Raw genomic sequence first — 56,789 nt, forward strand, 5'->3', positions numbered from 1 at the left:
GCCGGACTTCGCCTCAGTGACGTTGCCGCCGCAGCCGACTTGCAAGCCCCGGCGATCTACCACTACTACGCCTCACGTGACGAGCTGGTCGAGGAAGTGATGTTCGCGGGTATCTCGGGTATGCGCGAATACGTCGCGGCGGTTCTCGACGAGCTGCCCGACGGCACACCGCCACTGACGCGCCTGCTCGCCAGCGTCGAGGCTCACCTGTGTCATGTATTGCAGACCTCCGACTACGCCACCGCGTGGATCCGCAATGCCGGGCAGGTGCCGATGGCGATTCGCAAGCGGCAGATCGTCGAGGAGGAGCGCTATGGCGAGATCTGGCGCCGGCTCATCAACGACGTCGCCCGCGATGGTCAACTGCGCCCAGAACTGGACCTCTATATCGCGCAGATGCTCGTTCTCGGCTCGTTGAACTGGGCGGTGGAGTGGTGGACGCCCAGTCTGGGATCCATCGATGCGGTCGTGGAGAACGCCAAGTCGTTGATCCGCCAGGGACTCAGCGACAGCGCCTGAGCGCTGTTGCGGCGAGTTCCGGGTCAACGCAGGATCAGATCCCGCACAGCTGAATTCGTGTGTGGCTGCCACAGGCCCTGCGCCGGCACCAGCAGGGGTTCGTCGAGATCGATCACGGTAACGGCGCCGTCGACGGCGGGGCCCGACGGTGCGGTGACGAACGCGGCGGCGTCCTCTGGCAATGCCGCCGCCTGGGGTAAGCAGCCCTGCACCCGACTGACCCGGTATTGCGGATCGAATCCGGCACGCCGGCAGGCGTTGATCAGAAAGTCGCAGTAGTACGAAGCCCCGGGGCGGTCAATACCGTCGGCAAAATGCTGCGGAAGCCGATGTTGGAGACCACCGAGGCCGGGTACGACTCGATGTTCGACATCAACGCCAAGTCCGCTTACTTCTTCCCGAGCGTGCACATTTGCACACTGCTACCGGCGTGTCGCGGTACTAACACGCACTCTCGCGGGGAGGAAAGGAACCGAACCGACCTACAGCGGGATGTTCTTGTGGCGCCCGCGCCGGGCCGGAGCCTCGGCCAGCGCCTGGGTGATCTTGCTGCGGGTGTGCGAGGGATCGATCTTCTCGTCGACGACGCCGATGTCGATGGCCGAATCCACCCCGCCGGCGATCCGCTCGTGCTCCAAGGCGAGCTCCTCGTGCAGGGCCTCGCGCTCGTGATCGGGGGCGGCGGCCAGCTTCTTCTTGTGCAGGATGCCGACCGCGGCCTTGGCGCCCATCACCGCGACCTCGGCGTCCGGCCAGGCGAACACCTTGGTGGCGCCCAGCGAGCGGGAGTTCATCGCGATGTAGGCCCCGCCGTAGGTTTTCCGGGTGACCAGCGTGACCCGCGGAACGGTGGCCTCGCCGAACGCGTGCAGCAGCTTGGCGCCGCGGCGCACCACGCCACCCCACTCCTGGCCGACCCCGGGCAGGTAGCCCGGCACGTCGACGATCACGATCAGCGGAATCCCGAACGCGTCGCACAACCGCACGAAACGGGCTGCCTTCTCAGCGCTTTCGGAGTTCAGGCAGCCGCCGAGCCGCAGCGGGTTGTTGGCCAGCACCCCGACGGTGCGCCCCGACAACCGGCCCAGCCCGACCACCATCGACGGCGCCCACTTGGCCTGGAACTCGTCGAAGTGTGCGTCTGAATCGAGCAGCCTGTGCACCAGCGGGTGCACGTCATAGGCGCGTCGCGCCGACTCCGGCAGCAGCGCGTGCAGGTCGATCTCTTCCGCCTCGGCCTTGTTGCGGTCGAAATGGCCCTGCTGGCAGAACAATCCGACCAGGCGGCGGCCGCGCTCGTAGGCATCGAGTTCGTCGTCGGCGACGATGTGGCACACGCCCGACTTCTTGTGGTGGGTGTCGGGGCCGCCGAGTGCGGCCATGTCGACGTCCTCACCGGTGACGCTGCGCACCACGTCGGGGCCGGTGACGAACACCCGGCCCTCCGGGGCCATCACGATGACGTCGGTCAGCGCCGGGCCGTAGGCGGCGCCGCCGGCGGCGAAGCCGACCACCACCGAGATCTGCGGGACGTAACCCGACGCCCGGATCATCGCCTCGAAGACCCGCCCCACCGCGTGCAGTGCGCGCACCCCCTCGGCCAACCGGGCGCCACCGGAGTGCCACAGGCCCACGATCGGGCTCTGCTCGGCGATCGCGGTGTCGTAGGCGTTGACGATGTGGTCGCAGCCCTCGATACCCATCGCACCGCCCATCACGGTGCCGTCGGTGCAGAACGCGATGGTGCGCACGCCGTTGACGTTGCCGCCCGCCGCCAGCACTCCGGAGCGGTCACGCTCGTGCAGCAGTTCCACCGTGCCGTCGTCGAAGAACGTCGACAGACGCAGCAGGGGGTCGCGCGGGTCGAGTGATTCGCCCACCGTCTCGGGAGCCATGGTCGTCATCGCGCGTCTCCTTAATCGATTCTTGTCTCGCTGGGGCGACCGTTAATACCGGCCGAAGGCGAGCGCCACGTTGTGCCCGCCGAATCCGAACGAGTTGTTGATCGCGTACTGGTAGTCGCCGGCGCGCGGCTTGTCGGCCACCACATCCAGGTCGATCTCGGGGTCGAGATTGGCCAGGTTGAGCGTCGGCGGGATGATCTGGTCGCGCAAGGCGAGCACGGTGAGGATCGATTCCACCGCGCCGACCGCGCCGACGGAGTGGCCCAGCGCGCTCTTCGGCGCATAAACGGCCGCGTCGCCGCCGTGGGGGCCCAGCGCGTTGTTGATGGCGTGGCCCTCGGCCACGTCGCCCACCGAGGTTCCGGTGGCATGAGCGTTGACGTGGCTGATGTCGCCGGGAGTCAAGCCGGCCAGCTCGATGGCCCGCGTCATCGCCCGACCAGCGCTCGCGCCGTCGGGGTCCGGCGCCACGATGTGGTAGCCGTCGGAGGTGATCGATGCGCCCATGATCCGGGCGATGATGTTGGCGCCGCGGGCTTTCGCGTGCTCCTCGGTCTCGATGATCATCACCGCGGCCCCCTCGCCGAACACGAACCCGTTGCGGTCCCGGTCGAACGGGCGGCAGGCACCGGGCGGGTCGTCGTTGGTGGTGGACAGCACGATGCGCATCTGGGCGAAGCCGGCGATGGGCACGGCTTCGATCCGGGTCTCCACCCCGCCGCAGATCGCGATGTCGGCCTCGCCGAGCACGATCTGCTGCCAGGCGTGCGCGATGCCCTCCGAGCCGGACGCACACGCCGAGACCGGGGTGATCACTCCGGCCTTCGCGTGCCGGTCCAGCCCGACCGCCGCGGCCGCACCATTGGGCATGTACTTCTGCACGGTCAGCGGGGAGACCGCCTTGAGGCCGCGTTCCCGCATGCCGTCGTAGGCCCAGATGAGCTCCTCGGAAGAGCCCATCCCGGTGCCGATCGACACCAGCAGCCGGCGGGTGTCGACCTCGGGTGAGCCGGCGTGCTCCCAGGCCCGCCGGCTGATCACGGTGGACAGCTTCTGCAGGTAGGACAGTCGACGCAGCTCGGTTCGGCTCAGCCCCTCATCGAATGCCTCGGGCGTCTCGATCAGGCGCCCACCGATGCGGACCGGCAGGTCGTATTCCTCGACGAACGGGTCGGTGAGCTCTCGAATCCCGCTCTGGCCGTCGAGCAAAGCCTTCCAAGTGGACTCTGCATCGGCGGCCAGAGCGGTCGTCATGGCAAAACCGGTGACGACGACGTTGGGTAAACCGTTGCCAGTGGCCAGTGTTGACATGGGTGTTCCGAACTCCTCTTGTGACGGGAAGTGTCAGTACCGCCCGAAGGCGAGCGCCACGTTGTGCCCACCGAACCCGAACGAGTTGTTGATCGCGTACTGGTATTCGCCGTAGCGGGGCGCTCCCGCGACCACATCCAGGTTGATCTCCGGGTCGGGCGTCTCGTAGTTCAGCGTCGGCGGGATGACCCCGTCGCGCAGGGAGAGCACGGTCAGCACCGATTCCAGCGCACCGACCGCTCCGATGGAGTGGCCCAGCGCCGACTTGGGTGCGTACACCGCGGCGTGCTCGCAGCCGGCTTCCCGGATGGCGTTCGCCTCGGCGGTGTCACCGATGGGAGTGGCCGTTCCGTGGGCGTTGACGTGGTCGACGTCCTTGGCGGACAGGCCCGCCAACTCCAGCGACCGCTTCATGGCGTAACCCGCCCGCTTGCCGTCGGGGCCGGGAGCCACCATGTGGAAGGCGTCGGAGGTGATTCCGGCCCCCATTAACCGGGCCAGCGGCTTGGCGCCACGGGCCTTGGCGTGCTCCTCGGTCTCGATGATCATCAGCGCACCGGCCTCGCCGAACACGAACCCGTCACGGTCTTTGTCGAACGGCCGCGACGCACCCTCGGGGTCGTCGTTGCGGGTCGACATCGCGCGCATCATCGAGAACGTCGCGATCGGCAGCGCCTCGATGCCGCCTTCGACACCGCCGCAGACCGCGAAGTCCGCGTCACCCATCACGATCTGACGCCACGCGTGCGCGATGGCCTCGGATCCCGACGAGCAGGCCGAGACCGGGGTGATGACCCCGGCGCGGGCGCCGAGTTGCAGTCCGACCACCGCAGCGGCACCGTTGGGCATGATCATCTGCACGGCCAGCGGCGACACCTTACGGGGGCCGCCCTCGTTCATCAGGTCGTAGGTCTCGACGATCTTCTCGCCGCCGCCCAGTCCGGTACCGACGACTACGGTGAACCGGTCCGGGTCGACCTCGGGGGAACCGGCGTTCTCCCACAAGCGCCCGGCTAGCAGTTTTGCCATCCGCTGGACGTAGGACATGCGCCGCAGGTCCAGCCGGCCCATGTGGTCGTCGACCGGGTCCTTGAGGTGCCCGCCGATCTTGACCGGCAGATCCCATTTGCTAACGAAGTCATCCTCGAGGACGTGGATTCCACTCTCGCCGGCCAACAGGCCCTTCCACGTGCTCTCGACGTCCGCCCCGATTGAAGTGGTGGCCTCAACGGCGGTTACCACCACATTGGGGTAACCGCCGTTGGCCGTGGAGGGCTTGGTCACTTAGCTCTCCGAACCGAACTTCTCGCGCAGGGCCGCGGCGGCCTCGGGGTTCTCGGCCTCGAGCTTCTGGATGTAGCCCACTACGTCACCCACGGTGCGCAGACCGGCCAGGTCCTCGTCGGGGATCTTCACGCCGTACTTGTCCTCGGTCTGCACGGCGATCTCCACCATGGACAGCGAGTCGATGTCCAGGTCGTCGACGAACGACTTCTCGACGGTGACCTCGCTCGGCTCGATACCGGTCACCTCTTCGATGATCTCGGCAAGACCGGCGATGATTTCTTCCTGACTAGCAGGCACTGTGATTCCCTTCGGTTGGATCCGCACGGGGTGTGCGGGCTGATTACTGCGTATCTGGTTGTGCAGGTTGGAGCGGGCTTGAAAAGGGTTAGAACTCTGGCAGCCCGTCCAGATCTGCGGGGGATTTGACGGCGTGCGTCGGGGTCCCCCGAAGTTCGCGTTTGGCGATGCCGGCCAAGGTCCCCGCGGGCGGGAACTCCACGATCGCGCTGACGCCCCGGGCGCGAAGCGTCTCGGTGCACAGATCCCAGCGCACCGGCCGGGTCAGCTGGGCGACCAGGTTCTCCATCGCGGCGGCCGCCGAGGTGACGGGCTGCCCGTCGCGGTTGGACAACAGTGTAGCGGCGGGATCGGATGCGGCGACCTGCTCCGCAGCGGCGGAGTAGGCCTCCAGCGCGGGCGCCATGAACTGGGTGTGGAACGCGCCGGCGGTGGCCAGCTTGCGCACCCGGGCCTTGGCGGGCGGGTCTTCGGCGAGCTTGTCCAGCGCGGTCACGAGGCCCGCCGCGACGATCTGGCCGACGGCGTTGCGGTTGGCCGGGACCAGGTCGAGCTGCTCGAGGCGGGTCAGCACCTCGGTCTCGTCGCCGCCGAGCACCGCGGCCATACCGGTGGGCTCGAGTGCGCAGGCCTTGGCCATTTCCCGGCCGCGGGTGGCGGCCAGCATGACGGCGTCGTCGGGGGAGATAACGCCCGCGATGGCGTAGGCGGCGATCTCGCCGACCGAGTGGCCGGCCACGATCACGTCCTCGCCCAGCGGGCTATTGCGGCGCTGGGACAGCTCGTTGTAGGCGAGCAGCGTCGCGGCCACCACCAGCGGCTGGGTCACCGTCGTGTCGGTGATCTCCTCGGCGGTCGCGGTGGTGCCCAAGGCGACCAGATCCAGACCGCTGATCTCCGACCACGCGGCCAGCTGGCTGGCGGAACCGGGCTGTTCCAGCCACGGCGACAGCATGCCGGGAGTCTGGGATCCCTGTCCGGGAGCGAGCAACGCAATCACATCTTTAAGAGAACATTGTGAAGCGCGGTTTGCAGGATGTCCTAGAACATGAACATTGTCTTATGTTTTTGTGGAGGTCCTACAAACGTGCCATCCGATGCGACGTGTTTGATACCTTCCCGCGACAACTGCCTGGTTGAGGACGTGCTGCCGAAGCCGACCGTCCGGCGCGCCTCACCCGACCCGATGTTCGTGGGGCGCGCCCCCGCCCACCGGTGGCGTGGCGTATGTCACCGGTGGGCTGCTGAAGCTGGCATGTTGGGCCTGATTGGCCAGCCGCCCGACGGTGGCCGCCACCCGCAGCACATAGGCGTCGCGGGGCTGGGTGGGATCGCGACCGGTGAAGTCGGCGATCCGCTTGAGTCGGTAGCGGACGGTGTTTGGATGAACGAACAACTTGCGCGAGCAGGCCTCGATCGCGCCGCCACAGTCCAGGTAGGCGTCCAGCGTCTCGGTCAGCGACGGCCCGGCCTCGGCCAGGGGCCGCATCACGTCGGTGTGCAGGGCCGCGATCGCCGAGGCGTCCCCGATCAGGGCCCGCTCGGGCAGCAGCTCGCGGGCCAGCACCGGGCGCGGCGCTCCGGTCCAGCCGACCACGGCGTTCATCCCGGAGATCGCCTCGCTGGCGCTGTGGTAGGCCGCGGTCAGGCTCGGCGCGGTCGGGCCGATCACCACCGGCCCGTCGGAGAACGCGCCGAGCAGGTCGGCCAGGAACTTCTGGGTCGGTGACAGCGGGCCCGACACGATCGCCACCAGCCAGGTGCCGTGCACGTCGGTCAGCGCCGCCCGGCCGTGGCGTTCGGCGACGTCGCGGACGTCCTGGCTGGCCTTCTGGCCGGAGATGGGGGCACCTCCCGCTTGCGGGGGAGCGTCCGGGCCCGGCGGTGCGGTGCCCACCACGACCGTGGCCGGCGCGGTGGTGTCCCAGTTCAGCGCCGCCGCCCGGCTCAGCAGCTCCGGGCCGGTGTCGCCGCGCACCACGGCGTCCACCACGCTGGCCTCCATCCGGGAATCCCAGGTGCCGCGAGCCTCGGCGGCGTCGGCGTAGGCGGAGGCGGCGGTGAAAGCCAGGTCACGGCTGTACTTGAGGATGCCCACCGTCAGTGCGGTGACCTGCTCCTCGGAGCGGGCCAGCAGCGGCACGACCTCCTCGAAGAACTCCATGGTGACCCGCACCATGTCCACGGTGTGCCGCAGCGCGATGTGGCGGGTCAGCTCTTGCGGCACCAGCTCAAACGCCTGCGCGGTGTGGCTGACGTTGCCGTGCGGGTCGTGCATCCACTCGGCGAAGTTGACCACGGCGGTCTGTACCACCAGGGCGACGCTGGCGCGCTGGGACGCCTCCAGGTCGGCGAAGAAGGGCAGCCGGTCGCCCATCGCCGACACCGCCTCGGTGGCCAGTCGGCCCGAATAGTGCTTGAGCCGGCGCAGCAGCGTGTCCGGTACGGCGCTGAGCAGCTCCAGAGTGGACCGCGGCAGGACCGGCCCACCCGGACTGTTGTCAACCATCCCTAAAAGCTACGCCAGATTTCTGGTGACTCCCAACAATAAGCGGCGGGTGTCAGGCGGCGGGTGTCAGGCGACGCCCGAGTCCGACGTCTGCTCAGGCGCGGCCATCACGTCGTCGATCCGGTACCGGTCCGCGGCCGTGGCCGCGACCGATGCGTCGATCGACCCATCGCGGGCCAAGGCCGCCAGCACCGCGACCACGACTGATTCGGCATCGGTGTTGAAGTAACGCCGCGCGGCCGGTCGGGTATCGGAGAAGCCGAACCCGTCGGTGCCCAGTGTGACGTAACTGCCGGGCACCCAAGGCCGGATCTGTTCGGGCACCGCGCGCATCCAGTCCGACACCGCGACAACCGGGCCGGTCGCGTCCGCCAGTGCCTGAGTCACATACGGCACCCCGGCCTCTCGGTCAGGGTGGCGCAACCGCTCGCGTTCGACCGCGACGCCGTCCCGGTTGAGCTCACCCCAGCTGGTCACCGACCAGACGTCGGCGGCCACATCCCAGTCGGCGGCCAGCATGTCGGCGGCCCGTAGCGCCTCGGGCATCGACACGCCGGAGGCCAGGATCTGGGCGGCGTGGGATCGGGGCTCCGCGGCCTGTTGGTAGCGGTAGATGCCGCGCAGCAGTCCGTCCGGGTCGAAGCCCTCCGGCTCCGCCGGTTGGACATAGGGCTCGTTGTAGATGGTCATGTAGAAGTACACGTTCTCCGGGTTCGCGCCGAACATGCGCTGCAGCCCGCTTTCGATGATGTAGGCGATCTCGAAGGCGAACGCCGGATCGTACGAGACCACCGCCGGGTTGGTGCTGGCCAACAGCAGCGAGTGCCCGTCGGCGTGCTGCAGACCCTCACCGGTCAAGGTGGTGCGGCCCGCGGTGGCGCCGAGCAGGAAACCGCGCGCCATCTGGTCGGCGGCCGCCCAGAGCCCGTCACCGGTGCGCTGGAAGCCGAACATCGAGTAGAAGATGTAGATCGGGATCATCGGCTCATCGTGGGTGGCATACGACGTCCCGACCGCAGTGAACGACGCCGTCGAGCCGGCCTCGTTGATGCCCTCATGCAGGATCTGGCCGACTTCGCTTTCCTTGTAGGCCAGCATCAGATCGGCGTCGACGGAGGTGTAGAGCTGCCCGTAGCGGTTGTAGATCTTCAACGACGGGAACCATGAGTCCATCCCGAACGTGCGCGCCTCGTCGGGGATGATCGGGACCAGCCGATCCCCGATTTCCTTGTCCCGCAACAGTTCTTTGAACACCCGCACGGTTGCCATGGTGGTGGCGACTTCTTGGGTGCCCGATCCCTTCTTGACCGCCGCATACGGCCTCGAGTCGGGCAGCGTCAGTGCGCGGGCCTGGGTGCGGCGGTGCGGGACGAAACCGCCGAGACTGCGTCGGCGGTCCAGCAGATAGCGGATCTCCGGGGCGTTCTCGCCGGGGTGGTAGTACGGCGGCAGATACGGGTTGTCCTCGAGTTCAGCGTCGGAGATGGGAATTCGCATCTCGTCGCGGAAATCCTTGAGGTCCTGCAGGCGGAACTTCTTCATCTGGTGGGTGGCGTTGCGGCCGGCGAAATAGCTGCCCAGGCTGTAGCCCTTGATGGTCTTGGCCAGGATGACGGTCGGCTGGCCCTTGTGCTCGACGGCGGCCCGGTAGGCCGCATGGACCTTGCGGTAGTCGTGCCCGCCGCGTTTGAGGTGCCAGATGTCCTGGTCGGACAGATCCTCGACCAGGGCCTTGGTACGCGGGTCGCGGCCGAAGAAGTGCTGACGCACATAGCCGCCGTCGTTCGCCTTGTAGGTCTGGTAGTCGCCGTCGGGCGTGACGTTCATCAGGTTGACCAGGGCGCCGTCCCGGTCGGCGTGCAACAGGGCGTCCCACTCGCGGCCCCAGACCACCTTGATCACGTTCCAGCCCGCCCCGCGGAAGAACGATTCGAGTTCCTGGATGATCTTGCCGTTGCCGCGCACCGGGCCGTCGAGGCGCTGCAGGTTGCAGTTGATCACGAAGGTCAGGTTGTCCAGGCCCTCCAGCGCGCCGACGTGCAGCAGGCCGCGGCTCTCCGGCTCGTCCATCTCGCCGTCGCCCAAAAAGCACCATACGTGCTGGTCGGAGGTGTCCTTGATGCCGCGGTCGTGCAGGTAGTGGTTGAACCGGGCCTGATAGATGGCGTTCATCGGGCCCAGCCCCATCGAGACCGTGGGAAACTCCCAGAAGTCGGGCATCAGCCGCGGATGCGGGTAGGACGGCAGCCCACCGTCGGGATGGCTGTGCTCCTGCCGGAAGCCGTCGAGTTGGTGGGTGCTCAGCCGGCCCTCCAGGAACGCCCGCGCGTAGATGCCGGGGGAGGCGTGGCCCTGGATGAAAATCTGGTCTCCGCCGCCGGGGTGGTTTTTGCCGCGGAAGAAGTGGTTGAACCCGACCTCATAGAGCGTCGATGACGACGCGTAAGTCGAGATATGCCCGCCGACACCGACTCCCGGCCGCTGCGCACGGTGCACCATCACTGCGGCGTTCCAGCGGATCCACCGGCGAAAGCGGCGTTCGGTGTCCTCGTCGCCAGGGAACCAGGGCTCCAGTTCGGTGGGGATGGTGTTGACGTAGTCGGTGGAGGTGAGCGCCGGAATCGCCACCCGCTGCTCGCCGGCGCGTTCCAGTAGCCGCAGCATCAGGTAGCGGGCGCGGGACTGACCAGACCGGGCCAGCAGCTGGTCGAAGGACTCCAACCACTCGGAGGTCTCTTCCGGGTCGATGTCGGGAAGGTAGGACGCCACCCCTTCGCGGATCACCCGGACCCGGTCGGATTCGCTTGCGGCGCTTAACTTATTGACCGGATCTTGGTGCACGGCCTCGGTAGTCAACGCATTACTCCTTGGTTTGGAGGTCAAGACGTGTCTCCCGGCTTGTGGCCAGAACGACACCGGACCGATCGCTTCGCCGGTCTTGTCTTTTCTATCCTGCCTCACCGGGCCCGGGACCGGCGGTGGGTGAGTGACGGATGGGGGTGGGCTGATCTCGGCATGTGACCGCCTACCCGGTAACGTCTGACGCTGTGCTGACCGGATGGCGGACCGTCCCGCGGGGGCGGGCGCGGCGACACGCCCGGGCGGGTGCGCTGGTGGCCGGTGGAACCGCGGCGGTGGCGATGGGCGTCGTCGGCTGCACCAGCATCATCGGCGGAACGCCGGAGGCGGACACCTCGGCGGCGCCGGCGTACCGCTCCTCGGTGTCGGCGTCGGTGTCGGCCTCGGAGGCGACCTCGAGCATCCGTGAGACCCAGCGCCAGCAGTCGATGACGACCCAGGCGGTGCGCGGCGCATGCGGCAGGTTCGCCTCGAGCAGCAGCGACGCCGTCGACACCGTGAACAAGTACGTGGAGGCGTTCAACAGCGGCGGTGACATCCCCGGAACCGCCGGGCCCGCGGTCGAGGCGCTCAACCACAGCGCCGACGAGGTGTCCGGCGCCATCAACGAGAAGCTGTCGACGGAACTCAAGGACGCGTTCACCACCTATGCCGACGCCGCCCGCGGCGTGGCGACCGCGATTTCGTCCAAGGCGCCGGTCTCGGTGTACAACGCCCGCAAAGACGAGCTCAACCGGGCCCGGGAGAAGGGGATGCAGCTGTGCCGAGCCTTCTGAGGTCACCGATCTTTTCGGACCCGGCTGTGCAACGATGATGCCCAACACTCAGCACGGTGAAAGTCGAAGGAGGTCACACGGTGGTCGCGGCGGATAACGCCCCGAACTTCGCCCGCAAATTGGGCATAGAAAACAAGCAGTTGGTCCAGGAGTTCGGCTGGGACGACGACGCCGACGACGACATCCGTGTCGACGTCGAAGAGGCCTGTGGCAGTGAACTGCTCGATGAAGACACCGACGAGGTGGTCGACGTGGTGCTGCTGTGGTGGCGCGACGGCGACGGCGACTTGGTGGACACCCTGATGGACGCGATCACCGCGCTGGCCGACGACGGCGTGATCTGGGTGCTGACCCCCAAGACCGGCAAGTCCGGCCATGTTCAGCCCGCCGAGATCGCGGAGGCGGCGCCGACCGCCGGGCTGATGCCGACCTCGTCGGTCAACCTCGGCGACTGGAGTGCCAGTCGACTGGTTCAGCCCAAATCGAGGACGGGAAAGCGTTGATGCTGGAAGTCGGTACCGAAGCTCCTGATTTCACCCTCAAGGACCAGAATCAGCAGCAGGTCACCCTGAGCGATTACCGCGGTGAGAAGAACGTTTTGCTGGTGTTCTTCCCGTTGGCGTTCACCGGCATTTGCGAGGGTGAGCTGGGTCAATTGCGTGACCATCTGCCGACCTACGTCAACGACGACAGCGTGGCACTGGCCATCTCGGTCGGTCCGCCGCCCACCCACAAGATCTGGGCCACCCAGAGCGGGTTCCTGTTCCCGGTGCTCTCGGACTTCTGGCCGCACGGCGCGGTCAGCCAGACCTATGGGGTGTTCAACGAAGACACCGGCTTCTCCAACCGCGGCACTTTCGTGGTCGACAAGTCCGGGATCATCCGGTTCGCCGAGATGAAGGCGCCCGGCGAGGCCCGCGACCAGCAGCTCTGGGTCGACGCGCTGGCGGCGCTGAAGTCCTGACGCTGTTCGCGGTGAGTGTGCGGTCCGCCCGCCGACACGCCGCCTGAGGCGGCATTCTGTGCACGGTCGTCGCGGGGTGTAGCCGTTTTGGGTCTGCGGTACCGGCCCGGTAACCTCCCCGAGGCAGGGGCGCGTAGCTCAGTGGTAGAGCTCTGGTTTTACACACCAGCGGTCGGCGGTTCGATACCGTCCGCGCCCACCAGCGTGGTTTGACGTCGGCGTAAACGGTCAATGCAACGCCCATGACCACTTCTCCCTTGCCGCCAGATCCAGGTTCGATCCCGCCTCCGGCTCCGGGAACACCCGGCGCGGCTGGAACCGGCACATCGGACGTACCCCCCACGACCGGCTCGCAGCTGACGCCGGCGGGCCGGCCGGGGGCATCACCAGGGCTGATGCTGTGGGTGGGACTGGCCGTGCTGGCCGTGATCATCATCGTCTTGATCGTGCTAGCGGTATGAGCGCCGCCGGTCAGTCCGGACCGGTGCCAGCGAGTTCGGCTTGGCGCGAGTGCCAAATCAGTCCAGCGAGTGCGCGACCGCGCCGAGGCTGGTGAAGGGCGAGCTGCTCGGGAATCTCGCCGGACAGCAGGGCAGTGGGGCTGGTCAGCCAGGTCCACAGTGGCCATCCGGTGATGCCGGCCTCGGCGAGCGCCGCCAGTATGGGTTGCAGTTCGGGGCGGGGACGGCCGAGCTCGTCCAGCTGGAACGCCGGGATCACGGTCCGCCCCTGGTGGGTAAGGGTGAATACCTCGTGGCTTTCGCGGCGGCGGGTCAGCCACGTCCGGGTGTTGGAAGTGGTGGTGTCCCCAACATTGCGTGCCATCAGCGCCCGAAGGAGATCGGTGCGGGTCGTCGAGGCGTGATCGGCTTGCAGCACGCGCACGTGCCCGATGAGGTCGAGTGCCTCCTCGACGTCGCAACGGCTTACCCCCCGCACCTCGAGGTGGCCAGCTCCGTCAGGGCTCAGTGCGAATGGGCGTGCCCCTCGTCGGCAAGTCCGGCCTCATGCACGTGCGGATGGCTGTGCACGGTGCCGTCGTCATGAGTGTGTTCGTGTTCGTGCTCGACGTGCTCGTGCGCATGCGGCGCGTCATGGTCGTGGTTGTGGTGCGACATGGGGCTCAACTCCCTTGTTCGATGATTCGTTGCCTCAGCGCGGGCAACGCCTGGCCGGCAGCGGCCGGCAGGTAGTTGGCGCCACGGTGATGTGGCGGCACTCCGGGGCCGGCGTGCTCGGCGTTGAAGACGGCGTCGGTGACCAATTGGCAGACGTGCTCGTTCTCCATGCTGTAGAAGACCGTGGTGCCTTCCCGGCGAGTGCGCACCAGCCGTGCCATCCGGAGTTTCGCCAGGTGCTGGGAGACCGACGGGGCCGGTTTGCCGACGTGTTCGGCGAGTTCGCTCACCGACATCTCGCGGCTGGTCAGCGCCCAGAGCACCTGCACCCGGGTGGCGTCGGCCAGCATCCGGAACACCTCGACGATCAGGCCCACCTGATCGTCGGGTAGCCGGTCGGCCGGGCCAGTATCTGCATGCATACGCAAATAATAGATCTTCGGGGCGGCGGGGTGTCAACCCTCGGCCCGTCCCGGGGCTGTCGGTAGTCTCCAGCGACAACCCGTCAGCGCAGTAGCAGAGGTGAACCGATGTCGACGTACGACTTGCGCCACCCCATCCATTCCGGGCATCTGACCGTGGGCGCCCTCAAGCGCAACAAGGACAAACCGGTGCTGGCCCTCGGCGACACCACGCTGACCGGCGGCCAGCTCGCCGAGCGCATCAGCCAATACATTCAGGCCTTCGAGGCGCTCGGCGCCGACACCTGCGGCCTGCTGTCACTGAACCGCCCCGAGGTGCTGATGATCATCGGCGCCGGGCAGACCCAAGGCTATCGGCGCACCGCCCTGCACCCGCTGGGGTCGCTGGACGACCACGCCTATGTGCTGGCCGACGCCGGGGTCAGCACGCTGATCATCGACCCCACCCCGGCCTTCGTGGAGCGCGCCCTGGGCCTGCTCGACAAGGTGCCCGCGCTGCGACAGGTGCTGACCATCGGGCCGGTGCCACCGGAGCTCGACGGCAAGGCGGTCGACCTGGCCGCCCAAGCCGCCAAATTCGAGCCACAGCCCCTGGTGGCCGCCGATCTGCCCACAGACCACATCGGCGGGCTCACCTACACCGGCGGGACCACCGGAAAACCGAAGGGCGTCATCGGCACCGTGGGGTCCATCACCGCGATGACGACCATTCAGCTCGCCGAGTGGGAGTGGCCGGAACAGCCCAAGTTTTTGATGTGCACCCCGCTCTCCCATGCGGGCGCGGCGTTCTTCGTGCCGACCATCGTCAAGGGCGGCCAACTGGTGGTGCTGACCAAGTTCGACCCGGCCGAGGTGCTGCGCGTGATCGAGGAGCAGAAGATCACCGCCACCATGCTGGTGCCGTCGATGATCTACGCGCTGCTGGATCACCCGGATTCGCACACCCGCGACCTGTCCTCGCTGGAGACGGTGTACTACGGCGCCTCGGCGATGAACCCGGTCCGGCTCCAGGAGGGCATCGATCGGTTCGGCCCGATCTTCGCTCAGTACTACGGCCAGTCCGAGGCGCCGATGGTGATCACCTACCTGGCCAAGGGGGACCACGACCAGAAGCGACTCACCTCCTGCGGCCGCCCGACGCTGTTCGCCCGGGTGGCGCTACTCGGCGAGGACGGCAAACCGGTGGCCCAGGGCGAGGTCGGCGAGATCTGTGTGTCCGGGCCGCTGCTCTCCGGTGGCTACTGGAAGCTTCCGGAGGCCACCGCCGAGACGTTCAAGGACGGCTGGATGCACACCGGCGACCTGGCCCGTGAAGACGAAGACGGCTTCTACTACATCGTGGACCGCACCAAGGACATGATCGTCACCGGCGGCTTCAACGTGTTCCCCCGCGAGGTCGAGGACGTCATCGCCGAGCACCCCTGCGTGGCTCAGGTGTGCGTGATCGGCACCCCCGACGAGAAGTGGGGTGAGGCGGTGACCGCGGTGGTGGTGCTGCGTGCCGGTGTCGACACCGGTGCCGCGGCCATCGCCGCGATGGCAGCCGAGATCCAGTCCGCGGTCAAAGAACGCAAGGGCTCGGTCCAATCACCCAAGCAGGTCGTCGTCGCGGAATCGCTGCCGGTGACCGCGCTGGGTAAGCCGGACAAGAAGGCGGTGCGCGCCCAATTCTGGTCCGGCGCAGCACGTTCGGTCGGCTGAGGTCAGCCCAGCGCCTCAGCCAGCCGGCGCCACTGCGCGCGCGGAAAGGCGCGCGGGTCCGCGTCCAGCAACTGCACACAGACGTGGTCGGCGCCGGCGGCCCGGTGCTCGGCGATCCGGCTGGTCACGGCCTCCGGGGTGCCCCAGGCGATGATCGCGTCGAATAACCGATCACTGACTTCAGCGATGTCGTCCTCGGAGAAACCTGACCGCAGCAGATTGTTGGCGTAGTTGGGCAGTGCCAGGTAGGGGCCCAGCCACTTGGTGCCGATCGCGCGTGCTTCGTCGCGGCTGGTGCACAGGATCGCGGTCTGCTCGGGCAGCAGCAACGGTCCGTCGCCGAGGTGCTCGCGGGCAAACCGGGTGTGCTCGGGGGTGGTCAGGTAGGGGTGGGCCCCGCGGCTGCGGGTGGCGGCCAGTTTGAGCATCTTCGGGCCCAGCGCCGCGAGCACCCGCGAATCGACCGGGACGGGCGCGTCGGCGGCGTCCAGCCCGTCGAGAAACTCGCTCATCGCGCGCAGCGGCCGGCGGTATCGCCCGGGGTCCCCGGCGTCGATCAGCGGAGCGTGGCTGACCCCGATGCCGAGCAGGAACCGGTCACCGTGCGTCGCGGTCAGCGATGCGTAGGACGCCGCGACGTCGGCCGGGGTGTGCATCCACAGGTTCAGGATTCCGGTGGCGATGACCGCCTGCCGGGTGGCCGACAGCAGGTTTTCCACCGAGTCGAACACCGGGCCACCGACGTCGGGGATCCACAATGCGCCGAAGCCCAAGTCCTCCAGCTCGGCGGCCGCCTCGGCGGCCTCGCCCTGATCGCCGTAGCGCAGCGGCGCACTCCAGATCCCGACGCCCGTGATGTTCACCATGACTCCAGGATGGCACGGCGCCGGCGACGGTCAGCGCCGGCGGCCGTACCGGTCGGCGAGCTTCTGCTCGACGGTCATCGGCGATGCGGGCTCGTCGGTGTCGGGGTCATCGATGGTCCGTTCGTCGAGAGCCTTCTCCGACCGCCGGGCGCGTATCTCGGCGTACGCGAAGTAGCCCAAGCCGATCGGGGCGAGGATCCCGAACGCGATCCACTGGATCCCGTAGGACAAGAACGGCCCGTTATCGCGGCGCGGTAGCGCGATCAATCCCAGCCCGCCCGGCTGGTCCTCCACCAGCTGCAGGTAGGAGCCGGTGAGCGGGACCCCGGTGAATGCCGCGACCTGGTCGGTGTTGATCGAATACACCTGACGGAAACCGTTCTCGCTGAACGGATTCTTGCCCGGAATCACCTCCTGCGGATCCCGCAGCCGTGCGGTGATGGTGACCTGCTCATCCGGTGGCGGCGGGATCTGCGGCATCCGCGAGCCGCCGTCGTCGGTGCGCACATAGCCGCGGTTGACCAGTACGGTCGGCCCGCCGCGGACCGCGAACGGCGTCAGCACCTCAAACGCCGGCACCCCTTCGACCAGCCGCAACCGCACCAGCACCTGTGCCTCGGCAAGGTAGTGCCCGGTGGCACTCACCGGCCGCCACTGATCGTCCGGCGCCGACGAATCTTGGTGCGGCAACAGCGTTGTCAGCGGCACCGGCTCCGCGGTCAGCGCGTGTTCGAGCTGGCTGTTGGCCCGCGACGTGGTGGTGTTCTTGCCCAGCTGCCAGGGCGCCAGCACGGTGAAACACAGATAGGCGAAGGCCAGCACCACCACCGCCAGGGCCAGCCAGCTCGGGCGCAGCAGGAAGGCCAGCCGCCGCATCAGCCGCCCTCGCCGCCCGCCAGCTGCGCGTCGACCCAGTCGTGCAGGCCCGGCAGCGCGGCCGCGATGACCTCAAAAGCCCGCTGGAAATCGTCGTGGCCGCCGTAGTAGGGATCCTCGACGTCGGGGACGGCGGCACCCGAACGCGGATCGAAGGAGCGCAGCATCCGGATCCGCTCAGCCGGAACCCCGAGCCCGCGAAGCCAGCCGACATGGTTGCGCCCCAGCGCCACCACCAGATCGGCCGACATGTGGTCGGCGTCGACCTGAGCGGCGCTGTGCTCCACCGGATAGCCGTGGGCGAGCAGCACCCGGTTGGTGCGCTCGTCGGCGCCCTTGCCGGTGTGCCAATCCGCGGTCCCGGCGCTGGTGACCCGCACCGCATCACCCAAGCCACGCTGCGCAAGCTCGTGGGCGAACATCTTCTCGGCCATCGGGGAGCGGCAGATGTTGCCGGTGCAGACGAACGTGACATGCAAGGTCGGCTCAGACACCGAGCACCTCCCGCAACTCGGCGACGGTCTGGACGCGGGCGGCCGGACCTGTCTCGGCGTCGTCGTAATCGGCCTGCCCGTAACCCCAGCCGACCAGCACGGTGTCGATACCGTGCACGGCCGCCCCGTCCACGTCGTGGCGCCGGTCGCCCACCATCAGCACCCGGTCCGGCAGCGGCGCCAGCTGCTCCAGCGCGTGGGCCAGCACGTCGGACTTGGTCGCCCGCCTGCCGTCGACGCTGGCGCCGGCGACGACGTCGAAGAACCCGTCGAGTGAGAAGTGGGCCAGGATCTTGCGTGCGGTCGGCTCGACTTTGGAGGTGGCGACGGCCAGCCGCACCCCGGCGGCCCGCAGGTCGGCCAGCAACGCGGTGACGCCGTCGAACATGGTGTTCATCATCCAGCCGCGGCTGGTGTAGTCGGCGCGGTAGGCCGCGATCGCTGCGTCGGTCTGTTCGCCGAGGCCCATCGCGGCCAGCGTGTGGTGCATCGGCGGGCCGACGAGCTGTTGGGCCAGATCACCGCCGGGGACCGGCGCCCCGATGTGGTCCAGTGCGTGGCGGAAGCTGGCGACGATCCCGGCGGCGGAGTCGGTCAAGGTGCCGTCCAGGTCGAAGATCACCAGCTCGGCGGTGGCAGTGGTCGTGCGCGTCACGGCCCCCATTGTCCCCGACGTGCGCGGCGGGCCCGCCGGGTGGCGCACTACTGTCTTGAAGTGTGACTGCGCGGCTGGCTGACGTCATCGACGTGCTGGACGCCGCCTACCCGCCGGAACTGGCCCAGTCCTGGGATTCGGTCGGGCTGGTCTGCGGCGACCCCGACGAGCTGGTGAGCTCGGTGACCGTGGCCGTCGACGCCACCGCCGCGGTGGTCGACGAGGTTCCCGAGGGCGGCCTGCTGCTGGCTCATCATCCGCTGCTGCTGCGCGGGGTGGACACCGTGGCCGCGAGCACGCCCAAGGGAGCCCTGATCCACCGGCTGATCCGTTCCGGACGTGCCTTGTTCACCGCCCACACCAACGCCGACGCGGCCAGCCCCGGGGTATCGGATGCGCTGGCCGAGGCGCTGGGGCTGACGGTGGAGGCCGTGCTGGAACCGGCGGTCAGGCCTCCCGACACCGACAAGTGGGTGATCTACACCCCGACCGAGCACGCCGAGGCGGTGCGGGCCGCGGTGTTCGCCGCCGGGGCCGGGCACATCGGGGACTATGCGCAGTGCAGCTGGAGTGTGGCCGGTACCGGGCAGTTTTTGCCCGGCGCCGGGGCGGCGCCGACAATAGGCCAGGTGGGCGCGGTGGAGCGCGTCGCCGAGGACCGCGTCGAGGTGGTGGCGCCGGCCCGGATCCGCGGCCGGGTCCGCGCGGCGCTGCTGGCCGCGCACCCCTACGAGGAGCCGGCGTTCGACGTCTTCGCGCTGCAGCCGCTACCGGCCGGTGTCGGGATCGGCCGGATCGGCACCTTGGCAGCGCCGGAGCCGCTGAGCGCCTTCGTCGCCCGGGTCGCCGCCGGGCTGCCCGCCACCTCATGGGGGGTGCGCGCGGCCGGGGATCCGGATCTGCCGGTGTCGCGGGTCGCGGTCTGCGGCGGTGCCGGGGACTCGCTGCTGGATGCGGCGGCCAAGGCCGACGCCCAGGTTTTCCTCACCGCGGATCTGCGTCACCACCCGGCCGACGAGCACTCCCGCCGGTCACCGGTGGCGCTGGTCGACGTGGCGCACTGGGCCAGTGAATACCCCTGGTGCGCGCAAGCCGCCGACGTGCTCCGTTCGCACTTCGGTGCGGCCGTGCCGGTGCGCGTCAGCGCGCTGCGCACCGACCCCTGGAACCTCGCTTGCGAAGGAGACCGGCAATGAAAGCCGAAGTGGCACAGCAACGTTCGCTGCTGGAATTGTCGGAGATCGACGCCGAGCTGTCCCGGCTCGCGCATCGGGCCGGTCATTTGCCCGAACAGCAGGACCGGATGCGCATTCAGGCCGATCACACGGCTGCCTCCGATCGGATGGCCGCGCTGGAACTGGCGTTGGAGGACTTGGACGCCCAGGCCGCCCGCTTCGAGTCGGAGATCGACGCGGTGCGCCAGCGCGAGGACCGCGACCGCGCCCTGCTGGACTCGGGGCAGGTCAATGCCAAGCAGGTCGCCGACCTGCATCACGAGCTGGAGACGTTGCAGCGCCGCCAGGCCAGCCTGGAGGACTCGCTGCTGGAGCTGCTGGAGCAGCGCGAGCAACTGCAGGCCCAGGCGACCGCCGAGTCGGCCGTGATCGACGGACTGGCCGCCGACCTGGCCCGGGTGCAGCAGACGCTGGACACCGCCTCGGGCGAGATCGAGGCCACCCGCGCCCAGCGTGCGGCGAGCCGCGAGCAGCTGGCCGCAGCGATCGACGCCGAGCTGCTGGCGCTCTATGAGCGGCAGCGCGCATCCGCCGGCGTCGGTGCCGGACCGCTGCGGGGCGGCCAGTGTGGGGCCTGCCGGATCGAGATTGACCGCGGCGAGCTGGCGCGGTTCTCGGCGGCTCCGCCGGAGGAGGTGCTGCGCTGTCCGGAGTGCAGTGCGATCCTGCTGCGGGTCAAGGACTTCGGTTAATGCGGCGCCGATGAAGGTGGTGGGATGAAGGTCGTAGTCGAGGCCGACGGCGGGTCGCGCGGCAACCCGGGGCCGGCTGGCTACGGAACGGTGGTGTGGTCCGCGGATCGCGCCGAGGTGCTGGCCGAAGCTCAGGAGTCGATCGGCACGGCCACCAACAATGTTGCCGAATACCGTGGCCTGGTCGCGGGTTTGACCGAGGCGGCACGGTTGGGTGCCGCCGAGGTCGCGGTGTTCATGGACTCCAAGCTGGTGGTCGAGCAGATGGCCGGACGGTGGAAGGTCAAGCATCCGGACCTGATCCCCTTACATCGGCAGGCCCGCGAATTGGCCGCGAAGTTCGACCACGTCCGCTACAGCTGGATTCCGCGGGAGAAGAACTCGCATGCCGACCGGCTGGCCAACCAGGCGATGGACGCCGCGGCCGGAATCGAGAGGCCCGCACCGAAGAATGCGGAGCCGGTCGAGAAGTCCTTGGCGCCCACCGCACCCGGCTGGACGGGTGCAACAGGCACACCCACCCGGCTGTTGCTGCTGCGGCACGGGCAGACCGAATTGTCGGTGCAGCGCCGCTACTCCGGACGGGGCAACCCACCGCTGACCGACACCGGCCGGGCGCAGGCCGATGCGGCCGCACGCTATCTCGCTGCGCGCGGCGGCATCTCGGCGGTGATCAGTTCGCCGCTGCAGCGCTGTTATGACACGGCCACCGCGGCGGCGAAGCTGCTGCACCTGGACGTGACCGTCGATGAGGACCTGACCGAAACCGATTTCGGTGCCTGGGAGGGGCTGACCTTCGTCGAAGCGGCCGCGCGCGACCCGGAATTGCACGGGCGGTGGCTGAAGGACACCTCCACGCAGCCACCGGAGGGGGAGAGCTTCGATGCGGTGCAGCAGCGGGTGGCACGAGCGCGCGACCGGATCCTCGCCGAACACCGCGGTACCACCGTGTTGGTGGTATCGCACGTGACACCGATCAAAACCGTGCTGCGCCTGGCGCTGGACGCCGGTCCGGCGATCCTCTACCGACTCCACCTGGATCTGGCGTCGCTGAGCATCGCTGAGTTCTTTGCATATGGGCCGGCTTCGGTGCGGCTGGTGAACCAGACGGCCTATCTCTAGTCGGCCTCAATCGTGCAGGTGGACCCGTTCACCGTGGGCGCCGAAGAGAATGATCGCCTCGGCGGGCCCGTCGACCGCGCCGAACCAGTGCGGGGTCCAGGTGGAGAATTCGACGGCCTCGCCCGGGCCGATCAGGAAATCGTCGTCGCCCAGGACCAGGCGGAGTCGGCCGGACAGCACGTACATCCACTCGTGGCCCTCGTGCACCGGTAACTCGGCCGGGCGGCGGCGCCGCACGCTGACCCGGATCTTGAACGCGTGCAGACCACCGGCCGGCCCGTGCCGGGTCAGCGGCCAATAGGTGATGCCGTGGGCGGTGTGCGAGGTGCCCCGCACCCGCGGATCCGGGTGTTCGGGGGCGCGCAGCAGTTCGTCGGTGCTGACCGATAACGCCTCGGCCAGCCGGGGGAGATGATCCAGCGCCAAGCGCCGCTTGCCGGACTCCAGGCGGCTCAGCGTCGAGACGTCGATGCGGGCGCGGGTGGCCACGTCCTCCAACGTCAAACCCTGCTGCGCGCGTAGCGCACGCAGCCGGCGCCGCACCCGCAGATCGACGCTGCTTTCCTCGTCATTTGCCTGCATGGCAAACCAGCTTGCCAGTCCTTACCGGGCCCGCACAATCGGCCGGCCGACCCCGTCTCAGATGTACATCGCGGGGTCGATGTAGGACGTGGGGTCCACGCCGGGCTCGCGCTGGTTCTCGGTGCGGGCGCGCACCACCGCGGGGATGCCGGTGGCGATCGAATTCTCCGGCACGTCATGGGTGACGACGGCATTGGCGCCGATGGCGCAGTCGTCGCCGATGTGCAACGGGCCGAGCACTTTTGCGCCGGCGCCGATGGTCACCCGGTCGCCGACCGTCGGATGGCGCTTGCCTTTGTTGAGTGAGCGGCCGCCCAGCGTCACCCCGTGATAGAGCATCACGTCGTCGCCGATCTTGGTGGTCTCGCCGATCACGACGCCCATACCGTGGTCGATGAAGAACCGCCGGCCGATGGTGGCACCGGGATGGATTTCGATCCCGGTGACCGCGCGGGTGAGCTGGGAGAGCAGCCGGGCGACGCCGCGCAGGGCCGGCCGGTGCCAAAGCCGATGTGCCACCCGGTGCGACCAAATGGCGTGCAGGCCCGAGTAGACCAGGGCGTTCTCCACGTCCCCTCGTGCCGCCGGGTCATGTGCCCGCGCGTTGCGCAGGTCTTCGCGTACCGCCGATAGCAGGCTCATAAGGTGATCATTCCCTGATGTGCTCGAACAGCGGCGTCGAGATGTACCGTTCGCCGAAGTCGGGGATGACCACGATGATGAGCTTGCCGGCATTCTCCGGGCGCTTGGCCAATTCCAATGCGGCCCAGACGTTTGCTCCCGCCGAGATTCCCCCGAGGATGCCTTCGTCGGTGCCGAGCTCGCGGGCCACCCGAATGGCGTCCTCGAATCCGACGTCGATGATCTCGTCGTAGACATCCCGGTCGAGCACCTCGGGTACGAAGTTCGGCCCCAGGCCCTGGAGTTTGTGCGGCCCGGGGTCGCCGCCGCTGAGGATCGCGGAGTCTTTCGGCTCGACGCCGACGATGCTGACTTCGGGTTTGCGCGCCTTGAGGGCGTGGCCCACGCCGGTCAAGGTTCCGCCGGTGCCGATGCCGGCGACGAAGATGTCGACGGCGCCGGCGGTGTCCGACCAGATCTCCTCGGCAGTCGTCGTCGCGTGGATCTGGGGGTTGGCGGGATTGGCGAACTGATCGGCGGCGACGGCGTTGTCGGTGTCGGCGATGATCTGCTTCGCCTTGGCCACCGCGCCGGACATGCCCTCGGCGCCGGGCGTCAAGACGATCTCGGCGCCGAAGGCGCGAAGCATCACCCGGCGCTCGGTGGACATCGTGTCCGGCATGGTGAGGATCACCTTGTACCCGCGTGCCGCACCGACCATCGCCAGCGCGATGCCGGTGTTGCCGCTGGTCGCTTCGACGATGGTGCCGCCGGGCCGCAGTTCACCGGATTTCTCGGCGGCGTCGATGATCGCCACGCCGATGCGGTCTTTGACGCTGCTGGCCGGGTTGTAGAACTCCAGCTTGGCCACGACCTGGGCGCCGAGCCCGTCGGTCAACCGGTTGAGCCGCACCAGCGGGGTGTGCCCGACCAGTTCGGCGACGTTGTCGTAGATCCTGCCCATAAGAGACCTTATCTCTCGCTGCTCGTCCGGTACTTCGCGGCTACGCGCGAATAGACCCACTCCAACGATGCTAGGAGTCGGGTTCGCTGGGGCGGCGGACGGCCCAGAAGAACGCCTCGTCTCGCACCGGAATGGGCGCTGTCACACCGGTCGACCGGCACCCAATGGTCTTGCCCAGATGGCAAATCGCCTTGCCAATTCTGCCGGCTGGCCTGCAGGCTCGGATGCATGAACGAAATCTGGGACTGCATAGTGGTGGGCGGCGGGGCGGCCGGCCTCAGCGCCGGCCTGGTACTGGGCCGCGCCAGCCGCGGCACGCTGGTGATCGACGCGGGCCAGCAGAGCAACCTGACCGCAGCCGGCATCGGCGGCTTATTGGGGCACGACGGCCGCCCGCCCGCTGAGCTGTACGCGCTCGGCCGCGGCGAGCTCGCCTCCTACGGTGTGCAGGTCCACGCCGCCGAAGTGGCCGACGTGGACCGCGTAGACGGGGTTTTCGCCGTGCGTCTGGCAGACGGGACCAGCCAGCGGACCCGCCGGGTGCTGCTGGTCACCGGGATGGCCTACTTGCCACCGGAGTTACCCGGCGTGGACGGTCTATGGGGCCGTTCGGTTTTCCACTGCCCGTTCTGCCACGGCTGGGAGGTGGCCGACCAACCGCTGGCAGTGCTGGCTCGCGGCGACCGGGCGGTGCACCTGGCGCTGTTGTTGCGGTGCTGGAGCGACGACATCGTGGTGCTCGGCGACGGCTCCACCGGCCTCGACGACGCCGGGCATGCCCGGCTGGCCGCTGCCGGCGTCGAGGTCGACGAGCGCTCGGTGGCGGCGCTCGACGCAGCTGATGGTGAATTGTCGGCGGTGGTGTTCACTGACGGCAGCAGACTGCCGCGGCGCGGACTGCTGGTCGCGACGGGCATGCGGCAGCGCGATCGGCTCGCCGAGCGGCTCGGCGTGGACATCACCGGGCCGGGTCCTGCCGCCGAAGACCCGGTCGGCGTGGATCCGCTGTGTCGAACCTCGGTTCCCGGGGTGTTCGCCGCCGGGGATCTGACCGGGGAGATGCCGCAGGTCGCCGCGGCGATTGCCGCGGGCTCGCGGGCCGCGGCGGCGGTGGTGCAGAGCCTGGCGGCCGAGGACTACGGCTTGCCGCTGCCCGCGGAGGCCACCGGAGCGTTGAGCGATGACTGAGCCGGCGCAGGACGCCCGGGAGTTCTGGGAGCAGTTCTACGGCGGGGACGAGCGGGTATGGAGCGGGCAGGTCAATGCCCACCTCGCCGAGGTCACCGCCGACCTGGCGCCGGGCCGGGCACTGGATCTGGGCTGCGGCGAGGGGGCCGATGCCGTCTGGCTGGCCGAGGACGGTTGGCAGGTGGTCGCCGTCGACGTCGCCGACAACGCTTTGAGGCGAGCGCGGACCGCGGCGGCACAACGAGGTGAGTCGTCACGCATCCACTTCGAGCGCCACGACCTGTCCACCAGCTTCCCTGACGGCCGGTTCGACCTGGTGTCGGCGCAGTTCCTGCACTCCCCGGCGCGGCTGGACCGCGAGACGGTGCTGCGTCGCGCCGCTGATGCCGTGGCGGTGGGTGGGCGGCTGCTGATCGTCGACCACGGCGCCGCGCCGCCCTGGGCCGGCGAGCACGTCCACGAGCATCACTTCGCCACGGTCGACGAGGTACTGGCGGGGTTGGCGCTCGACGACAAGCAGTGGGAACGGCTGCGGGCGGAGACCGTTGATCGCGACGCCGTCGGACCCGACGGCCAGGCCGCCACCCTGAGCGACAATGTGATCTTGCTGCGACGGCAGGTCGTTCACGCGGCGTCGTGAAAGATCAGCCCGAGGGTGTAACGCTCGCCAGAGCGGATGGCCGAGACACCGTGGCGTACCGGTGCGGTCGACCAACCCCGGGTGGAGCGCACCGGCCGGTCGCGGGTGGTGAACACATAGCCGTGCCCCTGCGGCAATTGGGTGGCGGTGCCCCGGGATTGGGCTCGCGGCCGCTGTTCGACCAGCAGGAATTCGCCGCCGGTGTAGTCGGCCGACGGGTCGCTGAGGTTGATCACCACCTGCAGCGGAAATACCAAGTCGCCGTAGAGGTCCCGGTGCAGTGCATTCCAATCACCTTGACCGTAACGCAGCATCAGTGCGGTCGGTTTGGTCTGCCCGGCCCGGTGGCAGCGATCCAGCCATTCGTCGAAGTCGTCCGGCCAGGGGGCCTCTCGCCGCAGTCGGACCGCCCAGTCCCGGGCGATCGCCAGCAGGTGCGGATACAGCGCTCGCTTGAGGTGATCGACGGGTTCGGGTGTCGGCGCCGCGAAGTAGCGATATTGGCCGGACCCGTATCGATGGCGCTGCATGTCGACGGTGGCGCGGAAGCGCTCGTCGCACGCGTAGACACCGCGTAGCCGCGCGGCCTCCGACACCGTCAGCAGCCGGGGCAACAGCGCGCCGCCGCATTCGTCGAGCTCGGCGGCGATGGCATCCCAGTCGCCGGCGTCGACTCGCTTGCGCCACGGTGTTATTACGCCCACGGCGCCATCATGCCGGTTGGCCTGCACTGACGCTTGCCGGTACGGTGATCAGCGCGGACGAGTTGGCCGGGCGGCCGCGGCTCGCCACAAGCGGGTCGAGGAAAGTCCGGACTTCACAGAGCAGGGTGATTGCTAACAGCAATCCGAGGTGACTCGCGGGATAGTGCCACAGAAAACAGACCGCCACCGCGAGGTGGTAAGGGTGAAACGGTGCGGTAAGAGCGCACCAGCGTCCCGGGTGACCGGGGCGGCTCGGTAAACCCCACCCGAAGCAAGGCCAAGAAGACCGCACTACGGTGCGGTCGCGCAGGTGTTCGAGGGCTGCTCGCCCGAATCTGCGGGTAGGCCGCTCGAGGTACCCGGCGACGGTGTGCCCAGATGGATGGTCGCCGCCGCACCGCACCGCGGTGCGGAACAGAATCCGGCTTACAGGCCAGCTCGTCCGCCCTGCAACTCTCGTCATGCCGGATCAGCAGGTTGGCGTAGTAGTGGCGCAGGAGATGCGGCCCCGAGCCTGGCGGTAGCTTCAGCTTGGCGGTCGCGGCCCGCCATTGGTACCCGAAGCGGTACCCGGCGCAGCGCTTCGGCCCAGGAGAGCGTGACGCGCGGATCCGGCAACTGAGGTCAGCCGGGCAGACCATGGCGGACATCGTCGCCGAGGTGAAATGTTCAGCCGCGACGGTTCACAGCACCCCTGCACGCCAGCAGCTCGTGGGGCCTTCAGGTTGGCGGTGGCGGGCGCTTGATCTGGAGCGACACCTTGCCCTGGTTGTCGCGCTCTGGTACGACGATTAGCACCTCCTGCCGCGGCGAGCGTGTGAATGGCGGCGGCGATATGCGCGGCGGCCATCAATTCGGGTTCGGGCGCGGGCGTCATACGGAGCGGATTAGCTCGGAAATCCCCTGCAGAGGAGACGGTTTGCCCCTCGGCGCAAGCGAAATTTCACCAAGTGCAGCACCGAGTGTGCGCGCCACGGTGTGCGGACGGTTCGGAACGGCCACTGCTGCATATTCCAAGGGCTTTATGGTGGACTGCGGGAGAGAGCATTGCGGGTTAACTTGTCGTCCATGACGAACGAAGAACAACTCCGGCGGATAGCCAGGGACGTATTTCCGGACTGGTCGCGGCCGCCCAGGATCGTGGTGGAGCAGATCGGCGAGCTGGTTAGGCGATGGCCGGTTGAAGGCTTCGCCCGCGAGACGTTGCCAGATCAGCAGCGCCGTCTTGTGTGGATCGACAGGCACGCGATCGGACAGCTGGACTACATCGCGGACGCTGCGGAGGAGCAGGATCTGGATGCGCTGATCCGGCCGCTGAGCCAGATCACGGGGGTCGAGGTCAACGTCTATGGTTCGGCGGACGGTTTCGGGCATCGAACGTACCGGCGCGCAATGGTGGTGCGTTTCGCTTCCGGGAATCCGATTGAGGTCGACACGACCCAACACACGAACGACAGCCTTCGTGGTAGCGCCGACCGGTTCATCGATCGGGTACTGGACGCACTGGCGGGCGCATCCGCCGGGGAATAGTCCGCTTCAATCCTGTTTGACACAGCGTATTTCGTTGGTTGATCTATGCTGCCGGGCCCGGTGGCGGCGCTGCCGTGCGGCATTCACCCCGGCAGATATCTGTACTGCAGCCGCCCCGATCTGGCTTACTTCGCAACCGTCCGGTACGCAATGGGTACGCAGCAGATTCAATAGCGACAAACGTCGCCAACGATTGACGCGCTGACCTTGGTGATTGTCGGACAGTAAACACCGCAAACGCGACAAACACCCAGGGAACAGAATCCGGCTTACAGACCAACTCGTCCGTCTCCGTCGAGTCTCACTGAACCGCCCGGTCGAGCTTGCGCAGCGCGGGCCGCAGCTTCGCCCGGCTCTGCGCGGCGAGGCCGGCCTCGCGGGCATACAGCAGCCCGTAGGTGAAGGTGTCCTGGCCGGCGGCCGCCGCGGCATCGGCCTGTTGAAGCAGATGCGCCCGGCTGACCACGCTGTCCTGGTGGTCCCCGAGCAGGCTCTGAATCGCCTTCGCCCGCTTGGCGATCTTCTTCTTATCCGCGGCGGCGGCGGCGTAGCGCAGCCGCTTGGCGGCCTTGCGGATCCGGTGCAGCGCCGCGTCGCGGTCGGCAGCCGTCTTGGCCGCCTTCACCGCCTTGCGCAGCCGCCGGTAGGCGATGTCCACGGTGGCGTACTGCTCGGCGGCCGGCGCGCGGACCAGATCGTCGAGGCCGTCGAGCAGCCGGAAGTACCGCGGGGAGCGCATCGCGGTCAGACTGCGCCGTCGCCCCGTCTGATAGCGGCGCAACGAACCGCTGACCAGCCGTTCGTCCACCGGCCCGCGGACCAGCTCTGGTGTCAGCTCGTCGAGCGCCTGCTGATAGCGCTGGGCCAGGACCTCGGCGTCGCGGGCGACACCCAGCACCGCACCCAATTCCTGCAGTTCGCCGAGCAGCGGCGCGTGGGTCGCCTCCTCGCCGTGCAACAGGCTGCGGATCCGTCGGATCGTCACCCGCATCTGATGAACCGCATCGTCGGCGTCGGCACGCACCGCGCGATCGGCGACCAGCAGTTGCTCGATCTGCTGGGCCAGCGCCCGATGCAGGCGATCGGTCGGGTGCGCGGGCATCGCCGGCGCGCCGAGCACCCTGGCCAGTTTGGAGCCGTAGCCGGCCGGCCCGGCGCCGGTGTCGAGCAGTCGGTGGCTCAGCAGGTCGAGCAACTCGAGGTCCCCACAGCCCAGTTCCAGTTCCCATTCCCGCCAGTGCTGTTCGGCTTGCTCGTGCTCGGACCCGTCGGCCGATGCGGTGACCTGGTCATCGCAGAACTCAGCCAGCACCTCACCCCGATCGTCGCGCAGCACCCTTACGCTGCGGGCGGTACAGATTCGTGCCACGGGTCCCAGCGGCCGATCCCTGACGATCGCCATCACCACGTCGAGCAGTTCGTCCGGAATCTCCGGGCCCAGGGGTGCACGCACTTCGGTGCGGGTGTCCGGCCCGGCCGGAAGTTTCAGGTGCCAGCCGGCGTCGGGACCGCCGGTGCGCCGGCGCAACGTGACTCGTCGGGCCGCCAGGTCGTGACCGGGTGTATCGAAGTACACGGCCGCAAGGGCCTGTTCCGGCAACTGCTCAACTCGGGCGACCCCGGCAATGCCGTCGAAGGACGGCGAGATGACCGACGCGTCAACGTCGAATTTGCGTTCCACCTCGCGATATTGAGCGGTGTTCGGGTCGGTTGCCGACACGCCTCCAGCCTGTCACATCCGGACCGGCCGGACACCGCGTTCCCAAAGCAGTCTTCCTAGAAGCAGTGCTCCTCGGCGGGAAAGGTTCCGGCTGCCACCTCGTCGGCGTATTGCGTTGCCGCGCGGTGCAATTCAGCTCCCACATCGCCGAATCGCTTGACGAAACGGGCGGTTTTTCCGGTGGTCATCCCGGCCATGTCCTGCCACACCAGAACCTGGGCGTCGCAGTTGGGGCCGGCGCCGATCCCGACGGTGGGAATGGTCAGCTTGCCGGTGATCTGGGTGGCCAGCTCGGCCGGCACCATCTCCATCACCACCGCGAACGCACCCGCTTCGGCCACCGCGATCGCATCGTGAATGGTCTGCTCGGCGGCATCACCGCGGCCCTGCACCCGGAAGCCGCCCAGGGTGTTGACGCTCTGCGGGGTGAACCCGATGTGTGCCATCACCGGGATGCCGGCCGCGCTCAACGTCGCGATCTGGTCGGCCACCCGCTCCCCGCCTTCGAGCTTGACCGCGTGCGCGCCGCCCTCCTTCATGAAGCGGGTGGCGGTGGCCAGCGCCATCGCCGGGCCGCCCTCATAAGAGCCGAACGGCAGGTCGGCGACCACCAGCGCATGCGGAGCGCCGCGCACCACCGCCCGGACCAGCGGGATCAGTTCGTCGATGGAGATCGGCACTGTGCTGTCGTAGCCGTAGACCACGTTGGCCGCCGAGTCACCGACCAAGAGCACCGGAATACCGGCGTCGTCGAAGATGCGGGCGGTGGAGTAGTCGTAGGCCGTCAGCATGCCCCACTTGCGGCCCTCGGCCTTCATCTGTTGCAGATGATGAACGCGGGTCTGCGGGGCAATACGGGCGGGGCCAGGGCTGGAAACAGGTGCAGCGCCATAGACGTGCTCAGACATCGTTGTCCCTTGAAATGGTCGGGTCGATCCTCGAAGCCCTCAGCGGGTCCCCGGGTCGTCTGACATCAGCCAGTGTGCCACCTGCACCCGCGCAGCTGAACCGACATGCGCAGTGGATTTCCTCACACCCGATCCGTGGCACCGGCCTACCATCGGCGACATGCAGTGGCTCAGCGGACTCGACGCCAGCTTCCTCTACCTGGAGACGCCGCAACAGCCCTTGCACGTCTGCTCGATCCTGGAGTTGGACGCCGCCACCATGCCGGGCGGCTACAGCTTCGGGCGGCTCCGCGACGAACTCGCGCAGCGCATCACCGCGATGCCGCAGTTCCGGGAGAAGCTCGCCGACAACCCGCTCAACCTCGACCACCCGGTCTGGGTGGAGGACCGCGACTTCAACATCAACCACCACGTGCACCGCATCGGGCTGCCGCCGCCGGGCGGGCGGGTGGAGTTGGCGGAGATCGCCGGGCACATCGTCTCGCTGCCGCTGGACCGCACCCGGCCGCTGTGGGAGTCGTGGGTGATCGAGGGGCTCGACGGGACTGACGCGGCCAAGGGCGGCCGCATCGCGGTGCTGACCAAGATGCACCACGCCGGCGTCGACGGGGTCACCGGTGCCAGCCTGCTGTCGCAGATGTGCAGCACCGAGGTCGACGCGCCGCGCCCGGAGCCGGTCGAGGGTGCCGGCGACGCCAGCGGGCTGGCGATCGTGGCGGGCGGGCTGGCCCGGTTTGTGAGCCGGCCCCTGAACCTGGTGAACGTGTTGCCGCGCACCGTGTCGTCGGTGGCCAAGACGGTGCAGCGGGTGCGTACCGGCGAGACGATGGCTGCGCCGTTCGCCGCGCCGCAGACCGTGTTCAACGCCAATGTGAGCGGCCACCGCAACATCGCCTACACCCAGCTCGATCTGGGGGACGTCAAGAAGGTCAAGGACCATTTCTGCGTCAAGGTCAACGACGTGGTGATGGCCCTGGTTTCGGGGGCGTTGCGGCAGTTTCTGGGCGCCCGCGGCGAGCTGCCGGAGTCGTCGCTGGTGGCCATGGTGCCGGTATCGGTGCACGGCAAGTCCGACCGTCCGGGCCGCAACCAGGTGTCCGGGATGTTCTCCCGGCTGGAAACGCAGATCGCCGACCCGGTCGAGCGGCTCAAGGCCATTTCCGAGGCCAACGCGGTGGCCAAGGAACACAGTTCGGCCATCGGTGCGACCCTGCTGCAGGACTGGTCGCAGTTCGCCGCGCCGGCGGTGTTCGGTGTCGCGATGCGGGTCTATGCCAAAAGCCGGCTCACCTCGGCCCGCCCGGTGCACAACGTGGTGATCTCCAATGTCCCGGGCCCGCAGCTGCCGCTGTACTACCTGGGCTGCGAGATCGCCGCGATGTACCCGTTAGGGCCGATCTTCCACGGCTCGGGGCTGAACGTGACAATGATGTCGCTGAACGGGCGCCTCAACGTCGGGGTGATCAGCTGCCCCGAGCTCCTGCCGGACCTGTGGGAACTCGCCGACGACTTCCACCTGGGCCTGAGGGAACTGCTCGACGCCACGCGCTGAGCGCCCGGTGTCCGGCTGCGCCCAGCTGTGCATGGCAGCATGTGGTGTCATGACCCCGCCGACCCGCCGCGACAGGATCGCGCGTACCACCCTGACTTGCCTGGCGATCGCGGTGGTGGTCCTGACGGTCGGCAGTTGCACCCGGATGACGCCGGGCCACGCGGTGCTGGCCGCGCCGCGGGTCGGCCAGCCGGTCCAGTGGGACAAGTGCCGGTTCACCGCCGACACCAACATCAAGGTGCCCGATGGCGCCCAGTGCGGATTCATCGCGGTGCCCGTCGATTACGCCAAACCGCAGGGCGACGTCGCGCGGCTGGCCATGATCCGATTCCCGGCCACCAGGGACAAGATCGGCTCGCTGGTGATCAACCCGGGCGGCCCGGGCGAATCGGGGATCGAAACCGCCGTCAGCCTGGTCTCCACGCTGCCGCGCAAAGTCCGCGAGCGCTTCGATCTCGTCGGGTTCGACCCGCGCGGGGTGGCGTCGTCGCGACCGGCGGTCTGGTGCAACTCCGATAAGGAGAACGACCGGCTGCGAGCCCTCAACCAGGTCGACTACAGCCCCGAGGGCGTGGAGCGCATCGAGAACGAGACCAAGGACTACGTCGCACGCTGCCTGGAGAAGACCGGCGAGGAGTTTTTGGCCAATGTCGGCACCGTCAACGTCGCCCGCGACCTGGACGCGATCCGGGCCGGGCTGGGCGACGACAAGCTGACCTACCTGGGCTACTCCTACGGCACCCGGATCGGCTCGGCCTACGCCGAGGCCTATCCGCAGAACGTCCGGGCGATGATCCTTGACGGCGCCGTTGACCCGAACGCCGACCCGATCGAGGAGGACCTGCGCCAGGCGCAGGCCTTCCAGGGGGCGTTCGACGACTTCGCGGCGGACTGCGCCAAGGAACCGGAGTGCCCGCTGGGAACCGAACCGGACAAGGCCGTCGACGTCTACCACAGCCTGGTCGACCCGCTGGTGGACAAGCGCGCCAAGACCAAGGATTCGCGCGGGCTCAGCTACAGCGACGCCATCGTCGGCACCATCATGGCGCTGTACTCGCCGACGTTCTGGACGCACCTCAACGACGGCCTGTCGGACCTGGCCGACGGGCGTGGCGACATCATGCTCGGACTGGCCGACCTGTATATGCGCCGTGACGCCAACGGCCACTACACCAACGCGACCGACGCCCGGGTGGCGGTCAACTGCGTCGACCAGCCGCCGGTCACCGACCGCGCCAAGGTGATCGACGAAGACCGGCGCTCGCGTGAGCTGGCGCCGTTCATGAGCTATGGAGAGTTCACCGGCCACGCGCCGCTGAGCACCTGCGCGTTCTGGCCGGTGCCGCCGACCACCGAGCCGCACACCATCTCGGTACCCGACCTGCCTCCGACGATGGTGGTGTCCACCACCCGTGACCCGGCCACCCCCTATAAGGCCGGTGTGGATCTGGCTAAGCAGCTGCGCGGAGGTCTGCTGACGTTCAACGGAACCCAGCACACGGTGGTGTTCCAGGGCAACGAATGCGTCGACGGCCATGCCACGCGTTACCTGGTCGACGGCACATTGCCGCCAGCCGATGCGAAGTGCTGACCGCTGATACGCTTCGCGGTATGGACCGTCAGAAGGAGTTTGTGCTCCGCACGCTGGAGGAACGCGACATCCGCTTCGTCCGGCTCTGGTTCACCGACGTCCTCGGATACCTGAAGTCGGTCGCGATCGCGCCGGCCGAGCTCGAGGGCGCGTTCGAAGAGGGCGTGGGCTTCGACGGCTCGGCCATCGAGGGCTTCGCCCGGGTCTTCGAATCGGACATGGTCGCCCACCCCGATCCCTCCACGTTCCAGTTGCTGCCATGGACCTCGGACAACGGCCGGCAGTACTCGGCCCGGATGTTCTGCGACATCACCATGCCCGACGGCTCCCCGGCCTGGGCGTCGTCACGGCATGTGCTGCGCCGGCAGCTGGCCAAGGCCGGTGAGCTGGGCTTCGCCTGCTACGTGCATCCCGAGATCGAGTTCTTCCTGCTCGAGCCCGGCCCCTACGACGGGACGACACCGGTTCCGGCCGACGACGCCGGCTATTTCGACCAGGCGGTCCACGGCTCGGCCGCCAACTTCCGCCGGCATGCGATCGAGGCGCTGGAGACCATGGGCATCTCGGTGGAGTACAGCCACCACGAGAACGCGCCGGGCCAGCAGGAGATCGACCTGCGCTACGCCGACGCGCTGTCGATGGCCGACAACGTGATGACGTTCCGCTACCTGATCAAGGAGATCGCGCTCAAGGAAGGGGTGCGGGCGTCGTTCATGCCCAAGCCGTTCCGGGAGCACGCCGGTTCGGCCATGCACACCCACATGAGCCTGTTCGAGGGGGAGGTCAACGCCTTCCACAGTCCCGACGACCCCTTGCAGCTGTCGGCGACTGCCAAGTCGTTCATCGCCGGAATTCTCGAGCACGCCAATGAGATCAGTGCCGTCACCAACCAGTGGGTCAACTCCTACAAGCGGCTGATCCACGGCGGGGAAGCGCCCACCGCGGCGTCCTGGGGTGCGTCCAACCGCTCAGCGCTGGTGCGGGTACCGATGTACAGCCCGCACAAGACCTCGTCGCGGCGCGTCGAGGTGCGCAGCCCGGACTCGGCGTGCAACCCCTACCTGACGTTCGCGGTGCTGCTGGCCGCCGGCCTGCGCGGAGTCGAGAAGGGCTACGAACTGGGCCCGGAGGCCGAGGACAACGTGTGGGCGCTGACGCCCGAAGAGCGCCGCGCGATGGGCTACCGTGAACTGCCCGGCACCTTGGAGCGCGCCCTGGGCGAGATGGAGAACTCCGAGCTGGTCGCAGAGGCGTTGGGGGAGCAGGTTTTCGACTTCTTCCTGCGTAACAAGCGCCAGGAGTGGGCGAACTACCGCAGCCATGTGACCCCCTACGAGCTGCAGAACTACCTGGCCCTCTGACCCGGACGGTCGTGACCTACCCCGGAGCGCAGCGCCGCAAGCTGCCCAGCGTCGGGAGGCTCGGTTTGGTCGACCGCTACGCCGCGGCGGACCTGACCCATCTGGGCTGGTACAGCTCCTACAATCAACCGACCGTCGACGTGCTCTGGGCGCTGTCGCGAGCCCCCGACGCCGATGTCGCGCTGCGCACGCTGGTCCGGCTGTCGGAGGCGCCGGGAATCGATTGGGACGAGCTGAGCGCGGCGCTGCTGGCCGATCGCGGTCTGCGCGGGCGGTTATTCGGGATACTGGGGTCCTCCTTGGCGCTGGGGGATCACCTGATCGCCCACCCGCAGTCCTGGAAGCTGCTGGCGAGCCCACAGGGCACCGACGACTACACGCTGACCCTGCCGTCGGCGGATGCGCTGCGCGCCATGTTCGCCGAGCGCGTCGCCGAGATCACCGACGGCGCCTACGTCGAGGGGCTGCGGGCGCTGTATCGCGACCGGCTGCTGGTGCTGGCGGCGCTGGATCTGGCGCCGGCTATCGAGAGCCTGCCGGAACTGCCGTTCGTGACCGTCGGTGCGCACCTGTCCGACCTGGCCGACGCTGCGCTGGGAGCTGCGCTGCAAGTGGCCGAGAGGACGGTGTGCGGCACCCACGACGCCGCCGCCGTGCCGCGGCTGGCCGTGATCGCGATGGGCAAATGCGGTGCGCGGGAACTGAATTATGTCAGCGATGTCGACGTCATCTTCGTCGCTGAGGAGGCGGACTCGGTGAGCAGCCGGGTCGCCGGCGAACTGATGCACGTGGCCGGCGAGGCGTTCTTCGAAGTGGATGCCGGGCTGCGCCCGGAGGGCCGGCACGGCACGCTGGTACGGACCTTGGAGTCGCACATCGCCTACTACCAGCGCTGGGCCAAGACCTGGGAGTTTCAGGCGCTGCTCAAGGCGCGCCCGGCCGCCGGTGACGCCGAACTGGGCCGAGCCTACGTCGACGCGCTGCTGCCGATGGTCTGGACGGCCTGCGAGCGTGAGGATTTCGTCGCCGACGTCCAAGCAATGCGCCGCCGGGTGGCGCAACTGGTTCCCGCCGAGATCCGGGAGCGCGAGATCAAGCTCGGCCCCGGGGGGCTGCGCGACGTGGAGTTCGCGGTGCAACTGCTGCAGCTGGTGCACGGCCGCAGCGACGAGTCGTTACACGTGGCGTCGACCGTCGACGCCCTGGCCGCACTCGGCGCCGGCGGTTACATCGGCCGGGAGGACTCGGCGACCCTGACCTCGTCGTATGAATTCCTCCGGCTGCTCGAACACCGGCTGCAGCTGCAGCGGCTCAAGCGCACCCACATGCTGCCGCCGCCCGACGACGACGAAGCGTTGCGCTGGCTGGCCCGCGCCGCCCACGTCCGGCCGGACGGTCGTCACGACGCGCTGGGTGTGCTGCGCGAGGAGCTCAAAGCCCAGAACATGCGGGTATCGCGGCTGCACGCCAAGCTGTTCTACCAACCGCTGCTGGAAGCGGTCGGCCCTGCGGGCCTGGAGCTGGCCGGCGGCCTGACCCCCGGCGCCGCCGAACGACAGCTGGCCGCGCTGGGTTACGAGGCGCCGCAGAACGCCCTGACGCATCTGGCGGCGCTGACCAATCAGAGCGGCCGCCGCGGCCGCGTGCAGACGGTGCTGCTGCCCAAGCTGCTGTACTGGCTGTCGGACACGCCCAATCCCGACGCCGGCCTGCTGGCCTACCGCCGGCTCAGCGAGGCGATGGCCAGCCACCGCTGGTATTTGAGCACGTTGCGCGACAGCAGCGCGGTTGCCAAGCGGTTGATGCGGGTGCTGGGCACCTCGGCGTACATCCCGGAACTGTTGATGCGCGCGCCCGACGTCATCCAGGCCTATGGCGACGGCCCGACCGGACCGAAGCTGCTCGACTCCGAACCGGACGCGGTGGCGCGGGCATTGATCGCGTCGGCGGCCCGCTACGCCGACCCGGTTCGCGCGATCGCCGCCGCGCGCAGCCTGCGCCGCCACGAATTGGCCCGCATCGCCTCGGCGGACCTGCTCGGCATGCTCGAGGTCCGCGACGTCTGCCGGGCGCTGACCGCGGTGTGGGTGGCGGTGCTGCAGGCCAGCCTGGACGCGATCATCCGGGTCAATCTGCCCGGCGACGAGGGCGAGTCGGCACCGGCGCGCATCGCCGTCATCGGCATGGGCCGGCTCGGCGGTCGCGAACTGGGTTACGGCTCGGACGCCGACGTGATGTTCGTCTGCGAGGCCGCCGACAAAGTGAGCGACGCCGACGCCGTGCGCTGGGCGACCTCGATCGCCGAACAGGTCCGGGCGCTGCTGGGTACCGTCAGTGCCGACCCTCCGCTGCAGGTCGACATCAACCTGCGGCCGGAGGGCCGCACCGGCCCACCGGTGCGCACCCTGGCCTCTTATGCCGCCTATTACGAGCAGTGGGCGCAGCCCTGGGAGATCCAGGCGTTGCTGCGGGCGCACTGGGTCGCCGGCGATGCGGAACTGGGCCAGCGCTTTCTGCTGATGGTCGACGAGACCCGATACCCGGCCGGCGGGGTGTCCGGCGATGCGGTGCGCGAGATCCGCCGGGTCAAGGCGCGCGTCGACGCCGAACGGCTGCCGCGGGGCGCAGACCCCAACACGCACACCAAGCTGGGCCGGGGCGGGCTGGCCGACGTCGAGTGGACCGTGCAGCTGCTTCAGCTGCGCCACGCCCACCGGGTCCCGGCGCTGCACAACACGTCGACGCTGGAGACCCTGGACGCCATCGCCGCGGCCGGGCTGCTCGAGGAGGACGCCGTGGACCGGCTGCGGCAGGCCTGGCTGACCGCGACCCGGGCCCGCAACGCGCTGGTGCTGGTTCGCGGCAAACCCACCGACCAGCTGCCCGGAGCAGGGCGCGCGCTCAACGCGGTCGCGGTGGCCGCCGGCTGGCCCGACGGTGACGGCGGTGAGTTCCTGGACAACTACCTGCGGGTGACGCGCCGGGCGAAGGCCGTGACGCGCAAGGTTTTCGGAGATTAGAGGAGAACATCTGTGGTGGATTTCGGACCGGGCTCGGACGTGCCCACGATCAGCGCCGACGAGAGCGCGCTGCTTTCCCAGCGCTACGGGCCGCTGGCGCAGGCGGTCCGTGAGCTGATCGATGCCACCATCCGCACCCAGGCCGACGACTCCACCATCCGGGAGGTGACCACTGGGGTGCGTCAGCTGACCGAGCGGCTGCATGCCGGGATCCTCAGCGAGTCACCGGGATTGCGTTACGTCGTCGACGGGCGGCCGCTGGCGTGGGGCAACGCCGTGGTGGGTCTGCGCAATCCGATCGCCCCGCCGCTGGTCATCCAGCACGGCGAGGACGGTCACTGCTGGAGCGACTTTCATCTCGGCGCGGCGTACGAGGGTCCGCCGTCGCTGGTCCACGGCGGCGTGAGCGCGCTGGTGCTCGACCATCTGCTCGGTGAGGCGGCCAGCGGTGGGCTGACCAAGCCGCTGTTTACCGGCACCATCACGGTGAAGTACCTGCGCGGGACACCACTGGGGCCGCTGCGCGCGGAGGCCTCGGTGTACCGGCGGGAGCGCATCAAGACCTACGCCCGGGGTCATATCGCCGACGCCTCCGGGGTCACGGTCGAGGCCGAAGGCGTGTTCATCTTGCCGGCCTGGGCGCGTGACCGGGTGGATTGAGCCCCCGGGACACACCGTCCGGACCACGGGCCGGGTAAAAGACCCAAAGGTGGACGAAACGCAACTGTGGACAACCGAAGCAATCGGCCGGTTCGGAAAACAGTGAATTGTTCCGAAAATCTGTTATGGTTTTTCTTTGGAAACGTTCATGTCGGGGCGGCTGAAGCGTATCGGCGGGTTCGGCACAAAAGAGGGGGCATGGGAGATGTCTGGTCGCGTCCACCGCTGTGGTGTTGGAGCTGGCTTGATCGGCGCGACCGTCGCGGTTGCCTTGACACTCGGGGCGGGCGGCGCCCACGCCGATGTCGCCGATCAACTCGCCGGTATTGCCGTCGCCGGCAGCAGCGCCGATTCGACCGACATGTTGATCATCGCCGGCACGAATTTTCTCGACGCCAAAGACGTCCTCACCGGGATAGACAGCTCGGATCTGTCCGGCGACTTGCTGTCCGCGGTTGAGACACTCCATCGCCAGATCGGCATCATGGACAAGGCGGTGGACATATTGGACGACAAGCTCATCCCTGCCGAATCCAGCATCCTCACGCACTCCGGCTCCATGTCGGATTTGATTGATCAGCTGTTCTTCGCGCCGCTCAACCAGCAGTGGGAGAACGCCAGCGATTCCATGCTCAGCGCCACCCAAGCGTTCGAGACGGCGATCGCAGACGGCTCGCTATCGGATGCGATGTCGGCTCAACTCCAGATAATCGGAGTCGACTTCTTCCAGCTGATCCCGGCGGCGATCGCGTCCGTACCGGTCGTGTGGATCGGCAGCCTCTTCGACGACGCGATGGATGCGTCGGACCTCGTCAACTTCGCGTTCTGAGCGTGCCGACTCAGCAGTCGTAGTACAGCGCGAACTCGTAGGGGTGCGGGCGCAGATTGATCGGCGTGATCTCATGGTCCCGCTTGTAGCGGATCCAGTTCTCGATCAGATCCGGGGTGAAAACGCCGCCCTCGGTGAGGTATTCGTGATCGGCTTCCAGGTTGTCCATCACCTGGGCCAGCTGGCCGGGGCCTGCGGGATGTCGGCGGCCTCATCCGGCGGCAGCTCGTAGAGGTCCTTGTCGACCGGGGCGGCCGGCTCGATCTTGTTCTTGACTCCGTCGATGCAGGCCATCAGCATCGCCGCGAAGGCCAGATAGGGGTTGCCCGAGGAGTCCGGGCAGCGGAACTCCAGCCGCTTGGCCTTCGGGTTGGTGCCGGTGATCGGGATGCGCACGCACGCTGAGCGGTTGCGCTGGCTGTAGACCAGGTTGATCGGCGCCTCGTAGTGCGGCACCAAGCGCTTGTAGGAGTTGATGGTCGGGTTGGTGAACGCCAACAGCGACGGGGCGTGGTGCAGGATGCCGCCGATGCAGTGCCGCGCCATGTCCGACAGCCCGGCGTAGCCGGCCTCGTCGTAGAACAGCGGATCGCCGTCCTTCCACAGCGACAGGTGCACGTGCATGCCCGAGCCGTTATCCCCGAAGAGTGGTTTGGGCATGAAGGTGACGGTCTTGCCGTGCGCCCACGCCGTGTTCTTGATGATGTATTTGAACAACATCAGGTCGTCGGCGGCGTGCAGCAGCGTGTTGAACCGGTAGTTGATCTCGGCCTGCCCGCCGGAACCGCACTCGTGGTGTCCGCGCTCCAGGGTCAGGCCGGCGTTGGCGAGATTGGTGGTCATGGCGTCGCGCAGGTCGACGTAATGGTCGTTGGGCGCCACCGGGAAGTAGCCGCCCTTCGGGCGGGTCTTGTAGCCGCGGTTGACACCGCCGCCGATCTCGGTCGGCGAGCCGGTGTTCCACCAGCCCGAATCGGAGTCGACCTCATAGAAGGTGCTATTCATCTGCGAGTCGAAGCTCACCGAGTCGAAGATGTAGAACTCGGCTTCGGCGCCGAAGTAGGCGGTGTCGGCGATGCCGGTACTGGTGAGGTAGCTCTCGGCTTTGCGGGCGACGTTGCGCGGGTCGCGCGAATAGGGCTCGCGGGTGAACGGGTCGTGCACAAAGAAGTTCAGATTGAGGGTCTTGGCCGCCCGGAACGGATCGATCTGCGCGGTGGAGAAGTCCGGCAGCAGCATCATGTCCGACTCGTGGATGGACTGGAAGCCGCGGATCGAGGAACCGTCGAAGGCCAACCCGTCCTCGAACACGCTCGAGTCGAGCGTGGACGCCGGAATCGTCAAATGCTGCATCATGCCCGGCAAGTCGCAGAACTGGATGTCGATGTACTCCACGTTCTCATCGGCCACGAGTTTGAGGATGTCGTCGGCCGTCTTGTCGGTCACAGAAGTGTTCTCCTCCGCTGGTAGCCCCGGTCGGACCCGGGGTTGCCGCTGCTGAGGTTACGCAACGACGGCAGGACCCGCCGAAGCCGGGTCGGGTTCCAACCCGCTTATCGTAGGGGCATGAGTCGCACCTTCTCATCGTGGCTGTCCGGGCCGGAGTCGGCCGGACCGCAGCCCTCCGACAGCGCCCCGGGGGAGGCCCTGGGTCTACCGCCCAGCGGCCCCGGCTCGCTGGCCTCGGCCGGGCGTCGGGTGCTGGCCCTGGTCGTCGACTGGCTGGTGGCCTACGGGATCGCCGGCCTGGGCGTGGCGCTGGGCGTGGTGAGCCAGGAACTGCTGGCGACCGCGGTGCTGGCCATCTGGGTGGTGCTCGGGGCGGCCGCGCTGCGGTTGTTCGGCTTCACCCCGGGCCAGTACGCCTGCGGGCTGCGGGTGATGCCGGTGGACGGCGCCGGCCCGGGAGTCGGGATCGTGCGCGCCGTGGTCCGCGGACTGCTGATCGCGCTGGTGGTCCCGGCGCTGTTCACCGACGCCGACGGCCGCGGCCTGCAAGACCGGGCAACGGCGACCGCCGTGGTGCGCAGCCGCTAACGTCGGCGCACCGCGCGCTGCACACCGCGCATCTTCGCCCCAGGCGGCATCGGACCCTTCGGCATCGCCGCGGTTCCGGTCCGCGAACCCAGCGCGGCCAGCCGCGATTCCAGAGAATCCATCTGCTTGGCCGAGATGTTGGCCGGGAGTTTGGTCAGGAAACGTTCCAGCTTGGCCAGCGGAACCTCGCCGTCACCGGTACCCACCACCACGTCGTAGATCGGAACGTCCCCGACCAGCCGGGCGGTGCGTTTCTTCTCTTGGGCGAGCAGTGGTTTGAGCCGGGAGGCCGAGCCCTCGGCGACAAAGATGACGCCCGGCCGTCCGATCACCCGGTGCACCGCGTCGAGCTGGCCGGTGGCGGCCACCCCGGGGGTGACCCGCCACTTGCCGCGCAGATTGTCCAGCGCCCACGCCGCCGCACCGGCCTGCCCCTCGGCCTTGCGGTACACCGACCGCTGGGCGCGGCGGCCGAAGATCACGAACGCCACCAGCGCACCCAGTAACACGCCGAGCGGAATCGTCGTCACCTTGGCGAAGGTGCCGCCGTTGAGCGCCAGCACGGTGGTCACCCCGGTAACCAGTACGAAGGCGCCGATCATGTACGGCAGCAGCCGCTTATCCTCTTTGCGCTGCAGCTGGAAGGCCTGCCACAGCTGGGTGCGGCGCTCTTTGCCGGCTGCTTTGCGGGTGGCTTTGGCCGCCGCCCGGGCAGCCTTGTTCTCGGCGGAGGTGCGCGGTCTGGGCATAGCTACCAAGGATACGCAGCCCGTAGAGCCATCAGCCGTGGGCTGCGGTCCCGTTCAGCTCAGCGCGACGAGCCATGGCCTGTTGGTAGAGCCGGCCGGCCCGGTACGACGAGCGCACCAGCGGACCCGACATCACCCCGGCGAACCCGAGCTCCTCGGCATACCGGGCGTGCTCGACGAACTCCTCGGGCTTGACCCAGCGGTCGATCGGGTGGTGCCGCTCGGAGGGGCGCAGGTATTGGGTGATGGTGACCAGCTCGGCGCCGGCCTCATGAATGGCGGCGAGCGCCTCCCGGATCTCCTCGGCGGTCTCGCCCATGCCCAGAATGAGGTTGCTCTTGGCGACCAGCCCGGCGTCGCGGGCCTGGGTCAACACGCTCAGGCTGCGCTGGTAGCTGAAGCCCGGCCGGATCAACCGGAAGATGCGCGGCACGGTTTCGACGTTGTGCGCCAGCACTTCCGGGCGCGAGTCGAATACCTCGCCCAGCAGGTCGGGCCGACCGCCGAAGTCCGGGATCAGCAGTTCGACACCCGTTGACGGGTTGAGGGCCTTGATGGCACGCACCGTCTCGGCGTAGAGCCAGGAACCCTGGTCGGGCAGATCGTCGCGGGCGACACCGGTGACCGTCGAGTACCGCAGCCCCATCGTCTGCACGCTCTCGGCCACCCGGCGCGGCTCGTCACGGTCCAGCTCGGGGGGCTTACCGGACTTGATCAAGCAGAACGAGCAGTTGCGGGTACAGACCTCGCCGCCGATCAAGAAGGTGGCTTCCCGGTCCTCCCAGCATTCGTAGATGTTGGGGCAGCCCGCCTCCTCGCACACCGTGTGCAGCTTCTCCTGCTTCACCAAGACCTTGAGCTCGGTGAAATTCGGCCCCATCCGGGCCCGGGTCTTGATCCACGGCGGTTTGCGCTCGATCGGCGTCTCGGCGTTGCGTGCCTCAGCACGGCGTAACCTACGGCCTTCTCCGACGGCGCTCACCGGGTCGATGTTACGCGCGGCTCGAGATGGTCGCGTACCGGCAGCACACCGTCGAGCGCGTCGACGACCGCGCCGGCGACCGCTCGCCGGACATCGTCCACGCCGGTCACGAAGCCCAGCTCGGCGGACAACGACGTCACGCCCGCGTCGGTGATCCCGCACGGCACGATCGAGCCGAACGCACTGAGGTCACAATCACAATTGAGGGCGAACCCGTGCAGGGTGGTCGCGCGGGCCACCCGTACGCCGACCGCCGCGACCTTGCGAGTGGGACGCACACCGTCGGCGGGCAACCACACGCCGGACCTGCCCTCGACCCGAACGGTGTTGAGGCCCAAGGTGTTACACACTTCGATCAGTGCTTCCTCAAGGCGCCGTACGTAGTTGACCACGTCCAGGGGTTCGGTGAGGCCGATCACCGGGTAGCCCACCAGCTGGCCCGGGCCGTGCCAGGTGATCTTGCCGCCGCGGTCGGTATCGACCACCGGCGTGCCGTCCACCGGGCGCTCCTGCGGCTCGGTGCGCCGACCGGCGGTGTAGACGGGCGGATGCTCCAACAGCAACAGCGTGTCCGGGCCACCGGCCACCCTGGCGTCGGCCAGGTCACGCTGCAGCTGCCAAGCGGTGCCGTAGTCGACGGTGCCGAGTTGGCGCACATCCAGCGGCGCGGTGCTGGACCGGATGGACCTCATGCTCGCAGGCTACCCGGGGCTAAAGCAGGGTAGGGCGGGCGGTGGCGTAGCCGAGCGCCTGGCCGATGGTGTTGTGCCGGAATTGGAAGCCGGCCTGCTCCAACGCGGCCGGAATGGCGCGCTGACCGACGAGCAGCCCCTCGTCGGCAAATTCGCCGAAGGCGGCCCGGGCGGCGAACCCGGGCAGCAGCAGCGGTGCCGGCCGGTTCAGCGTCCGGCCGAGCGCGGCGGTGAACTCGGCGTTGGTGACCGGGGCCGGCCCGGTCAGGTTGACCGGGCCGGTGATCGCCGACTCGGCCATCGCGAACCGCAGCGCCCGGATTTCGTCGTCGAGGCTGATCCAGGACATGTATTGGCGGCCACTGCCCAGCCGGGTGCCCAGCCCCAGCGAGAACAGGGGACGCAGCCGGCCCAGGAGCCCCCCGGAACGGGCCAGCACCAGGCCGGTGCGGGCCAGCACCACCCGGACGCCGGCGTTCCGGGCGGTGTCGGTCGCCGACTCCCAGTCCTGTGCGAGCCGGGCCAGAAACCCCTCGCCGGCCGGTGCGGACTCGTCGACCGTGCGGGCGCCGGTGTCGCCGTAGAAGCCGACCCCGCTGGCGTTGATCAGCACCGGCACCTGGGCCTCGGCCACCGCCGTCGACAGCACTTCGGTGGGGGTGATCCGGCTGTCGCGCAGGGTCTGCTTGAACGCCCCCGACCAGCGGCGGTCACTGATGCCGACGCCGCACAGATTGACCACCGCGTCGACCCCGGCCAGGGCGTCCACGTCGATGTCGCCGGCGTCGGGATCCCAGCGCAGCTCCCCGGCGTTGGCCGGTGCCCGGCGCACGATACGAAGCACCCGATGGTCGGCGGCACGCAGGGCCGACACCAGAGCGGAGCCGATCAACCCGGACGACCCGGCGATCGCGACGAGGGGGTTGCCCACAGCTGAAACCTCTTGCCGTCCTTCCCAAAGCTCCTAGACCGCTACAGCCCCAGCTCTGCCTCGAACGCGCCTTCCTCGAGTCGGTTCTTGATCGTGGTCACGAACCTGCCGGCGTCGGCGCCGTCGATCAAGCGGTGGTCGTAGGTCAGCGGCAGGTAACAGATCGACCGGACCCCGACCGACTCGTTGCCGGCCTCGTCGACGACGACGCGCGGCCGCTTGACGATGGCGCCGGTGCCGAGCATGGCAGCCTGCGGCGGAACCAGGATCGGGGTATCGGTCAGCGCGCCCTGGCTGCCGATGTTGGTGATGGTGAAAGTGCCCCCGGACAGTTCGTCGGGTTTGAGGCCGCCCGACCGCGCCCGGGCGGCGATGTCGGTGATGGCCCGGGCCAAGCCCGCCAGCGACAGGTCGCCGGCATTGTGGATCACCGGGGACAACAGACCCTGCTCGGTGTCCACCGCGAAGCCCAGGTGCTCGGCGTCGAAGTAGGTGATCTCACCGGCGGCTTCGTCGTAACTTGCGTTGACGTTCGGGTGTGCCTTGAGCGCGTCGACCACCGCACGGGCGATGAACGGCAGGTAGGTCAGGTTGACGCCCTCGCGCTCAGCGAATTCGGCTTTGACTCTGGCCCGCAGCGCCACGATCTTGGTCATGTCGACCTCGTGGGTCTGGGTGAGCTGAGCGGTGGCCTGCAGGGATTCGCGGGTCTTCTTGGCGGTGATCTGCCGGATCCGGTTGGCCTTGGCCGTGGTGCCGCGCAGGTGCGCCAGCGCCGAGACCGGGGCCGGCGTCGGGGCTGCCGCGGGTGCCGGGGCCGAGGGACGCTCGGCGGCCGGTGCCTTCTGCTTTTCGGCCTGCTTCTCCGCAACGGCCAGCACGTCCTGCTTGCGGATCCGCCCGCCGACGCCGGTCCCGGTGACCTGGCTCAGGTCGACGTTGTTGTCGGTGGCGAGCTTGCGCACCAGCGGGGTGACGTAGGGCGTGGCGTCGGAGCTGGGGGAGGACTTTGCCGCGGGCTCGGCTTCGGGTTCGGGCTTTGGTTCGGGCTTGGGTTCGGGCCGCGCTGCCGGCTCGGGCTTGGGTTCAGGCTTCGGTTCGGGCTTGGGTTCGGCCTGCGGCTCGGGTGCCGGTGCGGGCTCTGCTTTCGGGGCGGCCTGCGACGCCGAGCCGATCTTGGCCAGTTCGCCGCCGACCTCGACGGTGGCGTCCTCTTCGGCGGTGATCGACAGCAGGGTGCCGGCCACCGGCGAGGGGATCTCGGTGTCGACCTTGTCGGTGGAGACCTCCACCAGCGGTTCGTCGACCTCCACCGAGTCGCCGACCTGCTTCAGCCAGCGGGTCACGGTGCCCTCGGTGACCGATTCGCCCAACTCGGGCATCAGCACCGGGGTGCCGCCATCGGACGATTCCGTCGCCGCAGGCTTGGACGCAGCCGGCTCAGGCTCAGGCTCAGGCTCGGCCGGTTCGGACTCCGCAGCCGGTTCGGACTCCGCGGCAGGTTCCGGCTCCGCAGCGGCGGGCTCTTCGGCCGGCTGGGCTTGCTCGTCGCCACTTCCGGAGCCTTCGCCGGCGTCGCCGATCAGCGCCAATTCGCCACCGACCTCGACCGTGGTGTCCTCCTCGGCGACGATCTTGGTCAGCACCCCCGACACCGGCGCCGGGATCTCGGTGTCGACTTTGTCGGTGGAGACCTCCAGCAAAGGCTCGTCGGCCTCGACGGTGTCGCCCTCCTTTTTGAGCCAGCGGGTCACGGTTCCTTCGGTGACGCTCTCACCGAGTGCTGGCATTTGGACTGAGAACGCCATCGCTGTTGACTCCTCGATCGGTCGGTCGCTGCACGTCGTCCCATGAATACCACGTCGGTGGTGAGGAGGGGCGGTGCCCAGGTGGACTGTCGAAAACCATCCTGTCATTCCGCCATTGCCCGCACACACCGAGGTGGCGGTCGGGCGGTTCCCGACGCAGTCTGCTAAACAACCGTTGCTGCCGCTGACGCGTCATTAATATCTCGCGGGTGCCCGCTGAGCAGATCGCCCAGGCTTGTGAGCTGTGGACCGGCTTCGACATATCGATCGTGGCCCGTAACTATGCGCAACTGGCAGGTCTGCTGGCCGGTTTCGCGTTCGTCGTCATCAATCTAGTGCTGGATCGCGCGTATCGGCGTCGTACCGATGGTGTTCCCGACGCCCGCGAAATCGAGCATGAAACCCTCACCGGCGTCGCGCTAATGAACGCATTTCTCGGGCTGTTCTTGGCTGCGGTGCAATACAGTCTGCTGTCGGGCGAACAGGGTTGTGCGGTGACCGGCGGGCGTGCCACGTCCGCGGAACTGTTGGGCGGCATATCTTTTGTGGCCGCGCTCTACATCCTGCTGTACGCCATCGTGCAATTCGTGTCAGGCGCTGCCGGCACACTGATCAGACACTGCGTGTTCATCGTGGCGGTCCTGGTGCCGCCGATTGCGGTGTTCTTCGTCGAAGCGACGTTGACCGACTTGGCGCTCTCGCTCGGTGATCCGCAGACGCGTCGGCCGTTGCAGCCGCTGTGGGATCAGGCCAACCAGCTGTCGCTGCCCATCACGGCGGTCGTCGGGATCGTCTGCGCGCTGGGATGGTTTTTCGGCCGCCGACGACGGCGTAGCGAATCGCCGATCGGGCCCATGGCTGGGCGCATCCGGACGGCGTTTCCGTATTTGAGCACCGTCGTCATCATTGCGGCGATCGTCCGCGCCATGGCGGCGCTGCCGAAAACCGATGTGACAGCCCACCTCAGCTCGACAGAAGCCTGGCTCTGGGTCGTCGTTTTCGCCGTGTTGATGCTGGTTCAAAGTGCTGCGCTGTCTTTTCAACAAGGGGTGGAAACCCCGTACCGCCCCGAGCAGCACACCGGGAGTGCAGACGACAGCGCCTGACTCGCGCCAGGGCGTTATCCGTTTGCGGCGATGTCCTCCAACACCGCGAACATGGTCCGGGTCGGCACGCCGGTGCCGCCTTTGCCGGTGTAGCCCCACGCGCCGGCGGTGTTGTAGGCCGGGCCGGCGACGTCGATGTGTGCCCAGGCCACCCCGTCGGCCACGAACTCACGCAGGAACACCCCGGCGACCAGCATCCCGGCGAAGCGCTGCCCGCTGACGTTGGCGAGATCGGCGACCGTCGACTTCAGGTCTTCTTTGAGCTCGTCGGGCAGTGGCATCGGCCAGCCGTTCTCGCCGACGGCCTGCGAGATCGCCGCCACCCGGTCGCGGAACTCGTCGCTGCCCATCACCCCCGGGGTGCGCGAGCCGAGCGCCACGGTTTGTGCACCGGTCAGCGTCGACGTCTCGATCAGGTAGTCCGGGTCGTCCTCACACGCCCGCACGATCGCGTCGGCCAGGATCAGCCGTCCCTCGGCGTCGGTGTTGAGCACCTCGACGGTGGTGCCGCCGTACTGGGTGAGCACATCGCCGGGACGCTGCGCAGTGGACGACGGCATGTTCTCGGCCATCGGCACGGTCGCGATCACCTCGATCGGCAGCCGCCGCCGCGCGGCCAGCACCACGGTCGCGATTACCGCAGCGGCCCCGCCCATGTCGGAGGTCATGTGGTGCATCGAGGCGGCCGGTTTGATCGAGATGCCACCGGTGTCGAAGGTGATGCCCTTGCCGACCAGCGCCACCCGCTTGGGCGACGTTGTTTCCGCGGGCCGGTGGATCAGCCGCACCAGTCGCGGCGGACGCGCGGAGCCCTTGCCGACACCGATCACCCCGCCGTAGCCGGCGTCGGTGAGTTCCTGCTCGTCGAGCACCTCGACCTCTAGGCCGGCGGCTTCCCCCAACGCGCGGGCCCGCTCGGCGAATTCAGCCGGAAACAGGTGACTCGGCGGGGTGTTGACGAAATCCCGCGCGGTGGCGACCGCGGCGGCGACGTCGGCGCCGTGCTCCGCGCGCGTCTGGGCGTCGGCCGCGGCGCAGACCACGGTGACGGCTTGCAGCCCCGGATCTTTCGGGGCGGTCTTGTCGGTGCGGAACGCGGTGAAGCGGTAGCCGCCCAGCAGCAGACCCTCGACGGCGGCGGCCACCACATCCTCATCGGGCTCGCCGGGCAACCCGGCCAGCGTGCTGACCACCGCGGCGGTGCCGTTCAGCGAGCGTGCCGCCGTGCCCGCAGCGCGCCGGACCAGATCGGCGGGCCAGGAGTCGCGGGCCTTACCCAGTCCGACGGCCAGCACACTGGCCACCGGCAGCGACGCCACCACCAGCCGGTTCACCTGCTCACTGCCGCCCTTGGCGTTGAGCGCCCGCAGCCCCGCCTCGATCTCGGCGACCGCTTCGGCGGGAAGCGCCGGCTCGGTCGCAGCGACCACGGCGCCGGACTCGTCCGGCTCGTCGCCGGCCGAAACGACCGGCACGATCAGCACGGCCTCCTCGGCGGTGGGCAGCGAGTCGGTGACGGTGACGGCGGGGGCGGGGTATCCGCGTTGGGTGCTCACAAGCACTCACCCTAACGATCGGCGGACAGCTCCAGCTCGTATGCCGGGACGAGCACGTCGAATCCCTTGAGTTTCAAGGGCCCCCGTTCCATCACGGGCCAGCCCGGCAATTCCTTGACGACGCCGGTGCAAGCCAGCACCTGCCGGGGTTCGGCGGCATCCACCAGGCGTGCGGCGAGGTTCACCGGGGTGCCGAAATAGTCGCCGTTGATGGCCAGCACCTCGCCGTAACCCAGCCCGGCCCGCACCTGCAGGCCCACCTTGCGGGCTTTGGGGTGGTTGACCAGGTCGATCGCGGCTTTCGCCAGCAGCTCCGCGCTCGCGCTGACCCACATCACGGCGTCGCCGATGAACTTGACCACCCGCCCGCCGTCGGCGTGCACCACGTCGGAGACGCTGCCGCCGAAGTCGGTGAGCAGCGTCGCCAACTCCTCGGAGGTGAGCACCTGGGTCAGGGCGGTGAAACCGGTCAAGTCGGCAAAGCCGACGCCGCAGACCATGCTGGACGTCGGCCCGGCGGCCAGCCCCTCGAGGAACGTTCGGGCGCTGACCTGGTGCTGGCGGTGCACGGCGTCGATCATCGCGCCCAGACGCGGGATGAAGTGCGCGACGGACCGCCAGGCCCGTGCGGTGGTGAGTTCGTCGAAGGTGTGGCCGAGCCATACGTCGGGCTCACTGATCCGGATCATCGACGACTCGGCCTCGGCCAGCCGGGCCATCGTCGCCCCCAGCACCCGCAGGAAGCCGTCGACCGGCTCGCCGAGATACGACCGCATCTCCACCCAGGTGGCCAGCCCGTCGACGTCGGCCTGGCTCAGGGCCGGCGTGTTGGGGCTGGGGACGCTCAACCCGAGCATCGTCCAGGCCCGCTCGACCTCGCCGACCGGCACTCCCAACGCCTCGGCGGCGGTCCGCAGGGTGTAGTCGGGCGGACCTGAGCGCCCCACCACGTCACCGGCCAGACCGAACAGCCGGCCCTGCCGTTCGGCGTCGGCCATCTGCTCGGTGGTGAAGCCGAGCCCGTCGAGGTACTCAAGCAGGTCGGCGCGCTCGCGCGCGTCGGCGATTCCCGCGGCTTCGAGCGCGTCCCAATCGACCACCCACACAAGTTTGCCGATTAAGGTGGCTCGTCGTGAGCGAACTGCAACACGGACCCCTGGAAGACCGCCATCGCGAGCTGGGCGCCAGCTTCGCGGAGTTCGGGGGCTGGCTGATGCCGGTGTCCTATGCCGGCACCGTCGCCGAGCACAACGCCACCCGCAGCACCGTGGGTCTGTTCGATGTGAGCCATCTGGGCAAGGCGACCGTCCGCGGTTCGGGTGCGGCCGCGTTCGTCAATGCGACACTCACCAACGACCTGGCCAGGATCGGGCCCGGCAAGGCGCAATACACGTTGTGCTGCAACGAATCCGGTGGAGTCATCGACGACTTGATCGCCTATTACGTCGCCGACGACGAGATCTTCCTGGTGCCCAACGCCGCCAACACCGAGGCGGTGGTGGCCGTCTTGACCGAGGCTGCGCCGGACGGGGTGACGGTCACCGACGAGCACCGCTCGCGCGCGGTGTTGGCGGTGCAGGGGCCTCGGTCGACCGAGGTGCTCGCCGGCCTCGGCCTGCCGACCGAGATGGACTACATGGGCTTCGAAGATGGCTCGTATGCGGGCGTGCCGGTACGGGTATGCCGCAGCGGCTACACCGGTGAGCACGGCTACGAACTGCTGCCGGAGTGGGAGTCGGCGGTGGTGGTGTTCGACGCGCTGGTGGCGGCCGTTTCGCAGGCCGGGGGCGAACTGGCCGGGCTGGGCGCCCGCGACACGCTGCGCACCGAGATGGGCTATCCGCTGCACGGTCACGAATTGTCGCCGGTCATCTCGCCGCTGCAGGCCCGCTGTGGCTGGGCGATCGGGTGGAAAAAGGAGTCGTTCTTCGGTCGCGACGCGCTGCTGGCGGAGAAGGCTGCCGGTCCCGCGCGGCTGCTGCGCGGGCTGCGCGCCACGGGGCGGGGAGTGCTGCGCGCCGATCTGGCGGTGCTTGACGGCGACCGGCAGGTCGGGATCACCACCTCGGGCACCTTCTCGCCGACGCTGCGGGCCGGTATCGCGCTGGCGCTGATCGACGCCGACGCCGGCATCGATGCCGGCGCCCAGCTCACCGTCGACGTGCGAGGTCGCGCGGTTGAGTGCGAGGTGGTACAGCCGCCGTTCGTGACGGCAAAAACTCGCTAGCGCACCGGTTATACAATCGCTGCATGAAAAGCGGCCTCCTCGAGTTCCATGTGTCGGTCACAGCGAACCCGACTCCTGAAGAGGTACGCGAATCCATCTTGGCCGAACCGGGTTTCGGCAAGTACCACACCGATCACATGGTGTCGATCGACTACACCGTCGACGCCGGTTGGCACAACGCGCGGGTGATGCCCTACGGGCCGATCGAACTGGACCCGTCGGCGATCGTGCTGCACTACGCGCAAGAAGTCTTCGAGGGACTGAAGGCCTACCGCTGGACGGACGGGGAGATTGTGTCCTTCCGGCCGGAGGCCAACGCCGCCCGGATGCGCGCGTCGGCTCGGCGGCTGGCGATACCGGAACTTCCCGACGAACTGTTCATCGAATCGCTGCGGCAGCTGATCGCCGTGGACGCGGCCTGGGTGCCGGCGCCCGGCGGCGAGGAGTCGCTGTACCTGCGCCCGTTCATCTTCGCCACCGAGCCGGGACTTGGGGTGCGGCCGGCCAACGAGTACCGCTGCCTGGTGATGGGCTCGCCGGCCGGGGCGTACTTCAAGGGCGGCATCAAACCGGTGAGCGTCTGGCTCTCGACGGAGTACGTGCGGGCCTGCCCGGGCGGCACCGGAGCGGCCAAGTTCGGCGGTAACTACGCCGCGTCGCTGGTCGCCCAGGCGCAGGCCGCCGACAACGGCTGCGATCAGGTGGTGTGGCTGGATGCGGCCGAGCGGCGCTACGTCGAAGAGATGGGCGGGATGAACCTGTTCTTCGTGTTCGGCACCGGTGGCTCGGCGCGGCTGGTCACCCCGGAGCTGTCCGGGTCACTGCTGCCCGGCATTACCCGGGATTCGTTGCTGCAGTTGGCCACTGACGCCGGGTTCGCGGTTGAGGAACGCAAGATCGACGTCGGCGAATGGCAGAAGAAGGCGGCCGCCGGCGAGATCACCGAGGTCTTCGCCTGCGGCACAGCCGCCGTCATCACCCCGGTGTCACACGTCAAGTCCGCAGATGGGGAGTTCACCATCGCCGACGGCCAGCCCGGTGAAGTCACCATGGCATTGCGCGACACCCTGACCGGCATCCAGCGCGGCACTTTCGCCGACACCCACGGGTGGATGGCCCGGCTGGACTGAACCGCTCGGTTCATGCGGCGGTCCCAGCTTCGGCTATCCTTCGTCGAGCCTCGCTGAACCGCCGGGTTTAGCCCGGGGGACCGGGCGGGAAGTCGGGTTGGTCTGTTCCCGTCTGCCAGTCCTCGGCCGCGGCATCATCGGCCTCGGGATAGTCCGGTTGGTCGCTGCTGCCCTCGGTCATCGCCTTGCGGGATTCCCGACTCCTCTTGCTGTAGCGGTGGTGCCGAGCCATCGGGGTCCCTCCCGTGAGCCAGATGTTAATGCCGAGTCCATTTTTGCAAATCTACTCTGGAGTAAGCCATCCGGGGGGGAGAAATGTCTATATGTTCGGAGAATTGTTACTTATCCGACCGGGGTTAAAGCGCGGCCAGCAGCACCGCGACCAGCGTCGTGGTCCACTCGACGGCGGCGCCCAGCACATCGCCGTTGATGCCACCGAGCCGGCGCACACAATGTCTGACCAGCAACCACGCCCCGCCCAGCGCCACGGCGACGGCCACCGGCCCGTGCCACGGCGCCGAACCGGCGAGCGTCGACCCGGCCGCCAGCACCAGCACCCAGGCCATCGCCACCGGCACCGGTTGACTGCCCGCCACAGTGGCACCCAGCGTGCTGCCCACCGCGGCGGGTACCGAACGCCGACACGCCAGCACCGCCGCCACCCGCCCCGCGCAGAGCGCGACCACGATCCCCGCGGTATCGAGCAGCGGCAACGCCAATGCCTGCAGGCCGATCACCAGCACCACCGCGACCACGCCGAACGGTCCGGTCGAACCGTCGCGCATCACCTGCAGTGCCTGCGCGGCGGGCCGGTAGCTGCCCAGCCCGTCGGCGGTGTCGGCCACCCCGTCGATGTGCAGCCCGCGGGTCGCGGCCAGCAGCACTCCCACCGCCAGCAGCCCGGTCAAGGCGCTACCGGGACCGAATGCGATCCCGCCGACCCAGACCACGCCGGCCGCCAGCAGGCCCAGGACGGCTCCGACCACCGGAAGGGCCGTCAACGTCCCGCGTCCCGGCGGACCGCCGGCGCCGCCCAGTTGTACGGCCGTCCCGAACGCGACCGCCGAGGCCAGCGACCGGATCACCCGTGCGCCTTCGAGGCAGGCCCGGACACGCCCGCCTCGGCGAAGGTGGACATCGAGGCCAACGCCGCCACCGCGGCGCGCAGTACCGGCAGCGCCACCGCCGCGCCGGTGCCCTCACCCAGCCGCATCCGCAGGTCGAGGATCGGCTCCAGACCCAGCGCCGCGCAGGCCAGCGCGTGGGCCGGCTCGGGGGAGCGGTGACCGGCCTGCCACCACGCCCGCGCGCCGGGGGCCAACCGGTCGGCCACCAGGGCGGCCGCGCTCGACGCCAGGCCGTCGAGCAGCACCGGGGTGCGCCGCACCGCCGCCTGCGCGCAGAATCCCGCCAGCGCCGCCAGATCGGCACCGCCGCAACAACGCAGCAACCCCAGCGGATCGGACACCCCGCGAGACCGGAACAGCGCATCGCGCACCGCCGCGGTCTTGCGTGCCCAACCGGCGTCGTCGATGCCGGTCCCGTGACCGACCGCCTCGACGGGCTCGGCGCCGGTCAGGGCCGCGATCAAAGTCGCTGCCACAGTGGTGTTTCCGATGCCCATGTCGCCGGGAATAAGCAGGTCGGCTCCGGCGTCGACTTCCTCGTCGGCGATCCGGCGGCCCGCATCCACCGCGGCCACGGTCTGCTCGGCGGTCAGGGCGTCTTGGCTGGCGATGTCGCCGCTGCCGCGGCGCACCTTGTAGACGCTCACATCGCTGACATCGCTGTTGATGGCCATGTCCACGACCCGCACGCCGGCGCCGCCGACCGTGGCCAGCGCGTTGATGGCGGCGCCGCCCCGGTCGATGTTGACGGCCATCTGCGCGGTCACCTCCGCCGGATAGGCGGACACCCCTGCGCGGCACACACCGTGGTCGCCGGCGAACACCACCACCCGGACCCGGTCGAATTGCCTTGGCGGGCAATGACCTTGACATGCCGCCACCCAGACCGACAAGTCTTCCAGGCGCCCCAGTGAGCCCGCCGGCTTGGTCAGGGCGTTCTGCCGGGCGCGGGCGGCGGCCGCCACCGTCGCATCAGGCGGGCTGACCGGCGGGAATTCTGCGGAGTCCACGGCTGTCGGCCCCTGTGCCGAACTCAGCCGAGGCGTTCGCCGCGGCGCACCTGCGGACGCGGTGCCCGCATCCGGCGCAGCGTCGATGCCCGACTGGCGGCATAGATGCCCAGTTTCCACCGGGCCTCGGTGTTGTCCGGGTACTTGATGTCGACCAGCCTGCCGGCTTTTCGGGCCAGCAGGACGCCGTCGACGGCCATCGCGACCATCAGCAGCATCATCGCCGGCGAGATGTAGAACTGGACCTGCGGGACCGCCATCATGATGAACATCAGGCCCAGCGCTACCGGCATGAACAGGCCGAGCAGGTTGTAGCGGGCGTCGACGATGTCGCGCACGTACCGGCGTACCGGGCCGCGGTCACGCTCGAGCAGGGCCGCCTCATCGCCGGCCATCATCCGCTCGCGGCGCTGGGCCATCCGCTCGCGCCGCTGGGCCTTCTCGGCCCGGCGCTCCTCTTTGCTCAGCTTCGGGCCGGCCAGGCTCTTGCGTCTGGCCCTGGCTTCGGCGGCGGTCATCGGCGCCGGCGCCACTGGGCCGCGGCGTTTGGTGGCGGCGTTGCGCTTGGGGGTGGGCCGGCCCTTGGGTGCGGTGCCGCGGGAGCGAGCGGAGTCCCCGGCGTCGATGCTGTCGAGGTCGACGGCGCCGCTCTCAAGTTCAGCGGCCCCCGCTGAACCCGCCCCATCTTTCCTGCGTCCCGGCAACTTCACGCCCGCCAGGTTACTTGCCCGGCCGCCGACGGCGTCCGTGTGGCTCGATACTCTGCCGGTATGGCTGACCACCCCGGTCCCGGCACCTCCGCCGCCCCGGGGACGGCTGTCCTGCGGGTGCTGATCGCACCGGACTGCTTCGGCGAGAGCCTGACCGCGGTGCAGGCCGCCGCCGCCATCTCGACCGGATGGCACCGCAGCCGACCCCGCGACCGATTGGCGATCGCCCCGCAATCCGACGGCGGCCCGGGGTTTGTCGCGGTGCTGGCCGACGGGTTGGGCGCCGTCGGTTCGGGCACGGTGCAGCGGTGCGCGGTCAGCGGACCGCTGGGCGAGCCGGCCGATGCCGAATGGCTCTGGGACGCCGCGCCCAAGACCGCCTATTTGGAGTGTGCGCAGGCCTGCGGCTTGGCGTTGGTGGGGGGCCCGCCCTCGCCGGAGACCGCGCTGGCCGCCCACAGCGCCGGAGTGGGCCAGCTCATCGATGCGGCGCTGACGGCCGGTGCCGAGCGGATCGTGGTCGGACTCGGCGGCAGTGCCAGCACCGACGGCGGGCGGGGGATGGTCGATGAACTGGGCGGCCTGGTGACCGCCCGCCGGCGGCTCGCCGATGTAGAACTGATCGCGGCTTGTGACGTCGAATACCCGCTGCTGGGGCCGTGGGGCGCGGCGCGGGTGTTCGGCCCGCAGAAGGGTGCCGATGCTGCCACGGTGGCCGTACTCGAAAGCCGCCTGAGCGCGTGGGCGAACGAACTGGACGGCGCGGCGGGACGGCAGGTGAGCGCAGCCTCCGGGGCCGGCGCCGCCGGCGGGATCGGTGCGGCATTGCTCGCGCTGGGTGCCACCGCCGAAGCGGGAGCGGACATCGTGGCACGCCACACCGGTTTGGCGGCCGCCCTCGCCGATGCCGACGTGGTCGTCACCGGTGAGGGCCGGTTCGACCAGCAGTCCCTGCACGGCAAGGTGATCGGTTCGCTGTGCAACGCGGCCCGGGCGCGGGAGCTGCCGGTGCTGGTGCTGGCGGGTCAGATCGACCTGGACGAACCGGCGCTTCGGTCGGCTGGCGTGGTGGCAGCCCGGGCGATCGCCGACCACGCCGGATCCGTGCGGCTGGCCCTGGTGGACGCGGCCAACCAGCTGATCGGGCTGACCACGGTGCTTGCGGCGCAGATCGGCAGCCGGCCGGCGGATTCCCCCGATCCGGCGGCTCAGTAGGGAACACCTCGACGCGCGGTATCGTTGTGACG

The 56,789-nt window shown here is 68.7% G+C and carries 53 protein-coding genes, 1 tRNA gene, 1 other RNA gene and 2 pseudogenes; 25 read left to right on the plus strand and 32 right to left on the minus strand.

What is annotated here, in order from left to right:
- Positions 1-519, plus strand: a 519-nt coding sequence (locus A5771_RS11070) for a TetR family transcriptional regulator (RefSeq protein ID WP_082947184.1), incomplete at its 5' end; no start/stop codon positions are given.
- Between the two features lie 293 nt (positions 520-812).
- Positions 813-917 (plus strand): annotated as a pseudogene (locus A5771_RS23965) (SDR family oxidoreductase); the annotation flags it as partial.
- 84 nt (positions 918-1,001) lie between these two features.
- On the opposite strand, the gene A5771_RS11080 reads toward A5771_RS23965, so the two are convergent.
- From A5771_RS11080 to aceE, 7 genes are all read right to left on the minus strand, one after another.
- Positions 1,002-2,423 carry an acyl-CoA carboxylase subunit beta gene (locus tag A5771_RS11080; protein WP_064855271.1) on the minus strand — a complete coding sequence of 474 codons (1,422 nt, stop codon included), beginning with the start codon at positions 2,421-2,423 and terminating at the stop codon, positions 1,002-1,004.
- Between the two features lie 42 nt (positions 2,424-2,465).
- Entirely contained in the window at positions 2,466-3,734 is a 1,269-nt protein-coding gene (gene kasB, locus A5771_RS11085; RefSeq protein ID WP_064855272.1) for a 3-oxoacyl-ACP synthase KasB, read from the minus strand.
- A gap of 33 nt (positions 3,735-3,767) precedes the next feature.
- Positions 3,768-5,018, minus strand: a complete 1,251-nt coding sequence (kasA, locus tag A5771_RS11090) for a 3-oxoacyl-ACP synthase KasA (protein WP_064855273.1) — start codon at positions 5,016-5,018, stop codon at positions 3,768-3,770.
- A complete protein-coding gene (acpM, locus tag A5771_RS11095; protein WP_024440584.1) occupies positions 5,019-5,318 on the minus strand; it encodes a meromycolate extension acyl carrier protein AcpM in 300 nt (99 codons plus the stop codon).
- A gap of 88 nt (positions 5,319-5,406) precedes the next feature.
- Positions 5,407-6,318, minus strand: coding sequence for an ACP S-malonyltransferase (locus A5771_RS11100; RefSeq protein ID WP_082947185.1), 912 nt, complete (start codon positions 6,316-6,318; stop codon positions 5,407-5,409).
- Between the two features lie 174 nt (positions 6,319-6,492).
- On the minus strand, positions 6,493-7,827 hold the full coding sequence (locus A5771_RS11105) for a PucR family transcriptional regulator (RefSeq protein WP_064855275.1): 1,335 nt from the start codon (positions 7,825-7,827) through the stop codon (positions 6,493-6,495).
- Between the two features lie 66 nt (positions 7,828-7,893).
- Entirely contained in the window at positions 7,894-10,683 is a 2,790-nt protein-coding gene (aceE, locus tag A5771_RS11110; RefSeq protein WP_064855276.1) for a pyruvate dehydrogenase (acetyl-transferring), homodimeric type, read from the minus strand.
- A gap of 191 nt (positions 10,684-10,874) precedes the next feature.
- On the opposite strand from aceE, the gene A5771_RS11115 reads away from it, so the two are divergent.
- From A5771_RS11115 to A5771_RS11130, 4 genes are all read left to right on the plus strand, one after another.
- Positions 10,875-11,462 carry a hypothetical protein gene (locus A5771_RS11115; protein ID WP_165606094.1) on the plus strand — a complete coding sequence of 196 codons (588 nt, stop codon included), beginning with the start codon at positions 10,875-10,877 and terminating at the stop codon, positions 11,460-11,462.
- Positions 11,463-11,542: 80 nt separating this feature from the next.
- Positions 11,543-11,965 carry a DUF3052 domain-containing protein gene (locus A5771_RS11120; protein WP_064855277.1) on the plus strand — a complete coding sequence of 141 codons (423 nt, stop codon included), beginning with the start codon at positions 11,543-11,545 and terminating at the stop codon, positions 11,963-11,965.
- Positions 11,965-12,426 carry a peroxiredoxin gene (locus tag A5771_RS11125; protein WP_064855278.1) on the plus strand — a complete coding sequence of 154 codons (462 nt, stop codon included), beginning with the start codon at positions 11,965-11,967 and terminating at the stop codon, positions 12,424-12,426. Before A5771_RS11120 ends, A5771_RS11125 begins: the two co-directional genes overlap by 1 nt.
- Before the next feature lie 127 nt (positions 12,427-12,553).
- Positions 12,554-12,628, plus strand: a tRNA-Val gene (locus A5771_RS11130).
- Positions 12,629-12,897: 269 nt separating this feature from the next.
- Here the strand turns inward: A5771_RS11130 and A5771_RS11135 are convergent.
- The 3 genes from A5771_RS11135 to A5771_RS11140 are packed head-to-tail and all read right to left on the minus strand — an operon-like array spanning position 12,898 to position 13,966.
- Positions 12,898-13,365 (minus strand): hypothetical protein, encoded by a 468-nt coding sequence (locus A5771_RS11135; RefSeq protein WP_064855279.1) that lies wholly within the window; start codon positions 13,363-13,365, stop codon positions 12,898-12,900.
- Positions 13,366-13,391: 26 nt separating this feature from the next.
- Positions 13,392-13,544 (minus strand): zinc transporter Slc39a7, encoded by a 153-nt coding sequence (locus tag A5771_RS22605; protein ID WP_234783027.1) that lies wholly within the window; start codon positions 13,542-13,544, stop codon positions 13,392-13,394.
- 5 nt (positions 13,545-13,549) lie between these two features.
- Complete coding sequence (locus A5771_RS11140; RefSeq protein WP_064855280.1) at positions 13,550-13,966, minus strand: ArsR/SmtB family transcription factor; 417 nt, start codon at positions 13,964-13,966, stop codon at positions 13,550-13,552.
- Positions 13,967-14,074: 108 nt separating this feature from the next.
- Between A5771_RS11140 and fadD8 the strand changes: the two genes are divergently transcribed.
- Entirely contained in the window at positions 14,075-15,667 is a 1,593-nt protein-coding gene (gene fadD8, locus A5771_RS11145) for a fatty-acid--CoA ligase FadD8 (RefSeq protein WP_064855281.1), read from the plus strand.
- Between the two features lie 2 nt (positions 15,668-15,669).
- Here the strand turns inward: fadD8 and A5771_RS11150 are convergent, their stop codons facing one another.
- From A5771_RS11150 to A5771_RS11165, 4 genes are read right to left on the minus strand one after another with little or no spacing between them, the layout of a single operon-like run.
- The gene (locus A5771_RS11150) at positions 15,670-16,530 is read right to left on the minus strand and encodes an LLM class F420-dependent oxidoreductase (protein ID WP_064855326.1); all 861 of its coding nucleotides are present in this window, start codon (positions 16,528-16,530) and stop codon (positions 15,670-15,672) included.
- A gap of 33 nt (positions 16,531-16,563) precedes the next feature.
- A complete protein-coding gene (locus A5771_RS11155) occupies positions 16,564-17,409 on the minus strand; it encodes an SURF1 family cytochrome oxidase biogenesis protein (protein WP_064855282.1) in 846 nt (281 codons plus the stop codon).
- A complete protein-coding gene (locus tag A5771_RS11160; protein ID WP_064855283.1) occupies positions 17,409-17,903 on the minus strand; it encodes a low molecular weight protein-tyrosine-phosphatase in 495 nt (164 codons plus the stop codon). Before A5771_RS11160 ends, A5771_RS11155 begins: the two co-directional genes overlap by 1 nt.
- On the minus strand, positions 17,896-18,567 hold the full coding sequence (locus A5771_RS11165) for an HAD-IA family hydrolase (protein ID WP_064855284.1): 672 nt from the start codon (positions 18,565-18,567) through the stop codon (positions 17,896-17,898). Before A5771_RS11165 ends, A5771_RS11160 begins: the two co-directional genes overlap by 8 nt.
- 53 nt (positions 18,568-18,620) lie before the next feature.
- On the opposite strand from A5771_RS11165, the gene A5771_RS11170 reads away from it, so the two are divergent.
- Genes A5771_RS11170 through A5771_RS11180 form a run of 3 tightly spaced genes read left to right on the plus strand, consistent with a single transcriptional unit; the run spans position 18,621 to position 21,607 of the window.
- Positions 18,621-19,754, plus strand: coding sequence for a Nif3-like dinuclear metal center hexameric protein (locus tag A5771_RS11170; protein WP_064855285.1), 1,134 nt, complete (start codon positions 18,621-18,623; stop codon positions 19,752-19,754).
- Entirely contained in the window at positions 19,751-20,485 is a 735-nt protein-coding gene (locus A5771_RS11175; protein WP_064855286.1) for a zinc ribbon domain-containing protein, read from the plus strand. The genes A5771_RS11170 and A5771_RS11175 overlap by 4 nt, the downstream gene beginning before the upstream one ends.
- Before the next feature lie 24 nt (positions 20,486-20,509).
- The gene (locus A5771_RS11180) at positions 20,510-21,607 is read left to right on the plus strand and encodes a bifunctional RNase H/acid phosphatase (protein ID WP_064855287.1); all 1,098 of its coding nucleotides are present in this window, start codon (positions 20,510-20,512) and stop codon (positions 21,605-21,607) included.
- A 6-nt stretch (positions 21,608-21,613) separates the two neighbouring features.
- Here A5771_RS11180 and A5771_RS11185 read toward each other — a convergent pair whose 3' ends face one another.
- Genes A5771_RS11185 through cysK form a run of 3 tightly spaced genes read right to left on the minus strand, consistent with a single transcriptional unit; the run spans position 21,614 to position 23,774 of the window.
- The gene (locus A5771_RS11185) at positions 21,614-22,189 is read right to left on the minus strand and encodes a helix-turn-helix domain-containing protein (RefSeq protein WP_064855288.1); all 576 of its coding nucleotides are present in this window, start codon (positions 22,187-22,189) and stop codon (positions 21,614-21,616) included.
- Positions 22,190-22,246: 57 nt separating this feature from the next.
- A complete protein-coding gene (gene epsC, locus A5771_RS11190; protein ID WP_064855289.1) occupies positions 22,247-22,831 on the minus strand; it encodes a serine O-acetyltransferase EpsC in 585 nt (194 codons plus the stop codon).
- 7 nt (positions 22,832-22,838) lie between these two features.
- Positions 22,839-23,774 (minus strand): cysteine synthase A, encoded by a 936-nt coding sequence (gene cysK / locus A5771_RS11195; RefSeq protein WP_064855290.1) that lies wholly within the window; start codon positions 23,772-23,774, stop codon positions 22,839-22,841.
- A gap of 228 nt (positions 23,775-24,002) precedes the next feature.
- Here cysK and A5771_RS11200 point away from each other — a divergent pair, with 228 nt between their 5' ends.
- Positions 24,003-24,962: an NAD(P)/FAD-dependent oxidoreductase gene (locus A5771_RS11200; RefSeq protein WP_064855291.1), complete on the plus strand. Its 960-nt coding sequence runs from the start codon at positions 24,003-24,005 to the stop codon at positions 24,960-24,962.
- Positions 24,955-25,602, plus strand: a complete 648-nt coding sequence (locus A5771_RS11205) for a class I SAM-dependent methyltransferase (RefSeq protein ID WP_064855292.1) — start codon at positions 24,955-24,957, stop codon at positions 25,600-25,602. The genes A5771_RS11200 and A5771_RS11205 overlap by 8 nt, the downstream gene beginning before the upstream one ends.
- Here A5771_RS11205 and A5771_RS11210 read toward each other — a convergent pair.
- Positions 25,587-26,297 carry a 2OG-Fe(II) oxygenase gene (locus A5771_RS11210; protein WP_064855327.1) on the minus strand — a complete coding sequence of 237 codons (711 nt, stop codon included), beginning with the start codon at positions 26,295-26,297 and terminating at the stop codon, positions 25,587-25,589. The two genes, A5771_RS11205 and A5771_RS11210, sit on opposite strands and share 16 nt — an antisense overlap.
- A 67-nt stretch (positions 26,298-26,364) precedes the next feature.
- On the opposite strand from A5771_RS11210, the gene rnpB reads away from it, so the two are divergent.
- Both rnpB and A5771_RS11220 read left to right on the plus strand, forming a co-directional pair.
- Positions 26,365-26,751: RNase P RNA component class A (rnpB, locus tag A5771_RS11215), an RNA gene on the plus strand.
- A gap of 623 nt (positions 26,752-27,374) precedes the next feature.
- On the plus strand, positions 27,375-27,836 hold the full coding sequence (locus A5771_RS11220) for a hypothetical protein (protein WP_082947186.1): 462 nt from the start codon (positions 27,375-27,377) through the stop codon (positions 27,834-27,836).
- Between the two features lie 301 nt (positions 27,837-28,137).
- Here the strand turns inward: A5771_RS11220 and A5771_RS11225 are convergent, their stop codons facing one another.
- Both A5771_RS11225 and panB read right to left on the minus strand, forming a co-directional pair.
- On the minus strand, positions 28,138-29,556 hold the full coding sequence (locus tag A5771_RS11225) for a CYTH and CHAD domain-containing protein (RefSeq protein WP_064855294.1): 1,419 nt from the start codon (positions 29,554-29,556) through the stop codon (positions 28,138-28,140).
- 56 nt (positions 29,557-29,612) lie between these two features.
- Positions 29,613-30,464, minus strand: coding sequence for a 3-methyl-2-oxobutanoate hydroxymethyltransferase (gene panB / locus A5771_RS11230; RefSeq protein WP_064855295.1), 852 nt, complete (start codon positions 30,462-30,464; stop codon positions 29,613-29,615).
- A gap of 160 nt (positions 30,465-30,624) precedes the next feature.
- On the opposite strand from panB, the gene A5771_RS11235 reads away from it, so the two are divergent.
- The 6 genes from A5771_RS11235 (at position 30,625) to A5771_RS11260 (ending at position 39,477) form a co-directional block, all read left to right on the plus strand.
- Positions 30,625-32,016 (plus strand): WS/DGAT/MGAT family O-acyltransferase, encoded by a 1,392-nt coding sequence (locus tag A5771_RS11235; RefSeq protein ID WP_064855328.1) that lies wholly within the window; start codon positions 30,625-30,627, stop codon positions 32,014-32,016.
- A gap of 49 nt (positions 32,017-32,065) precedes the next feature.
- A complete protein-coding gene (locus A5771_RS11240) occupies positions 32,066-33,607 on the plus strand; it encodes an alpha/beta hydrolase (protein WP_064855296.1) in 1,542 nt (513 codons plus the stop codon).
- Positions 33,608-33,627: 20 nt separating this feature from the next.
- Positions 33,628-34,968, plus strand: coding sequence for a type I glutamate--ammonia ligase (gene glnA / locus A5771_RS11245; RefSeq protein WP_064855329.1), 1,341 nt, complete (start codon positions 33,628-33,630; stop codon positions 34,966-34,968).
- Entirely contained in the window at positions 34,965-37,988 is a 3,024-nt protein-coding gene (locus A5771_RS11250; protein ID WP_064855330.1) for a bifunctional [glutamine synthetase] adenylyltransferase/[glutamine synthetase]-adenylyl-L-tyrosine phosphorylase, read from the plus strand. Before glnA (A5771_RS11245) ends, A5771_RS11250 begins: the two co-directional genes overlap by 4 nt.
- A gap of 15 nt (positions 37,989-38,003) precedes the next feature.
- Positions 38,004-38,648: a PaaI family thioesterase gene (locus A5771_RS11255; protein ID WP_082947187.1), complete on the plus strand. Its 645-nt coding sequence runs from the start codon at positions 38,004-38,006 to the stop codon at positions 38,646-38,648.
- Between the two features lie 136 nt (positions 38,649-38,784).
- Positions 38,785-39,477, plus strand: coding sequence for a hypothetical protein (locus A5771_RS11260; RefSeq protein ID WP_234783029.1), 693 nt, complete (start codon positions 38,785-38,787; stop codon positions 39,475-39,477).
- A gap of 10 nt (positions 39,478-39,487) precedes the next feature.
- Here the strand turns inward: A5771_RS11260 and glnA (A5771_RS11265) are convergent.
- Positions 39,488-40,923, minus strand: a pseudogene (gene glnA, locus A5771_RS11265) (type I glutamate--ammonia ligase).
- 120 nt (positions 40,924-41,043) lie between these two features.
- Between glnA (A5771_RS11265) and A5771_RS11270 the strand changes: the two are divergent.
- Entirely contained in the window at positions 41,044-41,514 is a 471-nt protein-coding gene (locus A5771_RS11270) for an RDD family protein (RefSeq protein WP_064855298.1), read from the plus strand.
- Here the strand turns inward: A5771_RS11270 and A5771_RS11275 are convergent.
- The 5 genes from A5771_RS11275 to sucB are packed head-to-tail and all read right to left on the minus strand — an operon-like array spanning position 41,511 to position 46,676.
- Complete coding sequence (locus A5771_RS11275; RefSeq protein ID WP_064855299.1) at positions 41,511-42,263, minus strand: DUF4191 domain-containing protein; 753 nt, start codon at positions 42,261-42,263, stop codon at positions 41,511-41,513. The two genes, A5771_RS11270 and A5771_RS11275, sit on opposite strands and share 4 nt — an antisense overlap.
- Before the next feature lie 31 nt (positions 42,264-42,294).
- The gene (locus A5771_RS11280) at positions 42,295-43,254 is read right to left on the minus strand and encodes a lipoyl synthase (protein WP_165606095.1); all 960 of its coding nucleotides are present in this window, start codon (positions 43,252-43,254) and stop codon (positions 42,295-42,297) included.
- Positions 43,242-43,937: a lipoyl(octanoyl) transferase LipB gene (gene lipB, locus A5771_RS11285; RefSeq protein ID WP_064855301.1), complete on the minus strand. Its 696-nt coding sequence runs from the start codon at positions 43,935-43,937 to the stop codon at positions 43,242-43,244. The genes A5771_RS11280 and lipB overlap by 13 nt, the downstream gene beginning before the upstream one ends.
- A gap of 19 nt (positions 43,938-43,956) precedes the next feature.
- A complete protein-coding gene (locus tag A5771_RS11290) occupies positions 43,957-44,868 on the minus strand; it encodes a TIGR01777 family oxidoreductase (protein WP_064855302.1) in 912 nt (303 codons plus the stop codon).
- A gap of 41 nt (positions 44,869-44,909) precedes the next feature.
- Entirely contained in the window at positions 44,910-46,676 is a 1,767-nt protein-coding gene (gene sucB, locus A5771_RS11295; protein ID WP_064855303.1) for a 2-oxoglutarate dehydrogenase, E2 component, dihydrolipoamide succinyltransferase, read from the minus strand.
- A gap of 209 nt (positions 46,677-46,885) precedes the next feature.
- Here sucB and A5771_RS11300 point away from each other — a divergent pair, with 209 nt between their 5' ends.
- The gene (locus A5771_RS11300) at positions 46,886-47,782 is read left to right on the plus strand and encodes a hypothetical protein (RefSeq protein WP_064855304.1); all 897 of its coding nucleotides are present in this window, start codon (positions 46,886-46,888) and stop codon (positions 47,780-47,782) included.
- 14 nt (positions 47,783-47,796) lie between these two features.
- Here the strand turns inward: A5771_RS11300 and A5771_RS11305 are convergent, their stop codons facing one another.
- Both A5771_RS11305 and A5771_RS11310 read right to left on the minus strand, forming a co-directional pair.
- Positions 47,797-49,338 carry a leucyl aminopeptidase gene (locus A5771_RS11305; protein WP_064855305.1) on the minus strand — a complete coding sequence of 514 codons (1,542 nt, stop codon included), beginning with the start codon at positions 49,336-49,338 and terminating at the stop codon, positions 47,797-47,799.
- Between the two features lie 11 nt (positions 49,339-49,349).
- Positions 49,350-50,438 carry an adenylate/guanylate cyclase domain-containing protein gene (locus A5771_RS11310; protein WP_064855332.1) on the minus strand — a complete coding sequence of 363 codons (1,089 nt, stop codon included), beginning with the start codon at positions 50,436-50,438 and terminating at the stop codon, positions 49,350-49,352.
- Positions 50,439-50,470: 32 nt separating this feature from the next.
- Here A5771_RS11310 and gcvT point away from each other — a divergent pair, with 32 nt between their 5' ends.
- Positions 50,471-51,565 carry a glycine cleavage system aminomethyltransferase GcvT gene (gene gcvT, locus A5771_RS11315; RefSeq protein WP_064855306.1) on the plus strand — a complete coding sequence of 365 codons (1,095 nt, stop codon included), beginning with the start codon at positions 50,471-50,473 and terminating at the stop codon, positions 51,563-51,565.
- Between the two features lie 23 nt (positions 51,566-51,588).
- Complete coding sequence (locus A5771_RS11320; RefSeq protein ID WP_064855307.1) at positions 51,589-52,695, plus strand: branched-chain amino acid aminotransferase; 1,107 nt, start codon at positions 51,589-51,591, stop codon at positions 52,693-52,695.
- A 67-nt stretch (positions 52,696-52,762) separates the two neighbouring features.
- Here A5771_RS11320 and A5771_RS23360 read toward each other — a convergent pair whose 3' ends face one another.
- The 4 genes from A5771_RS23360 to A5771_RS11335 all read right to left on the minus strand — a co-directional run bounded on the left by A5771_RS23360 (position 52,763) and on the right by A5771_RS11335 (position 55,542).
- Positions 52,763-52,927: a hypothetical protein gene (locus A5771_RS23360; RefSeq protein ID WP_165606093.1), complete on the minus strand. Its 165-nt coding sequence runs from the start codon at positions 52,925-52,927 to the stop codon at positions 52,763-52,765.
- 124 nt (positions 52,928-53,051) lie between these two features.
- Positions 53,052-53,780: an adenosylcobinamide-GDP ribazoletransferase gene (locus tag A5771_RS11325; protein WP_064855308.1), complete on the minus strand. Its 729-nt coding sequence runs from the start codon at positions 53,778-53,780 to the stop codon at positions 53,052-53,054.
- The gene (gene cobT / locus A5771_RS11330; protein ID WP_064855309.1) at positions 53,777-54,832 is read right to left on the minus strand and encodes a nicotinate-nucleotide--dimethylbenzimidazole phosphoribosyltransferase; all 1,056 of its coding nucleotides are present in this window, start codon (positions 54,830-54,832) and stop codon (positions 53,777-53,779) included. The genes A5771_RS11325 and cobT overlap by 4 nt, the downstream gene beginning before the upstream one ends.
- 23 nt (positions 54,833-54,855) lie before the next feature.
- Positions 54,856-55,542: a DUF3043 domain-containing protein gene (locus A5771_RS11335; protein WP_064855310.1), complete on the minus strand. Its 687-nt coding sequence runs from the start codon at positions 55,540-55,542 to the stop codon at positions 54,856-54,858.
- Positions 55,543-55,602: 60 nt separating this feature from the next.
- On the opposite strand from A5771_RS11335, the gene A5771_RS11340 reads away from it, so the two are divergent.
- On the plus strand, positions 55,603-56,757 hold the full coding sequence (locus A5771_RS11340) for a glycerate kinase family protein (protein WP_082947188.1): 1,155 nt from the start codon (positions 55,603-55,605) through the stop codon (positions 56,755-56,757).
- Positions 56,758-56,789 lie beyond the last annotated feature (32 nt).

The sequence above is a fragment of the Mycolicibacter sinensis genome, assembly GCF_001667375.1.
Classification (GTDB): Bacteria; Actinomycetota; Actinomycetes; order Mycobacteriales; family Mycobacteriaceae; genus Mycobacterium; species Mycobacterium sinense_A.

What these genes read in the sequence shown, in the direction of transcription:
- A5771_RS11320 (WP_064855307.1), top strand. Translation starts at nt 51,589, where the DNA reads ATGAAAAGCGGCCTCCTCGAGTTCCATGTGTCGGTCACAGCGAACCCG.
- A5771_RS11180 (WP_064855287.1), top strand. Translation starts at nt 20,510, where the DNA reads ATGAAGGTCGTAGTCGAGGCCGACGGCGGGTCGCGCGGCAACCCGGGG.
- A5771_RS11140 (WP_064855280.1), bottom strand. Translation starts at nt 13,966, where the DNA reads ATGCATGCAGATACTGGCCCGGCCGACCGGCTACCCGACGATCAGGTG.
- A5771_RS11200 (WP_064855291.1), top strand. Translation starts at nt 24,003, where the DNA reads ATGAACGAAATCTGGGACTGCATAGTGGTGGGCGGCGGGGCGGCCGGC.
- A5771_RS23360 (WP_165606093.1), bottom strand. Translation starts at nt 52,927, where the DNA reads ATGGCTCGGCACCACCGCTACAGCAAGAGGAGTCGGGAATCCCGCAAG.
- A5771_RS11155 (WP_064855282.1), bottom strand. Translation starts at nt 17,409, where the DNA reads ATGCGGCGGCTGGCCTTCCTGCTGCGCCCGAGCTGGCTGGCCCTGGCG.
- A5771_RS11220 (WP_082947186.1), top strand. Translation starts at nt 27,375, where the DNA reads ATGACGAACGAAGAACAACTCCGGCGGATAGCCAGGGACGTATTTCCG.
- fadD8 (WP_064855281.1), top strand. Translation starts at nt 14,075, where the DNA reads ATGTCGACGTACGACTTGCGCCACCCCATCCATTCCGGGCATCTGACC.
- A5771_RS11175 (WP_064855286.1), top strand. Translation starts at nt 19,751, where the DNA reads ATGAAAGCCGAAGTGGCACAGCAACGTTCGCTGCTGGAATTGTCGGAG.
- A5771_RS11240 (WP_064855296.1), top strand. Translation starts at nt 32,066, where the DNA reads ATGACCCCGCCGACCCGCCGCGACAGGATCGCGCGTACCACCCTGACT.
- A5771_RS11340 (WP_082947188.1), top strand. Translation starts at nt 55,603, where the DNA reads ATGGCTGACCACCCCGGTCCCGGCACCTCCGCCGCCCCGGGGACGGCT.
- epsC (WP_064855289.1), bottom strand. Translation starts at nt 22,831, where the DNA reads ATGAGCCTGCTATCGGCGGTACGCGAAGACCTGCGCAACGCGCGGGCA.
- A5771_RS11235 (WP_064855328.1), top strand. Translation starts at nt 30,625, where the DNA reads ATGCAGTGGCTCAGCGGACTCGACGCCAGCTTCCTCTACCTGGAGACG.
- A5771_RS11270 (WP_064855298.1), top strand. Translation starts at nt 41,044, where the DNA reads ATGAGTCGCACCTTCTCATCGTGGCTGTCCGGGCCGGAGTCGGCCGGA.
- glnA (WP_064855329.1), top strand. Translation starts at nt 33,628, where the DNA reads ATGGACCGTCAGAAGGAGTTTGTGCTCCGCACGCTGGAGGAACGCGAC.
- A5771_RS11165 (WP_064855284.1), bottom strand. Translation starts at nt 18,567, where the DNA reads ATGGGGGCCGTGACGCGCACGACCACTGCCACCGCCGAGCTGGTGATC.
- sucB (WP_064855303.1), bottom strand. Translation starts at nt 46,676, where the DNA reads ATGGCGTTCTCAGTCCAAATGCCAGCACTCGGTGAGAGCGTCACCGAA.
- panB (WP_064855295.1), bottom strand. Translation starts at nt 30,464, where the DNA reads ATGTCTGAGCACGTCTATGGCGCTGCACCTGTTTCCAGCCCTGGCCCC.
- A5771_RS22605 (WP_234783027.1), bottom strand. Translation starts at nt 13,544, where the DNA reads ATGTCGCACCACAACCACGACCATGACGCGCCGCATGCGCACGAGCAC.
- A5771_RS11185 (WP_064855288.1), bottom strand. Translation starts at nt 22,189, where the DNA reads ATGCAGGCAAATGACGAGGAAAGCAGCGTCGATCTGCGGGTGCGGCGC.
- kasB (WP_064855272.1), bottom strand. Translation starts at nt 3,734, where the DNA reads ATGTCAACACTGGCCACTGGCAACGGTTTACCCAACGTCGTCGTCACC.
- A5771_RS11205 (WP_064855292.1), top strand. Translation starts at nt 24,955, where the DNA reads ATGACTGAGCCGGCGCAGGACGCCCGGGAGTTCTGGGAGCAGTTCTAC.
- lipB (WP_064855301.1), bottom strand. Translation starts at nt 43,937, where the DNA reads ATGAGGTCCATCCGGTCCAGCACCGCGCCGCTGGATGTGCGCCAACTC.
- A5771_RS11275 (WP_064855299.1), bottom strand. Translation starts at nt 42,263, where the DNA reads ATGCCCAGACCGCGCACCTCCGCCGAGAACAAGGCTGCCCGGGCGGCG.
- A5771_RS11125 (WP_064855278.1), top strand. Translation starts at nt 11,965, where the DNA reads ATGCTGGAAGTCGGTACCGAAGCTCCTGATTTCACCCTCAAGGACCAG.
- cysK (WP_064855290.1), bottom strand. Translation starts at nt 23,774, where the DNA reads ATGGGCAGGATCTACGACAACGTCGCCGAACTGGTCGGGCACACCCCG.
- A5771_RS11105 (WP_064855275.1), bottom strand. Translation starts at nt 7,827, where the DNA reads ATGGTTGACAACAGTCCGGGTGGGCCGGTCCTGCCGCGGTCCACTCTG.
- A5771_RS11080 (WP_064855271.1), bottom strand. Translation starts at nt 2,423, where the DNA reads ATGACGACCATGGCTCCCGAGACGGTGGGCGAATCACTCGACCCGCGC.